The following is a 54380-nucleotide window of genomic DNA, read 5'->3' on the forward strand; positions in this document are numbered from 1 at the left end:
TTGCGGTCGAGGTCGCGTCCGGCGAGGTGGAGGCCGGTGCGGCCGCGGTGGTCCGGGGTGTCCACACCCGGGCCGCCGGTCACGCGGTCTCCAGCGGCGTACGGCGGGGAATCTCGGCAATGTCGTGGTAGACGGGCAGTCCGAGGCGGCGGGCGGTGGCCACGTCCTGGTCGGCGCCCACGGACTCGCCCGGCAGGCGCAGCACGGCGTCGCAGCGCGCGAGCAGCCGGTCGGCGGTGGCGGGGAGTACCCGGTCGGCGAGCGGATCGGTGGGGCCCGCGCCGACGGACCCGAGGACGGGCAGGGCGATCCACTCGCCGATGACGGGAAGGTGCCCGGTCGCGAAGACGGGCCAGGCGGCGGTTTCGAGGCGGGTGAGGTTGGTGGCCATGGCCTGCGGGTCACCGTCGGTGCCGGAGCGATAGGGGCCGGCTATCAGGATGAGCATGGGCTTGTCGGTCATGACAGCTAAGATACATGCAGAATCGTGCAAGAACTGGAAGGAATGCGCATGCTGGCTGCGGAACGGCGCGACCACCTCCTCGACCTGCTCGCCCGTGAGGGGAAGGTCGTGGCCAAGGACGTCGCCGCCGACCTGGGCATCTCCGAGGACAGCGTGCGCCGCGACCTGCGGGACCTCGCGGCCGAGGGGCTGTGCCAGAGGGTGTACGGCGGTGCTCTGCCGGTGTCTCCCGCGGTCGTCGGCTACGACGCCCGGCAGGCGGTGGCCCCCGACGGCAAGCGAAGGGTCGCCGCGGCGGCCGCCGCTCTGGTGCGGCCGGGGAGCTCGGTGATCCTCGACGGCGGCACCACCGCCCTGGCTGTGGCGAGGGCCCTCCCGGACGACCTGGCCTGCACGGTGATCACCCACAGCCCGACGATCGCCACGGCACTGATCAACCACGCGCGGGCGGAGCTCTTCCTGCTCGGAGGCCGCGTCTTCAAGCACTCGGCGGTCACCTGCGGCGCCGCCGCGGTCGAGGCCGCGCAGAACGTCTCGGCCGACCTCTGTCTGCTGGGCGTCACCGGTGTCCACCCCGAGGCCGGGCTGACCACGGGGGACGCCGATGAGGCGGCGATGAAGCGCGCCTTGGCCGCGCGGGCCGCCGACACCTACGTCCTCGCCTCCTCGGAGAAGGTCGGTGCCGCCTCGCAGTACCGCGTGCTGCCCTGGCAGAAAGTCACCGGAGTGATCACGGACGCCGACCCCCATGACGCAGTCGTCGAGCAGCTTGCCGCACTCGGCGTACAGGTACTCCCGGCCACGTGAACGGGCTTCCGGTGGGCCGTTTCCCTCGGAGCCCGGCCGCGGCGCGGCACAGGGCCCGGCCCGCCAGGGACCGCCGCCGCGAGGTGGCGAGGTGCGAGGCGGCGAGGCGGCGAGGCCACGGAGCCTCGAACTCTGTCGCTCCGGGGCCCGAGCGCGAAAACGCCCCCGATCCGCGCGCCAGGCGCAGGTCGGGGGCGTGATCGCGAAGGCTACTTCTTCTTGCCCTGGGTCTTGCGGGGGATCTTGGTGACCTGCATTTTCGCTGTTCAGGGCCGGTGGGCCGATGCGCCCGGTGGTCGTCTTTGGTCGTCATTGGCCACTGTTGAGCAGCCTCGGACGGCCGCCCAGGGGCGGCCCAGACTTCTGCCCGCTGGCCCGGCACGACGTACTACGCGCTGATGGGCAAGTCTCGCGCCTGCTGACGCGCTTGGGCCCGCAGTTCCTTCAGCCGACTGTGGAACGTGTTCTGCCGGTTCTGGTCAAGATTTAAGGGTATGTCGAGTTGGGAGATGAGCTTCGATTCCAGGTCCCATGGCTCGTCCTGCTCGATCCAGCACACTCGGGCGTTGTCCGCCATCCATTGAGTCAGGGTGGCTTCGCCGGCCTTGCAGAAGGTCATCCGCTTGCCGCTTCCCACGCGGCGCAACTCAAGCCCGAGCAGGCACCCGAGGGTGAGCCGAAGCGTCGAGCCAGCCGCGTTGCCTCGGTAGTGGTATCGCACCCGTTTGCGCAGGTTCTGCGTGCTGGCTCGGGTCGCCATGAATCGCGGGGCTATGCCGACGTAGAGCAAGCGTCCGGCCTCCAGGTCCGTGTGGGGCGCCTGCTCGAAGTGCCATCCATAGACTCCTGCTGCCGCCGGTACAGGACTCGGACGCAATAAGACCTCCCGCGCCGACCAAAGCCGGTCCGGACTAACGAGAGCGTCCGCTTCCATGAAGCCTCCAGACGAGATGAGTGACGGCGGCAGGCTACTGGTCGGCACCGACAGGACACCCCTGCCTGCACAGGTGCGGTGGGACATCTGCCTGGGAAGCTCGGGTTGTCCACGGGTGGGTGCTGCGCTGATCAGTGGTGGAGCGGCCCTGGAGCCTGACTAGTTGGCGCCCTGATCCCCCTAAGTCCTCGTGATTCCCCGCACGATCTGGCACCGTTCTGGCACGACCTCTTCGTCCGCTTCTAGCAGTACAGGGCAGTGCCTGGCCGTACGATGCGCAGGCTGGGCAGTGTCCACGCGATGGGGGAGGGGCAATGAGGATCAAGGACTCGGAGTACCCGGCAGCGGTCGAAGCGGCCGTGGAGATCCTGCGGAAGCGGGCCCGGCAGGGTCAGACCATCTCGTACGGGAAGCTGAGCGTCGAGTTGGCGGCCGAGGGCTTCGACTCCATCCCGCCCTACCGCGGAGTCATGACCTACCTGCTCAAGGATGTCTGTCTCCACCGCAATGAAGACGGACGAGCACCGATGCTCTCGGCGATCGTGGTGAACAAGTCCAGCCGGGAGCCTTCTGAGCAGTTCTCCGGCCTCGCCCGAAGCCTGCCCTTCTCCCGGCCAGCCAACTGGAGCTGGCGGGACGAGCAGCGGCGGGTGTTCGCTCAGCACCGCGAGGAATGACGTCGGCCCTCGACGACCGCTTCTGGTGCGACGGCCGGACGTGGATGCTGGCGTACGCCCCGTCCGGCGTCGTTGATGTCAGCCGTGGATGTCGGAAGCCTTCTGATCCGTAGCTCTAGCGGGAACGCTCAGCGGGGGTCATTCCAGCCCGAGCCGGGCCGCTCTGTGGTGCTACCGGTCAGGAGCGGTCGCTGCGGTTGCGGTGCAAGGCTGCTGGACCGCGTGCCCTACAGGGTCTCCTCAAGGAGCTTGGGGAATCGCGTGTCGAGGTCGAGCTCAGTGAACATCCCGATCCCCCGCCCAGTGAAGACCATCGCCGACAGGTCCGCAGCCTCGCCCAGCACGGAGTCGGCCTGAAGGACAAAGATGAAGTCCTCCTCGGAGGTCGGGAGGGTCCGGGGAAGGGTGACAAGCCCCTGTTCGCGCAACGCCTTGACGATCTCGGCGTTGAGCTCCGAACTGAGGCGCATCCTCGTAGGCGCCGCGTACTTCTTGATGAAGCGCATCGACACGCGCTTGATGCCGTGGTCTACCTCTACTGCGTGAGCAAGCACCGTAAAGTCCATGGCCGGACACTACAGAGTAAGTAACCGAGTTATCAGGAGAGTTACGAAATCGACGCCAGCCGGGTACCACCATCCTCGGCGCACTACCTGCCTGTCGACCGGGCCCGGCTCGGGGCAGAGGATCTGCCCCGAGACCCGCTTAAACGAGGAGGCGTGGAAACCCGCTCTGGCCTCGGCCGGAGTGATCCCGGTCCCCGCGGCTGGCTCGCCGCACGCCGAGTCACGCGAGAACGGCATGCATGCGATGCGGCACTTCTATGCGTCGGTGCTGCTGGACGCAGGAGAGAACATCAAGGCCCTCGCCGAGTACCTCGGGCACTCCGACCCTGGCCTGACGCTGCAGGTGTACGCGCACCTCATGCCCTCCAGCCAGGAGCGCACCAGCAGAGCCGTGTCCGACGTCTATGTGAACCGTCTTGCTCTCGAGCGGTAAGAGAAGCAAGTGGTCCGGCAGGATGCTCGGACCTGGTCGCTTCGGGGAGGGAACCAATGGACTCGACGGATGGCGTCATCAATCTGATTCACCTGGCCGACAGGCCTGGCACCAGCGGACAAAGTGTCTCCGTGCGCATTCTGGGTCGCTATCAACCGGGAATTCTGACCGGCCACGACTTCCTCGACTGCGAGATCGTCATCAACGCGGAATCCGTCCATGGCAACTTCGCAGTGACCCTTCTACCTGAGGACCTTGAGGACTGGGAGGACTCCTTGGCGACCCTGGAGTCCGGCCGGTTCGCCGTGTGGCTGGTATCCGGGCGGACTCCTTCGATGAAGTTCGAGCCTGACGCGGGTGGCGGGCTCTGGGTGTCCGTGCACGACGGGCCGTCGTCCGGAGTCACTGTCAAAGTCCCGTTGTTCGTGTCACCGACCTGGGTCACCGAGCAGCAGGATCTGCTCGACCAGGCCCGCGAGGTCTACCCCCGCGAGGTCGTCGAGACATCACCCGGCGCCTACGAGTGGCGGCGTGCTCGCAAGGTCTGACGGCCCGATCAACGCAGCTGACGGCCCACAGACGGCCCAGCCCCACCCAAAAGCCCCCGCCCTGCGAGAAAACCGCAGGTCGGGGGCTTGTCGGTGTCGCGTTACTTCTTCTTGCCCTGGTTCTTCACGGCCTCGATCGCGGCCTTCGCCGCGTCCGGGTCGAGGTAGGTGCCGCCCGGCTTGAGGGGGCGGAAGTCGGCGTCGAGCTCGTAGGCGAGCGGGATGCCGGTCGGGATGTTGAGGCCCGAGATGGCGTCGTCGGAGATGCCGTCCAGGTGCTTCACCAGGCCGCGGAGGCTGTTGCCGTGGGCGGCGACCAGGACGGTCTTGCCGTCGAGGAGGTCCGGGACGATGCCGTCGTACCAGTACGGCAGCATGCGGGTGACGACGTCCTTGAGGCACTCCGTGCGCGGGCGCAGCTCCGGCGGGATCGACGCGTAGCGCGGGTCGGCGCTCTGCGAGAACTCGGTGCCGTCCTCGAGGACGGGCGGCGGGGTGTCGTACGAACGGCGCCAGAGCATGAACTGCTCCTCGCCGAACTCGGCCAGCGTCTGGGCCTTGTCCTTGCCCTGGAGGGCGCCGTAGTGACGCTCGTTCAGGCGCCACGAGCGGTGCACGGGGATCCAGTGGCGGTCCGCGGCCTCCAGCCCGAGCTGGGCGGTGCGGATCGCGCGCTTCTGCAGGGAGGTGTGCACGACGTCGGGGAGCAGGCCGGCGTCCTTGAGCAGCTCACCGCCGCGGACCGCCTCCTTCTCGCCCTTGTCGGTGAGGTCTACGTCCACCCATCCGGTGAACAGGTTCTTCGCGTTCCACTCGCTCTCGCCGTGGCGGAGGAGGATCAGCTTGTACGGTGCGTCGGCCATGGGTCCGAGCGTAATCGAACCCGTGCGCCCGCCGCGCGATCGGCCACAGGGCGGACGGAGGGCGGGCCGTCGAACAGGGGGTGGACGGGCGGCATCAATCGAGTGGCGGTCCGCAGCGACGGTTACGTAAGGTTCGGAGTGCCGTCGGGCCGCTTACAGGTCAAGGTGGCATCCCATTCGCGTACGTCCCTAGGAAGCCCCATGCCTGTCGCCGGTCTGAAGAAGGCGGCACACCAGACCGTCGCGGGTCTCCCCAGGGAGTTCTGGTGGCTGTGGACGAGCACGCTGGTCAACCGCCTCGGGGCCTTCGTCGCCACCTTCATGGCGCTCTATCTGACCCTTGACCGGGGCTATTCGGCCTCGTACGCCGGTCTCGTCGCATCGCTCCACGGGCTCGGCGGGGTCGTCTCCTCGCTCGGTGCCGGGGTGATGACGGACCGGCTCGGGCGCCGTCCGACCATGCTGATCGCGCAGCTCTCCACGGCGGTGTCCGTGGCGGTGCTCGGTTTCATGGTCCATCCGGTGGCGATCGCGGGTGTGGCCTTCGTCGTGGGGATGGCGAGCAACGCCTCCCGTCCGGCGGTGCAGGCGATGATGGCCGACATCGTGCGCCCCGAGGACAGGGTCAGGGCGTTCTCGCTCAACTACTGGGCCGTCAACCTGGGGTTCGCGGTCTCGTCGGCGGGCGCCGGTTTCGTCGCGGAGTACAGCTACCTTGCCGGTTTCATGTGCGAGGCGGCCCTCACCCTCCTCTGCGCCGTCGTGGTCTTCCTCAAGGTGCCGGAGTCCCGTCCCGAGGCCGCTCCCAGGGCCTCAGGGGCCGAGGCCCCCGACGACGTGCGGCTGAGCACCGTACTGCGTGACGGGCGGTACATGGGGGTCGTCGGGCTGTCGTTCCTGGTCGCGCTGATCTTCCAGCAGGGCTACGTCGGTCTGCCGGTGGCCATGGGCGCGGACGGGCTGTCCAGCTCGGAGTTCGGAACCGCCATCGCCGTCAACGGCGTGCTGATCGTCGTCCTGCAGATCCCCGTCACCCGTTTCATCCAGCACCGCGACCCGCGCAGGCTGCTGATCCTGTCGTCGCTGGTGGCGGGCTACGGCTTCGGGCTGACGGCCTTCGCCGGGTCGGTCGGGGCGTACGCGCTGACCGTGTGCATCTGGACCCTCGCGGAGATCGTCAACGCGCCGACGCAGACGGGCATCGTCGTGCAGCTGGCACCCGCGCACGGGCGGGGCCGCTACCAGGGCATGTACACGATGTCCTGGTCGGTGGCGGCGCTGATCGCACCGCTGATGTCGGGCTTCGTGATCGACCACTACGGTGCCGGCTGGCTCTGGGGCACCTGCGCGGTGCTGGGCACGGTGACGGCGTTCGGCTACTGGCTGCTGATGCGGAACCTCGACGGGCGGGGCGGCCATGAGCAGAAGCCCGGGCCGCAGCAGGGGCCGGTGCCCCAGGCGTCCCTCGCCCAGCCGGAGGAACCGCAGCCGCTGCCTGTGGTGCCGGTCGCGACGCAGACGCCCGTGGTGGACCTGACGGAGACCGGGCCCGCGGCCTGAGGTACGCGACGCCGCGGTGCCGTACGGCGACGGAGTGTCCGCCGTACGGCACCGAGCGACCGGAGGACCTGGCTCAGCCGCCGCACCGGCAGGACGCGCCGGACCGGCATCCGCACCCGCAGCCCGATCCGCACGCGCGGCTCGATCGCAGCCGCCGGCCCCGGGGACGGACAGGCGCACCCCCTCCGCAGGCCGATCACCGACGGCGCATCGACAGCGAGTCGACAGCGAGTCGACAGCGAGTCGACGGCGCATCGACGGCGCACGAACGCGGAAACGGGCGTACCGGCACCGCGACAGCCGCGCCCCCACAGCCGCCTGTGCCGGCCACGCCCCCCTGTGCCGGCCACCTCCCTGCGCCGGAAACGCCCCCCGCGCCGGTCGGCCGCTACGCCCCTTCGACGGGTGTCGCCGCCTGGATCTCGTCCGCGTGCTCGCCCGTGACCAGGTACACGACGCGCTTGGCGACCGAGACCGCGTGGTCGGCGAACCGCTCGTAGTAGCGGCCGAGCAGGGTGACGTCGACGGCGGTCTCGATGCCGTGCTTCCAGCGGTCGTCCATCAGGTGCTGGAAGAGCGTGCGGTGCAGGAGGTCCATCTCGTCGTCGTCCTGCTCCAGCTGGAGCGCCAGGTCGACGTCCTTGGTGATGATCACCTCGGCTGCCTTGGCCATGAGCCGCTGGGCCAGCTGCCCCATCTCGAGGATGGTGGCGTGCAGGTCGTGCGGCACCGCCGACTCGGGGAAACGCAGCCGCGCCAGCTTGGCGACGTGCTGGGCGAGGTCGCCCGAGCGCTCCAGGTCGGCGCTCATCCGCAGCGAGGTGACCACGATCCGCAGATCGGTGGCGACCGGCTGCTGGCGGGCCAGCAGCGCGATGGCGCGGGCCTCCAGGTCGTGCTGCAGGTCGTCGACCTTCTGGTCCGCGGCGATCACGCTCTCGGCGAGCTTGAGATCGGCGTCCAGCATGGAGGTCGTCGCCCGTCCTATCGCCGAGCCGACCAGCCGGGCCATCTCGACCAGGCCCTCGCCGATCGAATCGAGTTCCTCGTGATAAGCGTCGCGCATGGAAGTCCCTCTCCAGATCCTTACTGAGGCCGGGGTCCGGTGCCGACCCCCACGCTGCCACGGTGCGGCCCCAACGCGTCGGGATCCGTCCGACTAAGTGAACCGACACTTTCCCCTTGGTGAACTCTGGGCGACGAGTGTTCGAGATTGCACCCGGATGGCTGGGAGAGCGTCGGCGCGCCCGCATAACCTTGAGACATGGACGTGAACGCGGCGGTCGCCGCAGCTGCCGCGATCGCCGGTCTCTGCACCGGTGTGATCGCCATGCTGGCGTTCCGCTGGAGCGAACGCGAGCAGAAGCGCCCCACGCGTACGTCCCTGCGGCCCGACGGCAACGCGGTGCTTCCCCCGGGGGTCGACACGGTCCTCTCCGTGCTCAGCTCCTCCGCCGTCGTGCTCGACGAGAGCGACAGCGTGGTCAAGGCCAGCTCGGCCGCCTACGCGCTCGGCCTGGTCCGGGGCGGACGTCTGGCGGTCGAGCCGATGCTCCACATGGCCAGGGACACCCGGCGTGACGGCGAGATACGGCAGGTCGAGCTCGACCTGCCCCGCCGCGGCACGGGCCGAGGAGAGGCGCTCGCGGTGTCCGCCCGGGTCGCACCGCTGGGCTCCCGCCTGGTCCTGCTCCTGGTGGAGGACCTCACGGAGGCCCGCCGCATAGAGGCGGTACGGCGCGACTTCGTCGCCAACGTCAGCCATGAGCTCAAGACACCCGTCGGCGCGCTCTCCCTGCTCTCCGAGGCAGTCATGGACGCCTCGGACGACCCGGAGGCGGTGCAGCGGTTCGCCGGCCGCATGGAGATCGAGGCGACCAGGCTCACCAACCTGGTGCAGGAGATCATCGACCTCTCGCGGGTGCAGAACGACGACCCGCTGGAGGACGCGGAACCGGTCCGGGTGCAGCAGCTGGTCGAGGAGGCCATCGACCGGTGCCGCCAGCAGGCCGGTTCCAAGCAGATCACCATGGCGTCCGGCGGCGCTCCGGACCTCAGCGTCTGGGGGAACCGCAGCCAGCTCGCGGCCGCGCTCGGCAATCTCGTGGAGAACGCCGTCAACTACAGTCCCGCCCGCACACGGGTCGGCATCGCCGCCCGGAAGGTGGCCGCGCAGGGCGGGAACCTCATCGAGATAGCCGTGACCGACCAGGGCCTCGGCATCTCCGAGAAGGACCGCGAGCGTGTCTTCGAGCGGTTCTACCGCGTCGACCCGGCCCGTTCACGGGCCACCGGTGGCACCGGTCTCGGCCTCGCCATCGTCAAGCATGTGGCCGCCTCGCACGGCGGGGAGGTCACCGTGTGGAGCTCGGAGGGACAGGGCTCCACCTTCACCCTGCGGCTGCCCGAAACGGGTACCGCACGGGGGCGTACCACCGGCCGGTCCCTCCTCGTCGACGGAGCTGTCGACGCGGACGGGCCGTACGAGACCGACTCCCTTGAATCACTTCCTGCCCCGGAGGCTCTTCCGTGACCCGAGTGCTTGTCGTCGAGGATGAGGAATCCTTCAGCGACGCCCTGTCCTACATGCTGCGCAAGGAGGGATTCGAGGTGGCCATCGCGGCCACCGGTCCGGACGGCCTCGACGAGTTCGAGCGCAACGGCGCCGACCTCGTGCTGCTCGACCTGATGCTCCCGGGACTTCCCGGCACCGAGGTCTGCCGGCAGCTGCGTGTCAGGTCCAACGTCCCGGTGATCATGGTCACCGCCAAGGACAGCGAGATCGACAAGGTCGTCGGCCTGGAGATAGGAGCCGACGACTACGTGACCAAGCCGTTCTCCTCACGGGAACTGGTGGCCCGCATCCGTGCGGTGCTGCGCCGCCGGGGAGAGCCCGAGGAGGTCACCCCGGCGGCCCTGGAAGCCGGACCGGTGCGGATGGACGTGGACCGCCACGTCGTCACCGTGTCCGGGGGCAAGGTCGATCTCCCGCTGAAGGAGTTCGACCTGCTGGAGATGCTGCTGCGCAACGCGGGCCGGGTGCTCACCCGCATGCAGCTGATCGACCGGGTCTGGGGCGCGGACTACGTCGGCGACACCAAGACCCTCGACGTCCACGTCAAGCGGCTCCGGGCCAAGATCGAGCCCGACCCCGGCGCCCCGCGCTACCTGGTGACGGTGCGTGGCCTGGGCTACAAGTTCGAGCCGTAGACCCGGGGGCGAAGCGCCGCGTGGGGGTGTCTCCGAAGCCGGAGACACCCCCACGCGTGCGTGGTCATCGGGATACCGGCCGGACCGGTCACCGGAAACCGATCGGATCAGTCACCGGATACCGACCGGACCGGTCACCGGACACCAGCCGGATCGGTGACCGGACGCCGATCCGACACCGACCGGATCAGTGACCGGCGTCCGCGCCGTCCGCGGCCGCAGAGTCGTCCGTGGGGGAGGCGGAGTCGGTCGGCGTGGCCGAGGGGCTCCCGGACTCCTCGCCGGGCGCCTGCGACTCCCCGCCGGGGGTCTCGGACGCGGAGTCCGAGGGGGTGGGCTTCGCCGACGGCACGGAGCTCGGGCCGAAGTGCTCGAAGAAGCTGGTCGCCGGGACCACCGAGGCGCCGAGCGCGATGTCGCCCGTCTCGCTGAAGGTGAAGGCGACGGTCTGCACGTCGCCGTTCTTCCCCGCCTCGCTGCCGTTCTCGATCACGGCCGAGGCGTTGTTCTTCCCGCCGATGACGACGCGGCCGCCTGCCGGGACCACGAGCGGTCCCGAGCCCTTGGCGGGCTTCAGCTCCACGGTCGCCCCGGTGCCCGGCAGCGAGATCTTCTCGACGATCTCGCGCTTGGCGCCGTCGTTGAAGAGGGTGGCGGCGATGACCGCCGGGCCCTCGGCGCCGGGCTCGGGCTGGGTGATGATGTTCAGGTTCTGGATCTTGATGGAGTCGACAGTGGTGGCTGCGTTGTCCGGCCTGACCTGAAGGGTCTGTGCGTCGTTGCCCGCACCGCACGCGGAGAGGGCGGCGATCGAGAACACGATGGCAGTGGCGGCGAAGGCGCCGTGTCGAAGGCTGCGGCTCACGGCGGCGGCAACTCCTTGAACGTTCGGACTGCGGACTTCGGACTCTGCGGACAGGAAGGCCCGAGCGGCCGTAAAGCCGCCCTAAGCGTGTGTCAGCGGCCTCAGGTTACCGAGCCGCGCTCCAGGGTCCGCACCCGACCCGCCCCTGCGGCGGTCCGGCGTCCGCGCCCCGCCACCGTGATCCGGGCCGCGGAGGGATTCGGGGCGGCGCGCGCGAAAACGGGGACCGGCGGTGCCTTGAACGGCGGATGATCGATTTCCTCGCGGGTGGCGCATTTCCCGCGCATAATCCGGCCGCCCAATCCGGTGGACCCGGGCCGTTGATCAATTTCATTGACCACGGACGCTAAGAGCCGAACGAGTGATCCAGATCCGAACGGAGTACGGAAAGTTCACCGTTCAGAAACCGACAAAACGGGACTTTCGGCCTCTTCTGGAGGTCTTCCGACGTGTGTGACGCACACGTTTCAGCCCAGCCGCACTCGTGCTCCGACCTGCGAATATCGCCTTCCGCAAGCCTCTCGCAGCACGTCCGTGTTGCAGTTGTCAAGCCCCGAGATATGCCCTGACCTGCGAAAACGCCATTCAGGAGAACCAGTTCTCGTGTTACTCTTGATAGCCACGGAAGGGGTACCTGTCACATGACGTTCAAGGTTGGCGACACCGTGGTCTATCCCCATCACGGGGCCGCGCTGATCGAGGCTATCGAAACTCGTCAGATCAAAGGCGTGGACAAGACCTACTTGGTGCTCAAGGTCGCCCAGGGCGACTTGACGGTTCGTGTGCCGGCGGACAATGCGGAGTTCGTCGGTGTGCGTGACGTGGTCGGGCAGGAAGGGCTGGACCGGGTCTTCGAGGTGCTGCGCGCACCGTACGCCGAAGAGCCGACCAACTGGTCCAGGCGCTACAAGGCGAATCTCGAGAAGCTCGCCTCGGGCGATGTCATCAAGGTCGCGGAAGTGGTGCGTGACCTGTGGCGTCGTGAGCGTGAGCGCGGACTCTCCGCAGGTGAGAAGCGCATGCTCGCCAAGGCCCGCCAGATCCTGGTGAGCGAGCTCGCCCTCGCGGAGAACACGAACGAGGACAAGGCCGAGGCCCTGCTCGACGAGGTCCTCGCGTCCTGAACCGGTCCACACCGGTCGACCGGATGACGCCGGCGAACTGAATCCGGTCGCACGACAACATGCCGCGGTGCCCGCTGACATCCGTCCTCACGGAGAGTCGTCGGGCGCTGCGGCATGTTCGGGTACGACATGACATGCTCGCATCCGAAATCGGCCCGTCCGCCCGCAATGGATCCGCCGGGGGAGCGGCCCGTACGCATCGGTGCCCACTCCTCCGTCGTCTTCCCCCGGCCCCGCCGCCGCTCGTCCTGCCAGGGGTCACGGAAGGGGTCCTGGTCAGGTCGAGGCGTCGCGCCCGTACCTCCCCCCAACCTATGGCCGGGGGGCACGCCCAGGCCATACCCACGTACGCCCCGGAAACAAACCTGCAGAAACTTCGGAGTGCTACCGATGTCATCGATGTCACCGCCGCCCGCCGGACCGAGCCCTTCCCGTACCGCGGCGGTCATCCCCGCGGCGGGCCGTGGCGTCCGGCTCGGCCCGGGCGCCCCCAAGGCGCTGCGTGCGCTCGGCGGCACGCCCATGCTGATCCACGCCGTACGGGCCATGGCGGCGTCCCGTGCCGTCTCCCTCGTCGTGGTGGTCGCGCCGCCCGACGGTGCCGCCGAGGTGAGGAACCTCATCGACGGCCACGCCCTGCCGGAGCGCACCGACTACGTCGTCGTGCCCGGCGGTGCGACACGCCAGGAGTCCGTGCGGCTGGGTGTGGAGGCGCTGCCGGGTGACGTCTCCGTCGTGCTGGTGCACGACGCGGCGCGGCCCCTCGTGCCCGTGGACACCGTGGACGCCGTCGTCGAGGCGGTGCGCGAGGGAGCTCCCGCGGTGGTGCCCGCGCTGCCCCTCGCCGACACCGTCAAGGAGGTCGAGCCGGGTGAGCCGGGCGCACCCGAGTCGGTGCTCGCCACCCCGGTGCGGGCGCGGCTGCGTGCCGTACAGACGCCGCAGGGGTTCGACCGGGACACGCTGGTGCGTGCGCACGGGAGTGTCGCCGTCGACGGTGAGGGCGCGACCGACGACGCGGGAATGGTCGAGCGGCTGGGATCGCCCGTCGTGGTGGTGCCCGGTCATGAGGAGGCGTTCAAGGTGACCCGGCCCCTGGATCTGGTCCTGGCGGAGGCCGTGCTCGCGCGCAGGAGGGCGAACGATGGATTCTGAGGCAGTAGGCGGAGTGGGGCAGCCGGTGCCGCTGATCCCGCTCGTCGGTATCGGGACGGACATCCACGCCTTCGAGGAGGGCCGCGAACTCTGGTGCGCCGGCCTCCTGTGGGAGGGCGAGGGCCCCGGCCTGGCCGGGCACTCCGACGCCGACGTGGTGGCCCATGCCGCCTGCAACGCGCTGTTCTCGGCCGCCGGACTCGGTGACCTGGGGCAGCACTTCGGCACCGGCCGCCCCGAGTGGTCCGGCGCCTCGGGCGTCACCCTGCTGACCGAGGCGGCGCGGATCGTACGGTCCGAGGGCTTCGGGATCGGCAATGTGGCCGTGCAGGTCGTCGGCCTGCGCCCGAAGATCGGCAAGCGGCGCGACGAGGCCCAGAAGGTGCTGTCGGCGGCGGTGGGCGCCCCGGTGTCGCTCTCGGCGGCCACGTCGGACGGGCTCGGCTTCACCGGCAGGGGCGAGGGGATCGCCGGCATCGCGACCGCGCTGGTCTACCGGACCGAGGCCTGACGGGAGAGCCGCGCCACACGAGGCGGGCCGTCCGCGCCGGATGCGGCGGGCCCCCTGTGCCGTGCCCGATGCCAGGGCGCCGGCGGCCCGGCCGTGGTCCATCGCCCCGGTGGCCCGGCGGGCGGGGCCCCGCACCCTTGTTGCACATCACTCGCACGTACGCTGTTTCCGCAAGGAGAGTGCCGTACGGGTCGAGTGTGAGGGTGAGTGCCAGTGGTGAGGGCGACCGCCGGGGTGGCGATGCCGACGGCCGACGTGGACGGTTACGTCCTGCGGACCGCCACCGCGCAGGACGTCGGTGGAGCCAGGGCCGTGATGCTGGACACCGTCTACGGAGATCTGCGCTCGGGCTACGTGCCCCGCTGGCACGGCGACATCATCGACATCGAGGGCGCCTATCTCCGCCCCGGGCGCTGCACCCTGATGGTCGCCGCCCTGGGGGACGAGATCGTGGCGACCGGTGCCGTGCGGGACCGGGGGCCGCAGGCTCCGCCCAATCCCCGGTGGGTCGCGGACCGCTTCCCGTCCGGCTCGACGGCCCAGCTCTGCCGGATCTACGTACGCCCCGGCCATCGCAGGCACGGTCTGGCCAGGAGGCTGGTCCGGGAGCTCGGCGCGTTCGCCGCGCGGGCGGGCGGCTACACCTCGCTCTACCTGCACACCGACCCCGCCGTGCCGGGTGCCGAGCCGTTCTGGCGGTCGCTCGCCCGTGAGGTCTGCGACGAACGTGAACTGCCGGGGGGTGGTCAGGGCATCATCCACTTCGAGCTTCCGATGCCCGGCCACGGGGATCCCTCGGCCCCCATTTTCAGATGATAATCATTTCCATATAGGGTCGCCGTCATGCCTACGTCTCGAAGCCGCCGCTCCCGGCTGCCGGTCATCGCCGTCTCTCTCGCCCTTCCGCTGGCCGCCTGCTCGGCATCAGACGGCTCGGGGGCCTCCGGCGACGCGCAGCGGCTCCGGGTCGTCATGGCGTTCCCGCCGGCCCAGGCCATGTCCCCCTACGGGGACGACGCGGTCACCCTCAGCCGGCTCTCCGTCGTCGAGGGCCTCACCGGCCTGGACGAGAACGGCGCGGCGAAGCCGGCCCTCGCCACGTCCTGGAAGCAGAGCGGCCCCACCACCTGGAACTTCACCCTCCGCGACGGGGCCGTCTTCCAGGACGGCACGAAGGTCGACGCCCCATCGGTGGTCCGCTCCCTGACCGCCGCGGCCAAGGCATCCCCGCTGCCCCGGGCGCTCTCCGGCACCACCCTCCGGGCCACCGCCACGAGCGGCAGCACCGTACGCGTCGTCACCGGTGAGGCGGACCCGCTGCTGCCGCAGCGGCTCGCCAACCCGTCGCTCACGATCCTCTCCGCCGGGGCCTACCGGAACGGCAAGGTGAACCCCGCCGGGCACGCCACCGGCCCGTTCACCCTGACCCGCCTCAAGGGCGCCGTCTCCGCCACCCTCGAACGCAACCCGGACTACTGGGGAACCGAGGCCAGGTCCCCGGGCGTCGACGTCACCTTCGCCGCGGACGGGACCGCCCGCGCCAACGCCCTGCGGACCAAGGCCGTCGACGTCGCGGAGTACGTACCGATCGCACAGGCCTCGCTGCTCGGGGACTCGTACGTCCACGAGTTCCCCTCCGCCCGGACCAACGGCCTCTCCCTCAACACCCGGCGCGGAGTCTTCGCCGACCCGGCCATGCGCGCCGCCGCGCGTGAGGCCGTCGACTCGAAGAGCCTGGTCGACGGTGTGTACGAGGGCCGCGCCGACACCGCGCAGGGGCTCTTCGGCCCCGGCATCCCCTGGGCCGCCGGCCTGCGGACCGACCCCGCCGGCCGGACCCCGGCCGCGAGCCGGGCGAAGGTGTCCGGGACGAAGGAGATCGTCCTCGCCACCTACACCAACCGGCCCGAGCTCCCCGAGGTCGCGACGCTCGTCCAGCAGCAGCTGGAGAAGAAGGGCTTCACCGTCCGGCAGGTCGTCCGCGACTACGCGCAGATGGAGGCCGACGCGCTGGAGGGCAGGTACGACGCCTTCATCCAGGCGCGCAACACCCTGCTGGACACCGCCGATCCGGTCTCCTACCTCGCCTCCGACTTCACCTGTGACGGCAGCTCCAACATCTCCCAGCTCTGTGACGAGAAGGTCGACGCGGCCGTGGCCGACGCCGCCTCGCGCACCGGTCTCGACGCCCGGCACCGCGCGGAGATGACCGCGGAGGCCGCGGTGCTCGGGACCGACGCCCTGGTGCCGCTCGTCCACGAGCGCTTCGTCCAGGGCTACGACGACGCACGCGTCGAGGGCGTGGCCCTCGACCCGATGGAACGCGCCCTCATCACCGCCGACACCCGCGTCGGGTGACCACGTGAAGTACCTGGCCGGCCGGCTGGGCGCGCTGCTCGCCGTCGTCGCGGTGATCGGCCTGCTGCCCCGGCTCACCCGCACCGACCCGGCGCTGACGATCCTTCACGCCCGCTACGCGGACCGCCCGCCCACTCCGGACGTGCTCGACGCGATCCGGGCCGACACGGGGCTCGACGGCGGCCCGCTGCACGTCCTCGGCGACTGGGCCTCCGGGCTGCTCCGCGGCGACCTGGGGGAGTCCTGGGTGTCCGGGCAGCCGGTCGGCCCGGACGTGACGTCCGCACTCGGCGTCTCCCTCACCCTCATGGGCGCCGCACTCCTCGTCGCGGTCCTCCTGGCGCTCGCCCTGGCCGCCGGCACCCTCCGCACAGGTGCCCGGCGGCAGCTCGGCACCACCCGGGCGGGCGTCGTCGCCGCCGCACTCGCCGCGCTGCCGGAGTTCCTCCTGGCCGCCGTACTGGCCACGGTCCTCGCCGTGCAGCTGGGATGGCTCCCCGCGCTCGGCTGGGGAGGGCCCGCGGAGATCGTCCTGCCCGCCGTCGCCATGGGGATCCCCGCCGGAGCCCTCCTCGGACGAATCCTCGACGACGCCCTGCCCGCCGCGTTCGCCGAACCCTGGGCCCGGGCCGCCACGGCCCACGGGATGCGCCCCCGGCGGATCGCCGCGCACGCGCTGCGCCGCACCCTGCCCGCGCTGCTGCCCCAGATCGGGTTCGCCGTCGTCGGCCTCACCGGAGGCGCGGTCGCAGTGGAGACGCTCTACGCGATACCCGGCCTCGGAGGCACCGCCCTGGCCGCCGCCCTGGCCCAGGACCTGCCCGTACTCCAGGCCTGCGTACTGCTCCTGCTGCTCCTCGGCGTCGCCGCGGGGCTCGCCGCCCGGCTCGGCTCCCGGGCCCTGCTCGGGCCGGCCCGCACGGACGGCGCCCTGCCCCCGCTCGTCACCCCGTCCCTGCCGGCCCGTCGCGCGGTCGCCGTCGGCGCGGGAGTCCTGGCCCTGCTCCTGCTCGCCGTGATCGTGGCCGGATGCCTGCGCGACCCCCTGCACACGGACACCGCGGTCCGCCTCGCCGCGCCCTCACCGGCCCACCCGCTGGGCACCGACTCCCTGGGCCGCGACCTCCTCGCCCGCCTCGGCCGCGGGGCGGCCACCACCGTGCTCACGGCGGTCGCGGTCAGCGCCGTCACCCTGGTGCTGGGGCTGCTCGCGGGGTTCGCACGCGCCGGAGCCCTCACCGAGACCGCCAACGCACTGCCCGCCGTCCTGGCCGGCCTCCTCGTCGCCGGCGTCGCCGGACCCGGCGCCTGGGGCGCGGCGGCCGCCGTCGCCGTCGTCGCCTGGGCACCGCTCGCCGCCCACACCTCCGCGCTGTACACCCAGGAGCGCGCCGCCCCGCACCTCGCCGTGGCCCGCTCCCTCGGTGCCGGTCCCTGGCACCGGACGCGCCGGCACGTCCTGCCCGGTGTCGTCCCGCCGGTGGTGCGCCACGCCGTCCTGCGGGTGCCCGCGATCGCCCTGGCACTCGCCTCGCTCGGCTTCCTCGGCCTGGGCACACCCGCCCCCGCCCCCGAGTGGGGCCGCATGCTGTCGGAGAACATGCCGTACGCGGAACGCGCCCCCTGGGCCGTCCTCGCCCCCTCCGCCGCGCTCGCCGCCCTCGGCGTACTCGCGGTGCTCACCTCGGCGGCCGTACGCGGCAGGAGACGCGGGTGACGGCGCCGCCCGGCGTCCAGCCCGTCACCGGAGCGGGCCTCAGGCCCTACATCCGGCTCCTGACCGCCACCCAGTTCGCCTTCAACACCGGCTTCTACGCCGTCCTGCCCTATCTGGCGGCCCACCTCGGCGACGGACTCGGCATGGCGGGCTGGCTCATCGGACTCGTACTCGGCCTGCGCACCTTCAGCCAGCAGGGCCTCTTCGTCGTCGGCGGGGCGCTCACCGACCGCTACGGCCCCCGGCCCGTCGTCCTCGCCGGCTGCGTCCTGCGCGTCGCGGGCTTCTGCTGGCTCGCCCTGGCGGCCACCACACCGGCGGTGATCGGGGCCGTCCTCCTCATCGGCTTCGCCGCCGCCCTCTTCTCACCCGCCGTCGAGTCCGAGACGGCCAGGAGCGCCGTCGCGTACGAGCGGGAGACCGGGTCGCCGCGCGCCCAGGTGCTGGCGGTGTTCTCCGCCGCCGGACAGGCGGGCGCGTTCCTCGGCCCGCTGCTGGGAAGCCTGCTGCTGCTCCTGGGCGGCGGGTTCCGGACCGCCTGCCTCACGGGTGCTCTGGTCTTCGTCGGCGTGCTGGCGGGGCACGCCCGCCTCATGCCCAGCCGGCCGCCAGGTGAACGCAAGTCGCCGACGGGAGCGGCGAACATCCGGGGCGTCCTGCTGCACAGGCCGTTCCTGCTGCTCTGCGCCGTCCACAGCACCTACCTCGTCTCCTACAACCAGCTCTATCTCGCACTGCCCGAGGAGGTGGAGCGGGCGACCGGCTCCCAGGCCGCTCTCGGCGGGCTCTTCGCGCTCTCCTCGCTCCTCGTGGTCGTCGCACAGCTTCCGCTGACCCGCTGGTCGGCGCGGCGCATCGCGCCCCGCACGGCCCTGACCACGGGCCTCGGGCTCGTCGCGGCCGGCTCCGCCGCGGTACCGCTGCTCCCGGGCGGCCCCGCCGGTCTGCTCCCCGCCGCCGCCTTCGTCCTCCTCCTCACGCTCGGCCAGATGCTGCTGGGCCCGGCCGTGCGAGGGCTCGTCCCCGACCTGGTGGACGACCGCCGCCTCGGGCTCGCCACCGGCGCCCTCTCCTCGGTCTCCGGCCTCGCCGTCCTCGTGGGCAGCGCAGCGACCGGAACGCTCCTCGGCGCACCGGACACGGTCATGTGGACGGTCCTCGCCGCGATCCCCCTGGCCGGTGCCGCACTCGCCCTGGGGACGGCCGGCGGCCGGCGTGCCGCCGAGGCCACCGGCTGAGGGGCGCGCGACACGGCAGCCGCGATCGCACCCGCTGCCGGAACGGCCGTACGCGCCCGGTGTGTCGGCTGTGCCCGGTGTGTCGCACCCCGCCGCGCGGCCCTGCGGAGCCGGGCACCGACCGCCCCGCAGCACGCGACATGCCTATGTCGTGACACGTTTTCCACAGGGGGCGCGGGGCACTGGTGCGGGCCCACTACCCTTGAGGGGTGACTATTCGCCTGCACGACACCAACGCCCGGCAGATCCGTGACTTCGTCCCGCTCACAGCGGGCTGTGTCTCGATCTACCTCTGTGGCGCGACGGTCCAGGCAGCCCCGCACATCGGGCACATCAGGTCCGGTCTGAGCTTCGACATCATGCGCCGCTGGTTCGAATACCGCGGCTACGACGTCACGTTCATCCGCAACGTCACCGACATCGACGACAAGATCATCAAGAAGTCCGCCGAGCAGGGCCGCCCCTGGTGGGCCATCGGCTACGAGAACGAGCGCGCGTTCAACGCCGGCTACGACGCCCTGGGCTGCCTCCCGCCGACGTACGAGCCGCGCGCCACCGGGCACATCACCGAGATGGTCGAGATGATGCGCGGCCTGATCGAGCGCGGCCACGCCTACGAGGCCGACGGCAACGTCTACTTCGACGTCCGCTCGTACGAGGGATACCTCGAGCTCTCCAACCAGGAGCTGGACGATCTCCGTCAGCCCTCCGGCGACGGGGAGACGGGCAAGCGTGACAAGCGTGACTTCGCCATGTGGAAGGCCGCCAAGCCCGGCGAGCCCAGCTGGGAGACACCGTGGGGCCGCGGCCGCCCCGGCTGGCACCTGGAGTGCTCCGCGATGGCGCACAAGTACCTCGGCAGCGCCTTCGACATCCACGGCGGCGGCATCGACCTGATCTTCCCCCACCACGAGAACGAGATCGCCCAGGCCAAGGCCTTCGGCGACGAGTTCGCGAAGTACTGGGTGCACAACGGCTGGGTCACCCTGGCCGGCGAGAAGATGTCGAAGTCCCTCGGCAACAGCGTGCTGGTCGCGGACATGGTCCAGCGCTGGCGCCCCATCGTCCTGAGGTACTACCTCGGCACCCCGCACTACCGGTCCATGATCGAGTACAGCGAGGAGGCCCTGCGCGAGGCCGAGTCCGCCTTCGCGCGGATCGAGGGCTTCGTCCAGCGCGTGGTCGAGAAGGCCGGCGGCCCGGTGGAGCCCGCCGCCGAGGTCCCGCTGGCCTTCGCCGAGGCGATGGACGACGACCTCGGTGTCCCGCAGGCGCTCGCGATCGTCCACACCACGGTCAGGCAGGGCAACTCCGCCCTCGCCGCGGACGACAAGGAAGCAGCCGTCGCCCGCCTCGCCGAGGTGCGCGCGATGCTCGGCGTCCTGGGCCTCGACCCGCTCGACCCGCACTGGGCGGGCGAGAGCGACCGCGGCGACGATCTGCACGGCGTCGTCGACACCCTCGTACGGCTCGTGCTCGACCAGCGCCAGTCGGCACGCGAGCGCAAGGACTGGCCCGCAGCCGACGCCATCCGCGACCAGCTGAACCAGTCCGGTCTCGTCATCGAGGACAGCCCCAGCGGGCCGCGGTGGACACTCGGACCGCGCTGAGCGGATGCGCACCATGCGTGAGCAGCGCAAATGTGCCGCCCGGCCCTCCGGGCGGCACACTTTCACTTGACGACGTTTTTCTGAAGCAACGAAACAGGTAGGTCATGGCCGGGAACAGCCAGCGCAGGAACCGCCGCACGTCCAACAAGAAGGGCATGCAGGTCGGCAGCGGTGGCCAGCGACGCCGTGGTCTCGAAGGCAAGGGACCGACGCCGCCCGCCTCCGCCCGTAAGGGACACAAGAAGAACAGGGTGGCGAACGCCCAGGCCCGGCAGGCCGCGGCCCGCCGTCCCGCGCCGCGCCGCGGTGGCGTCAAGGGCACGTCGGAGATGGTCGTCGGCCGCAACCCGGTCTTCGAGGCGCTGCGCGACGGCGTGCCCGCGACGACGCTCTACGTCCAGCAGTACATCGACAACGACGAGCGGGTCCGCGAAGCGCTCCAGCTCGCCGGTGAGCGCGGCAACATCAACCTGATGGAGGCCCCGCGCCCCGAGCTCGACCGGATGACGAACGGCCTGAACCACCAGGGCCTCGTCCTCCAGGTCCCGCCCTACGAGTACGCCCACCCCGAGGACCTCACCGCCGCCGCGTACGACAACGGCGAGGACCCGCTGATCGTCGCCCTCGACGGGGTCACCGACCCCCGGAACCTCGGCGCGATCGTCCGCTCCGTCTCCGCCTTCGGCGGTCACGGCGTGGTCGTCCCGGAGCGCCGTGCGGCCGGCATGACCGCCGGCGCGTGGAAGTCCTCGGCCGGCACCGCGGCGCGTACGCCCGTCTCCCGCGTCACCAACCTGACCCGGGCCCTCGAGGGCTACCAGAAGGCGGGCCTGACCGTCGTCGGTCTCGCCGCGGACGGCGAGCACACCGTCGAGGACCTCGAGGAGCTCGCGGGTCCTGTCGTCATCGTCATCGGCAGCGAGGGCAAGGGCCTCGGCCGTCTCGTCGGCGAGACCTGCGACTACCGGGTCCGGATCTCCATGCCGGGCGGCGCGGAGTCGCTGAACGCCGGTGTCGCCGCGGGCATCGTCCTCTACGAGGTGGCCCGCCGCCGCGCCTGACCCCCCTGGGGCCGGACGCCCGGGGAACCGGGACCCGGCCCCGGACCGCGCCACTCCGCCACTCCGGCCCCGGGGTCCCGAGGCTGCGGAGGCAGCGCTCCGGCTCCGGCCCGAGGACGGAGGCAGCGCTCCGGCCCGAGGCGGCATGCCGAGCTCCGCACCCACGGCTCCTGGTGCCCGTCCGAAGCGCGCACCAGCATCGGGCGGCACGAGAGCGGCCCGGTAGCAGCCCTCCCCGGCGGCGCGGGTCCAGCCCGGGGGCAGCCCTCCCGGGCGCCACGGGAGCCGACCGGGAACGGCACGGCAGCGGCTCCGGCGGCCTGTTGACGGGTCTCGGACACTCAGGTCCGTCAAGGCAGTGTCCTAATCACACATCACTCGGTTAGATGAGTGTGGACACCAGAACGCCTCGGTTCGACGACCAACCTCCCCTGAGCATGACGAAGGTGGACAGCGACCCCGCGCAGGTCATCGTCAGCCACGCCAGCTTCCGGGTGCAGCTCGCCCCGGGTCAGCGCACCCGTCTGCGCCCCGTGGGCTCCGCCGGACCGGTCAGGATCCCCGCCATGGGCGGCGCCGGCGGACGCCGGCGAGCTCCTGTCGTCTGGAGCGGCAGGTCCGAGCCGGGGGACCCCGGTGCGACCGGACTCCTGCAGGCCGTACGGAACTCCACCGCCGGCCACCTCGACGCCCGCCCCGGCGGGGCCTACGACGACGCGGGCGGCGGCACCCAGGTCATCCCGCGCCTCGACGACGAGACCCAGCCCACCCCCGTGTTCCCCTCCCCGCACCAGCCGGGAGGCGGCCGCGGCGGGCCGCTGCTGCCGCCCATGCGGCAGGCCGTCGGCGCCTACGACTCCGTCGACACGCCGCCCCACGACGCGTACGACCTCACCGGCGGCGAAGGCCCCGAAGCCGACGGCCAGGACGGCGCGGCCGCCAGGGAGCGCCGGAACGCCGACACCGTGCGGCACGCCTACTACCCCGGTCGCCGGATGAACCTCGGCGTCGTCCTGCTCCCGCTCCGCGTGATCCTCGGCTTCCTGTCCATCTACGCGGGCATGGGCAAGCTCTGCGACCCGGCGTACTTCGACGGCGGCGACCGCGGCTCCATGGTCAAGTGGCTGACCTCGCTCCACCCCTGGGCCGCCGCCGAGCCGCTGCGCGACTTCGCGCTCGCCCACCCCGTCGCCTCGGGGCTCTGCGTCGCCTTCCTCCAGGTCGTCGTCGGCGTCCTCACCGTCCTCGGCCTGTGGCAGCGGGTCGCGGCCGCCTTCGGAGCGCTGCTCTCCGCGGCGCTCCTGGTGACGGTCAGCTGGCGGACCGCCGCGGCCTACGACACGCCCGACATCATCCTGCTGGCCGCCTGGAGCCCGCTCGTCATCGCCGGCGCCCCCGTCTACTCCCTCGACGGGCGACTCGCCGGGGAGGCCTGGCGCACGCTCGGCCCGCGCTCCGAGATCTGGGACCTCCGCCGCCGGGTGCTGCGCCGCGGCAGCGCGGTCGCGACCGTCGTGGTCGGTCTGACCCTGCTGGTGGGTTCCATGCTCGGCGGGGCGGTCCGCTCCACCGAGGTCGTCACCGTGCCGGGACCCGACACCTACCCGACGAACCAGCTGCCGGGGTCGCCGCTGGCCGGCGAGCCCAAGGACAAGAAGCGCAAGCCGTCCTCGACACCGGAGGGCCGTACGCCCGAGGTGGCGCCCTCCAGCGCCCCGGGCACCCCGTCGGCCGAGGAGTCCACGCCGGGCAGCGAGTCCTCCCGTGACTCCGGGCCCACGGCGGGCGCCGAAGCGGGCACGCCGAGCCAGACCCAGGGCACCGGGCAGGAGCCCCCGCAGGAGCCCGCCCCGCAGGAGCCTCCGACGGGTGACTCCGGTCCCAGCTCGTCCGGTTCGGCGGCCTCCGGCGGCTCCACCGGTGGGGCGGACGACGGTGGTTCGTCGGGCGGCTCCGACGGCGGTTCCTCCTCCGGCGGCCCGGGCCGGAACCCCATCGGCGGCCTGCTCGGCTGACCGCACCCGCCACACGCCGCGAGGGCGGCCACCGGATCCCGGTGGCCGCCCTCGCGTATGGCCGCCCTCGCGTATGGCCGCGCCGACGGCCGCATGAGGCGCGGGCCCCGGGCGCCCTCAGCGGCCCGTGTGGCCGCCCAGCTCCTTCGCGGCCTCCGTGAGGTCCTTCGCGGTGTCGATGGCCCGCCAGTACGCCCCGTGGGGCAGCGGGAAGCCGGCCAGTCGGCGCTCACGCGCCAGCCGGGGGAACGTGGTCCGTTCGTGGTCCCCCCGCTCCGGCAGCATCGCGGTGAACGCGGGCGCGAAGACGTAGACGCCGGCGTTGATCAGATACGGCGACGGGGGCGACTCGATGAAGTCGGTGATGTGCCCGAAGGCATCCGTCTCGACCGCACCCCACGGGATGCGCGGACGGGCCAGCGCCAGCGTCGCGGTCGCGTCCCGCTCGGCGTGGAAGGCCGCCATCTCCCGCAGCGAGAAGCGGGTCCAGATGTCGCCGTTGGTCGCGTACCAGGGCTCCGACGGATCGGGCAGCCGGGCCGCCGCATGGCGAAGACCGCCGCCCCGGCCCAAGGGCTCGGTCTCGACGACGGTCGTGACACGCAACGGAAGATCGACGGACTCCAGCCAGTCCCGCAGCACATCGGCGAGATGGCCGCACGAGATCACGGCGTCGGTGACGCCCTCGGCGGCCAGCCAGGACAGCTGATGGCCGATGATCGGCGTCCCGGTGCCCGGGATCTCGACCATCGGCTTGGGGCGGTCATCGGTGTACGGGCGCAGCCGCGAGCCCTGACCACCCGCCAGGATCACGGCCTGCGTCGGATACGTATGCATGCGAGGCACGATAAGCCGTGCCCCGGCGCACCCGGCTCAGCTGAACTGCGCGACGCCCGAGGCGAACGAGGTGTCGCAGACCGGGCGCGAGAAGCGGTGGGCGCGGGTCGGCCCGTACTGGTCGACGGCCGCCTTGCCGAGCGCCTTGGCGATCGACATGCAGTGCTTGGCCAGCGAGGGACGGCCCTCGACGGTGCGCTGGAGGTGCGTCAGCGCGACACCCGGGTCCTTCTCGCGGAGCTCCAGCAGGAGCTTGTCCCGCAGGATGTCCTGAGGTGCCTTGGCCTTCGCCTGCTTCGACACGGTCTCGGAGGCGGCGGTCAGCAACTGGGTCTCGGTGTCCTGCCCCGACCACTGCACGCGGGTGACCGCGAGGGTCCCGGACAGGACCATGACGACGGGCAGTACGAGGGCGAGGGTTCGGCCGATTCGGCGCGCGGTGTGGGTCACGCAGGCGAGCGTAGCGGGCAGTGATGACTCGGCGACATTTCGTCACCCCTGCGGGGGATGGTTCGAGTGGCTTTTTCGAATCCGGTGTTGACGGTGCAAGGTGAATTGACCGGTCTGCCAGGGTATTTGGCGTCCGGCGGATCCGAAACCCGAAGGGCGGCACGACACGCGAACGGCCCCGCGTCCGGAGGGACGCGGGGCCGAGGCGACAGGAACCGGCTGCGAGGCCGGACCGGATCAGGCGGTCAGACGCTCACCGGTCGAGGTGGCGAAGACGTGCAGCTCGTCCGGGCGCGGGACGACGTGCAGCTCGGTGCCCTTCTCCGGGACGGCGCGGCCGCCGACGCGGACGACCAGGTCCTTGTGCTCGCCACCGACCTGCGCGGCACCGTAGACGAAGCCGTCGGCGCCGAGCTCCTCGACGACGTTCACGGAGACGGCGAGGCCGGCCGGGGCGTCCGAGGTGGCCTTGGAGAGGCCGGTCGCGGCGGCACCACCGTGCTCGACGATGTCGAAGTGCTCCGGGCGGATACCGACCGTCACGGTGGTGTCACCACGGTTCGCGGCGGCGGTCAGCGCCTCGCGGGAGACCGGGACCACGCTGTTGCCGAACTTCACGCCGCCGTCGGTGATCGGGACCTCGACGAGGTTCATCGCCGGAGAGCCGATGAAGCCGGCCACGAAGAGGTTCGCCGGGCGGTCGTACATGTTGCGCGGCGAGTCGACCTGCTGGAGCAGACCGTCCTTGAGGACCGCGACACGGTCACCCATGGTGAGGGCCTCGACCTGGTCGTGGGTGACGTACACGGTGGTGATGCCGAGACGGCGCTGCAGCGAGGCGATCTGCGTACGCGTGGACACACGGAGCTTGGCGTCGAGGTTCGACAGCGGCTCGTCCATGAGGAAGACCTGGGGCTCACGCACGATGGCGCGGCCCATCGCCACACGCTGGCGCTGACCACCGGAGAGCGCCTTCGGCTTGCGGTCCAGGTAGTCGGTGAGGTCCAGCATCTTCGCGGCCTCTTCGACCTTCGCCCGGATCTCGGTCTTGTTCACACCGGCGATCTTGAGGGCGAAGCCCATGTTGTCCGCGACGGTCATGTGCGGGTAGAGCGCGTAGTTCTGGAACACCATGGCGATGTCCCGGTCCTTCGGGGGCAGGTGCGTGACGTCGCGGTCACCGATGCGGATCGCACCGCCGTTGACGTCCTCGAGACCCGCGAGCATGCGCAGGGAGGTCGACTTGCCGCAACCGGAAGGACCGACGAGGACGAGGAACTCGCCGTCCTCGATGTCGATCTCGAGCTGGTCCACAGCCGGCTTCGTGGAGCCGGGGTAGACGCGGGACGCCTTGTCGAACGTGACACTGGCCATGGCGATGCTTCTCCTCAACCGGCAGGAACGTGCCGGACGATCCGAGTAAAGGGTGATTGGTCCACCGGAGTGAACCTGAGGTGACGCTACCTGGCGGTTTCGAATATGTCAGTAGTTCGAAGGTCACGAAAAATTCGCCTGCGTCGGCAGAGCAACGAACTTTTGACCGTGTGCAGCCCCGAGGGGCAGAGCGAGATACTTTTGACCTCTGCCGCAGACCGGCACTTCCTGCTTCAGCGCCCTCTGCCGACCGGATGCACCCCTGAGGGGCACACCCGCCCGGTCTTACATGGTCTCCACAGGCATCACGGCCGACGGCCCGTCGGTCCGTACCGCTCTTCGTCACGCAGCCAGCAGCACGTCTGGCAGCTCAGATGCCTTGATCACAGAGGGGGGCCTCCGCCCCGGCGGCAGCGCGGTGGCCACCAGCCGGTACAGCCGTATCCCCTCGTCCCGGAGGTTCCGCGCCGCATTCACATCCCGGTCGTGCACGGCGCCGCACTCCCCACACGTCCACTCCCGCACCGACACGTCGAGCGACGGCCCCTTCGTACGGCAGTCGGAGCACCGGCGCGTCGACGGGAAGAAACGGTCGACGATCACCAGGGTCCGGCCGTACCACTCGCACTTGTAACGCAGCTGCCGCAGCAGTTCCCCCCAAGCCGCGTCCATGATCGACCGACTGAGCGCTGCCTTGCGCCGACGTCCTCTCCCGACCGCCGGCCGCAGCAGATTCATGACGGCCAGATCCTCCACCACGAGCACTTGGTTCTCGCGCACGAGGCGGGTGGTCAACTGGTCCAACATGTCCCTGCGCACATCGCTGATCAGCGCATACAGCCGAGCGATACGCTCCCGCGCCCTACCCCGGTTCGCCGACCCCTTCTTCTTCCGGTGCAGCCCCCGCTGCAACCGCGCCAGCTCCTTCTCGTACTTCCGCAACAGCCGCGGATGATCCACCTTCGTCCCGTCGTCCAGCGTCACCAACGCCGCCAGACCCAGATCGATCCCCACCGCCCTCGGATCACGCCCGCCCGGCAGGAACACGGCTGGCAACGACTCGATCCGCTCCTCGACGAGAACCGACACGAAATACCGGCCGGCACGGTCCCGCGTCACGGACAACTTCACCGGATCCACGCCCACCGGCAGCGGCCGCGACCACCGCACATCGAGCGGCTCCGACTGCTTCGCCAGCGTCAACCGCCCCGTACCCGGAAGCTCCGGATCCTCCACCCACCGGAAACCGGTCCGCACATACGTCGCCGAGTCCCGCGAGCAGTGCTTCCTCTTCCGCTGCGGATACTTCGCGGACTGCTTGAAGAAGCGCGTGAACGCCCCGTCCAGATGCCGCAACGACTGCTGCAGCACCGTCGACGACACCTCACGCAACCAGCCCGTCTCCGACGCCTGCCGCCATCCCGTCAACGCCCGGCACGACTCCGCGAACCCCACCACCACCCGATGCTGCTCCCAGGCACCGGCCCGCAGAGCCAGGCCTTCGTTGTAGACCCAGCGGCAGGCCCCGAAGGTCTTCTGCAGCTGTTCGGCCTGGGCCGGGTTCGGATAGAAGCGGTAGCGGTACGCGCGCTGCTGGGTGCCGGGCTGTTTGGCCCGGCTCTTCATGGCGGTGGACGCGCGGCCGTGGTGCTTTGCGCGGTCGGCGATGCCCAGGGCATCGCGTTTGATGCGCTTGGCCTCTTCGCCCGTCACCTGTACCGGCTGGTCCACCGTGTCCGTCATGTTCGCTCCCCCCGACTGTCCGATATACGGAACAGCACGTCAGTCCTCTTAACGCACGGGTGGTCGGATGGTCACGGGGGCGGCGAAACTTCGTGGAGCGGTGGGTGGGCCGCTGTGTAGAGTGAGGGCTTGCGTGCGCGGTTTGGCGTGCGTACTGCCGCCTTAGCTCAGTTGGCAGAGCGGTTGCCTTGTAAGCTCCAGGTCGTCGGTTCGATTCCGACAGGCGGCTCAAATACCAGGTCAGCGCCATGCTGGCCTGGTTTTTTTGTTGCCCGAGCCACGGATCTCGGCTCGGATGCGACGGTTCGGTCGGTGCCCGGGTTCAGGCGCCCGGCGGGGTGCCGTCGTCGGTGTCCGGGGCGCGCTCGAAGTCCTCCTCGGCCCGGCGCTGGATTCCGTCCGCGTCGGCCAGCAGCCGCTCGACGCGCTCAGGGCCTCCGGGGACGGGCGGGGGCGTGTCGGCGAGCCGTTCGTACAGGTAGGCGCAGGCCTCCGCCTCGGTGGCGAAGCGGGCGATGACGACGTCCTCGCCGCGCTGGCGGAGCAGGACCGGCCAGGTGCCGTCCTCGGGGCGCAGGACGTAGAAGGCGTCGAGCTGGATGGGGACGGGGTGGACGCCGGGGATCTCGTACAGGGCGTCGGGGACGCCCTCGCGGCTGAGGCGTTCGGTGAGCTCGGTGGTGTTCATCGGCGGGTTCTCCCCCTCTACGCGACCGGGCGGGCTCCGGCAGTGCCGGAACCCGCCCGGGAGGTGCGGTGCTGGTCAGTTCAGAGCTTCGAGCTTCTCGGCGTCGACGAGTTCGGAGACCCGCTGGGCCGTCTTGTACTGGATGCCGAGGCCGGGCTGGCCGAACCAGGGGCGGATCCGGCCGGCCTCGACGGTGAACGCTTCCTCGACCCGGTACAGGTGGTAGCTGTACGGGTAGTCGTCGGTGTAGCGGTCGAGGTTGCTCGGCGGGATGGCTCGCTTGGCGTACGGGGTGCCGGCGGGGGCCAGGAAGTTGCCGCGGCCGCTGCCGAAGAGGTCGACCAGCTGGCCGGCCTTGAGGGTCAGCGTCTTCTTCACGGGGTTGCCCGCGCGGTCGAGGACGAAGCCGTCGTTGTCCGGGTACCACCAGCCGGACTCACCCGAGACCGGGTTGGTCTGCCAGTAGCAGCCGAGGAACCAGTACGCGGACGTCGGGCCCGTGCGGTCGTAGCCCTTCAGCATCCTGCCGATGGCGCCGGTGCTGGGCAGGACGCGGGGGCCGAGCCGCCAGTCGTCGAGGTAGTAGCGCTCCAGTGCCGGGTTGGGCGCTCCGTTCGTACCCCGGGTCCGGTCGTCCGTCGGGCAGTTGGCCCGGGGCCGGGACGCGACGGCGGTGTCGCCGGTGTCGGCGTGGACGGTCGTGGGCGTGAGGCCGACGAGGAGGAAGAGGGAGGCGATCGCACTCCAGGCGATGTTCCGCAGCGCCCGCATAGAGGTGGGTCCCTTCGCACTGCCCGTGCTGCCCGGAGACGGGCGCGTGGGCGTAGAGGTCGCGTGGCGGCGGCCCCGGTCGGGATCGCCGCCAGATGTGATGGACCTCAGTCAATTGCGCCCGTACGACCTGGCGGGGGCAGGGATACGTGCCGTCACCCGCACGGAGTCGCGGGTTCTCCTGATCGGGCTAACTCGCGGTCCGGACGGGGCGCAGCGGGGTGCCGGTCGCGGGTTCCGGCAGTCCTCAGCCCCGCAGGGTCACCCCGTGGAGCGTGTGGAGGCGGTCGATCTCCCACCAGGCCACCGCCGAGACGGAGAGCGGGCCGCCGAGGAGCGCGCAGATCTGGATGAGCGGGGGGCCGGGTGGCATCCCCGACACGATCAGGCTGACGACCGCGAGGACCCATACCAGTGCGCCGGTCAGCAGGGCGGGGAGGGCGGCGTGCACCTCGGATGTGCCGAACAGGGTGCGGACGACGGCCGAGGTGGCGAAGAACATGAAGAAGCCCATCCACAGCACCGGGGCGAACAGGGCCATGGTGAGGAGTGGGCTGAACAGGCCGCTGTCCGTGTACATCCCGGTGGTCACGTTCACGGAGACGGCCAGGGAGATCAGCAGCGGAACGCAGACGAATCCGCCGAGGTACCAGAGGGCAGAGCGCCGGACGGGCCGCAGCCGCTCTCGCATGCCCGGTCGCGCGGCGGGGGGTGCGAGGCGGAACAGGACCATGATCACCAGGGGGCCGGTGAGCAGGAGCGCCAGGGGGGTGAGGGCGCTCCGCAGCATGTACTGCCCCTGGAGTTCCTCGAAGTCCGCCGCGGTGCCGTAGACGACGAGGATCAGCAGGGTGACCGTCACGGCGGCCCATGCCCTGATTCTCTGTACGCGCATCACCTGCGGGTCCAGGATGCGGCGGTGGAGGTGCGGGGGGAACTTCCGGTGCGCCTGGCGGCGGGCGGAGCGTGCGAGCGGGTAGGCCAGGACGAGTATGAGCACCGGCCAGAGGCAGCACAGGACGGGAACCCAGACGCAGCCGTGGACGGGTATGCGGCGGAGCAGGTCGCGGAGGGGCGGCCACTCGTCGTCGCGTACCCGCTGCCACAGCGAACGGGCTGGTGTGTACGGGGGGTAGGGCGGTGCTGGAGGGATGGGTCCGCCGCCCGGCCAGGGCGGTCCGGGTGGGGGCTGTCCGCCGTTCGGCCGGGGCGGTCCGGGTGGGGGCTGTCCGCCGTTCGGCCGCTGGTTCGGGTCGTACGGATTCCGCCCGCCTGGGTTCACGGCGGTTCTCTCCTTCGGGCGCGGGTGGACCGGGGTCGGCGGGCCGTGTGCCGAGGGTCCGCCGTCCTTTCGGGCGGACGGTGCTCGGCGCGTGCCCGGGTGTATTCAACTGCACTGTGGATTGCGGTACTTGAGTGGCCCAGGTGTGAGGGGCGGGCGTGCCTCCGGGGTGCGCGGGCAGCGGTTCCGTGTCAGTGGCGTCCCGCCACACGGTCCGCCAGCGTGGCGATCCGGTCGGTGGCGAGGCTGCCGGAGCGGGCTTCGCGCCGGTCGGCGGCGCGGTAGGCGGCGTAGAGGGTGTGGACGCCCAGCCAGCGGAAGGGTTCGGGCTCCCAGCGGCGGACCTTGTGGCCGACCCACGGGAGGGTGGTGAGTTCGGTGGGGCCGGCTTGGCCGGAGTCCTGCTGGATCAGGTCGCGCAGGGTGCGGGCCGCGAGGTTGGCGGTGGCGACGCCGGAGCCGACGTAGCCGCCGGCCCAGCCCAGGCCGGTGGAGCGGTCCAGGGTGACGGTGGCGCACCAGTCGCGGGGGACGCCGAGGACACCGGACCAGGCGTGGTCGATGCGGGTGCCCGCGAGGGTGGGGAAGAAGCGGACGAGCAGTTCGCGTAGCGCCTCGACGGTGGCGGGCTGGGTGCGGCCGTCGTTGTCGGTGGACGAGCCGTAGCGGTAGGGGACCCCTCGGCCGCCGATGGCGATGCGGTCGTCGGCGGTCCGCTGGGCGTACATGTAGGCGTGCGCGGCGTCGCCGAGCGCCTCGCGGCCGTCCCAGCCGATGGTGTTCCAGAGGGCCTTGGGCAGGGGTTCCGTGACGATCATGGACGAGTTCATGGGGAGCCAGGTGCGTCGCTGCCCCTTGAGTCCTGCGGTGAATCCCTCGGTGCAGCGCAGCACGTAGGGGGCGCGGACGGTGCCGTAGGGGGTGACGGCGTGCTTGGGTTTGATCTCGGTGACCGGTGTCGACTCGTGGATCGTGACCCCGAGGGCCTCCACGGTGTCGGCGAGGCCCTTGACCAGTTTCGCCGGGTGCAGGACGGCGCCGTGCGGGGTCCAGCTGGAACCGACGGCTCCGCTGACGCGGACGCGTTCGGCGGTCTCGCGGGCGCCGCGCAGGACGCGGTCGGTCTCGCCGAACGCGATCTCGACGGAGTGGAAGTTCCTGAGGCGGGCCAGTTGCGCGGGTGTGTAGGCGACCTCGAGGACTCCGCTGTGGTGGATGTCCGCGTCGATGCCCTCCTCGTCGGCGACCCGGATGACCTCGTCTACCGTGTCGTTCATGGCCCTCTGGAGGCGGACGGCCGCCTCGTGGCCGTGGAGCCTGGCGTACCGGTCGCGGCCGGCGATGCCGTTGTAGAGCCAGCCGCCGTTGCGCCCGGATGCCCCGTAGCCGCAGAACCGTCCCTCCAGGACGGTGATGTTGAGGAAGGGGACGGCCTTCTTCAGGTAGTAGGCCGTCCAGAGCCCGGTGTATCCGCCGCCGACGATGCAGACGTCGGCGGACGTGTCGCCGGGCAGGGGCTCGCGCGGGGTGGGGGTGCCCTCGTGCGCGTACCAGAACGAGATGCCGCCGTTGACGGTGTCCATGAGTCCCCTGCTTGTCCGTGTGCAGCCGAGTCGCTGGAGGGACGGTACCTCTACGCTCGTGGCGTGATCGATGTTCCGGACGACCTGGCCGTGAATCTCAGTCTGCACAAGGGTGCGGAGGGGAGGGCGTTCGGCGCCGCGCTGCCCGCGCTGGTGGGGAGGTTCCTGGAGGAGTGGGGTCTGCGGCGGGACGGGGCCGTGATGTGCGGGATGTGCGCGCTGGTGGTTCCGGTGGTGCGGGAGGCGGACGGCCGGGCGGCGGCGCTGAAGCTTCAGATGGTGGACGACGAGACGGTGGGGGAGCCCGTCGCGCTACGGACCTGGGGTGTGGCCGGTGCCGGGGTGGTGGGCCTGCTGGAGCATGACGCGCGGACCGGGACGATGCTTCTGGAACGCCTCGACGAGCACCGCCCGTTGACCGGTTTGCCGGACGCGCGGGAGGCGGTGCGGGTGCTGGCGGAGTCCCTGTCACGGCTGGTGCGGGTGGAGGCTCCGCCGGGGATGCGCCGGCTGGGGGACGCGGTGGTCAGGATGCTGGAGGCGGCTGGGGGTGCGGTGACGGGCCTGGCGGACGCCGGTGAGCGGCGGCTGCTGCTGGACTGCGCGGCGGCGGTACGTGAGGTCGCGGGGGAGCCGGGGGACCGCCTGCTCCATTGGGACCTGCATTACGGCAACATCCTTGCCGGGCGCGCGGAGGAGGGCAGGGCGGGTGAGTGGGTGGTCCTGGATCCCAAACCGCTCGCCGGCGACCCGGCGTTCGAGCTGTTTCCCGCGCTGGACCAGCGGTTCGACGCGTCCGCCGTGCTGTGGAGGTTCGATCTGCTGTGCGGGGTGCTGGACCTGGACCGGGAGCGCGCGCGGGCCTGGACGCTGGGGCGGGTGCTGCAGAACGCCCTGTGGGGGATCCGGCTGGGGAGAACGCGGCTGTACGCGGACCACGCGGAGATCGCCCGCCAGTTGCTGGGACGGGACTGAGCGGAGCGGGGGCAGCCCTTAGGCTGCCCCCATGATTCGTACAGCCACCGCCGAGGACGTCCCCCTCATCCACAGCATGGTCCGTGAGCTCGCCGAGTACGAGAAGGCGCTCGACGAGGCGAACGCCACCGAGGAGCAGTTGCGCGAGGCCCTGTTCGGCGAGCGGCCGGCCGCGTACGCCCATGTGGCCGTCTCCGACGACGACGGCGAAGTGGTCGGTTTCGCCCTGTGGTTCCTCAACTTCTCGACGTGGCGCGGGGTGCACGGTGTGTACCTGGAGGACCTGTACGTGCGTCCCGAGCGGCGCGGCGGCGGGCACGGGAAGGCGTTGCTGAGGGAGTTGGCGCGGATCTGCGTGGAGCGCGGGTACGGGCGTCTGGAGTGGTCGGTGCTGGACTGGAACGCCCCGTCCATCGCCTTCTACGAGTCGCTCGGGGCGCGCCCGCAGGACGAGTGGACGGTCTACCGGCTGACGGACGGCGCACTCGCGGAGCTCGGCGCGGCCTGAGCGGGGTGTCCGGGGCGCGCTGGTCCCGTTGTCGGTGGTGTGCGTCACGATGGAGGCATGGCACGGACGAGCGGCAGGACGGGCAGGGGTGCGGCGGCGAAGGACGGGGTGGCTCCGGCGCGGCGTCCCGAGGTCCGGCTGCCGTCGCTCGTGGAGTACGACGGTGAGGGCCTGGAGCCTGACGGCGACTACGACGGGGTGCGGTTCGAGGGCACGGACCTCGGCGGCGCGTCCGGTCCTGGAGCGCGCTTCATGGACTGCGAGCTGCGCGGCTGCTCGCTCGACGGCGCGGAGCTGGTGCGGGCCAGGTTCATCGACTCGGTGCTGACCGGCGTGCGCGGGGTGGGCACCGATCTCGCGGGGGCGTCGCTGCGGGATGTCGAGGTCGTGGACGCCCGGCTGGGCGGGGCGCAGTTGCACGGGGCGGTGCTGGAGCGGGTCGTGGTGCGCGGCGGGAAGATCGACTACCTGAATCTGCGTACGGCGCGTCTGAAGGACGTCGTGTTCGAGGGCTGTGTGCTGTCCGAGCCGGATTTCGGTGAGGCGCAGCTGGTGCGGGTGGAGTTCCGGGACTGTGTGCTGAGGCGTGCGGACTTCTCGTCGGCGCGGATGGACTCCGTGGACCTGCGGGCGGTCGCGGAGCTGGACATCGCGCGGGGTGTGGAGCGGCTGGCGGGTGCGGTGATCAGCCCTGTGCAGCTGATGGAGCTCGCCCCGGCGTTCGCGGCGCAGATCGGGGTGCGGGTGGAGGCGTGAACGCGTCCCCGGGAGGGGCAGCGGTCAGTGGTTCACAGGCGGGGGAAGCGGGCCTGGAGGTCCCAGATGGCGGGGTTGTCCGCGAGGCCCTCGTGCATGTCGGACAGGTCCGCGATCAGGTCGTGCAGGAAGTCGCGGGCCTCGCGGCGCAGCAGGGAGTGGCTGAAGGTGAGCGGCGGTTCGTCGCCGGGCATCCAGTCGGCCTCGATGTCGACCCAGCCGAACCGCCGCTCGAAGAACATGAGGTCGGACGACTCGGTGAAGTCGAGTTCCGCCTGCTGTCTGCGGTGCGAGCGGTTGCCCCGGGGATCCTGGTCGATCTGTTCGACGATGTCGCAGAGCGCCCAGGCGAAGTCGAGCACCGGGACCCATCCCCAGGCTGTGGACACTTCCCGGTCGGCCTTGGTGTCGGCCAGGTAGACGTCCCCGGAGAACAGGTCGTGCCGCAGGGCGCGGACGTCCGCGCGGCGGTAGTCGGTCTGCGGGGGGTCCGGGAAGCGCCGGGAGAGGGAGTAGCCGATGTCGAGCACGGTTCGATGGTGTCATGCCGTGCGGGCACCCCGCGCCGGGCGGGGCGAGCGGGGCGTACGAGGCGAGCGGCCCCGGCGGCGGGCGGGTGCGCGGGGAACCGGCCCGGACGGTGCACCGTGGGAGCCGGAGCCCGCAGGGTGCCGTGCCGTGGGAGCCGGAGCCCGCAGGGTGCCGTGCGGGGGGAGCCGGAGCCCGGAGGGTGCGCCGGGGTGGCCGGCCCGGTGGGCGTCCGGTCAGGGCAGCAGCCGTTGCTCCTTGGCCACGGCGACGGCTCCGGCGCGGGTGTCCACACCGAGCTTCTCGTAGATCCGCCCCAGGTGGGTCTTGACGGTCGCCTCGCTGATGAACAGGGCCCGCGCGATGTCCCGGTTGCCGAGCCCCCGGGACAGCTGGCCCAGGATGTCGAGTTCGCGTTCGGTCAGGGTCGGTCTCGGGCTGCGCATCCGGGCCATGACACGGCTGGCGACGGGCGGGGACAGAGTGGTGCGGCCCTGCGCGGCGGCGCGGATCGCGGCGAAGAGCTCCTCGGGGCGTTCCGCCTTCAGCAGGTAGCCGGTGGCGCCTGCCTCGATGGCGCGGGTGATGTCGGCGTCGGTGTCGTAGGTGGTGAGGACGAGCACGTGCACCGTCCCTGTCCCCTCGGCGGCGATCCGGCGGGTCGCCTCGACACCGTCGATCCCGGGGCCCAGCTGGAGGTCCATCAGGACCACGTCGGGTCCGAGCCGGGAGGCGAGCGCGACGGCCTCCTCACCGCTGCCGGCCTCGCCCACCACCTCGATGTCGGGTTCGCCGCCGAGCAGCGCGAGCAGCCCGGCCCGTACGACGGCGTGGTCGTCGCAGAGCAGGATGCGTACGGGCCGGGTCATGAGGGTCCCTCCGGGGTGGGCGCGTGGGGGAGCGGCACGGCCGCGGAAAGGACGGTGCCCTCCCCGGGGGCCGACTCGACGGTCAGGGTGCCCCCGAGCTGACGGACCCTGGCCCGCATCGCCGGGAGGCCGTGGCCGCGTACGCCTTCGGCGGTCCGGTCCGGGTCTCCGGTGCCGAATCCCCGGCCGTTGTCGGCGACGTCCAGGACGACCCGGTCGTCGAGGTGGGTGAGGGTGAGCGCCGCGACGGTCGCGTCCGCGTGCTCGGTGACGTTGGCCAGGGCGCCCTGGGCGATCCGCAGGAGCGCGGACTGCACCCGGTCGGGGAGCGGGGCGGCAGCGACGCCCTCCACATGGCAGCGCACGGAGAGCGAGCCGCGAGCCTGGGCGGTCTCCCGGGCGGCGAGTGTCCTCAGCGCCTCCTCCAGCCCGCCGCCCTCCGCGAGATCGGCCGGGGCGAGGTCGTGCACGAAGCGGCGTGCCTCGGCGAGGTTGCGTTCGGCGATGCCGGTGGCCGTCAGGACATGGCGGCGTGCGGTGGCGGGGTCGCCGTCCCAGGAGCGGTCGGCCGCCTGGAGCAGCATCTGCTGGCTGGAGAGCCCCTGGGCGAGGCTGTCGTGGATCTCCATCGACAGCCGCTGCCGCTCGGCGAGGGTTCCCGCACGGCGCTCGGTGGCCGCCAGCTCCCGCCTGGTCCGCAGCAGATCGTCGATCAGGGCGTGCTGGCGGGCGGCCTGGCGCTGCGTGTGGACGAAGACGGCGGTCGCGACGGCGGCTACGGCCGGCGGTGCCAGGACCAGGTTCGGGTCGAAGCCGTCGGCCAGCCGGAGCTGCGCGGCCACCACGAACACGGTGAGCAGCCCGACCAGGGCCAGGGCCGCGCGGGGCGGCAGGATCCGCAGGCCCGTGTAGAAGAGCGGGACGGCACACCAGGCGAAGCTCGGCGCGAGGACGACGAGCACCATCCACACCACGACGAGGAGGCCGAGCCAGGCCGCCCTGCGGGGCGTCGGCCGTGAGCCGAGCACCGGCCCGAGCGCGTGGAGCAGGGCCAGTACGGCCGACAGGGCGATGATCCAGGGGGTGCGGGTCTCGCCGGGGTGGCGCAGCAGGAAGCGCGCGAGCGAGGCGCCGAGCAGCAGGAAGAACGCGGCGTGCATGAGGAGCGCCAGCCACCGGGCGTCCGGGTCGCCTGCCCGGTCCGCCGCATCCGGCCCGGTCCCGTTCCACCGCACCCCGTACCCCGGCTCCCTCGTCGCTGACCTGCGCGGACCCGCGCAGACCTCCCATGGTCACCTCCGGGGGCCGCCTCCGCATCAACCGATCGGCTGACGGAGCGGTCAGCCGGCACGGGTGCGGCTTCCAGCCGGAACGCCGACCGGGCGGGCCCGGTTCCGGCCGGAGGATCGATGACAGGAAGCCGGACGGTTCGGAGCCGGGCCGGACAACAACTTACGGAGACCACCATGAAGAAGCTGTCATCGCGCACCCGTGTCCTGACCGGTGCCGTCGCCGTCGCGGCCCTGGGCGCCGGAACCTTCGGCGCGATGTCCGCGAGCGCGTCCGCCCCGGCCGCCGCGCCCGCCGTCGCCGTGAAGGCCGACACCGCCGACCGGAACCTCCAGCAGTCCACCCACCTGACCGTCGCCGCCGCGACCAAGGCCGCGCAGGCGGCCCTGGACGCCGCGAAGAAGGAGAACCAGCGGGTTTCGGTGGCCGTCGTCGACCGTGACGGCAACACGGTCGTCACCCTGCGCGGCGACGGCGCGGGCCCGCAGTCCCCCGAGTCCGCGGTGAAGAAGGCCTACACCGCGGTCTCCTGGAACGCGCCGACGTCCGAGCTGGTCAAGCGCCTGGAGCAGGCCCCCAACCTGAAGGACATCCCCGGCACCCTGTTCCTCGCCGGCGGCGCCCCCGTGCAGGTCAAGGGCGCTCCGGTGGCGGGTATCGGCGTGGCGGGCGCCCCGAGCGGCGACCTCGACGAGAAGTTCGCCGCCGCGGGCGTCGCCTCCCTCGGGCGCTAGGTTTCCGTCCCAGGGCCCTTCCGGGGTCAGCCGCAGTCCAGCGCTACTCGGGCGGCGGCGGTGAAGCGGGCCGTCAGGTCGGACGCATTGACCAGGGTTGCCGCGGCCTCCTCCCCCGGGGTGTCCGGGGAGTACACGTAGCTGGCGATGTCCGTCGCGAAGTACGTCTCCTTGCCCCCGCAGACGGCATGGTCGAAGCGCCGCTCCTTCGCCGCGGTGAGCAGTTCGGGGTTGCGGACGACCGCGAGCCGGGCGAACGGCTCGCGGCGGTCGTCCCGGGGCAGCCCGGTGGCGGGTTGTGCGAGGGAGAGGTCGCAGAACCAGGCGTCGTCGCGGGAACCCGAGGTCTGCTCCGTCAGCGGTTCGTCCGCAGGAGCCCCGGGGGCGAGGGCGAAGCCGGCCAGGCCGCACACCTTCGCCGGGTCGCTCTTCGCCGGTGCCGATGCTTCGACGAGTCCCCTGCCGGTGTTCCCGCCTTCCGGCGCACAGCCGTGGTCGGCGGCGAGCTTGCGGGCCGCCGCCTGGGCCAGCCGGGCGAGTCCTGCCGGGTCGGCGTCCCCCTGCTCGACGACCACACGCAGGACCGTGTGGTCGTCCTCGGCCCCCGAGGTGCCCAGCGGGCCGCAGCCGGGCGGCAGGGACACCCAGCCGTTGCCGTGCGTGTCGAAGGCGCCGGGCAGTCCGCCCGACAGGATGCTCCGGGTGCCGGAGGCCTCCCATTCGGACCGGCCGAAGGGGTGCTCGGCGGTGACGGCGCGGGCCGAGAGGCGGACCTTCGCGTCCGTGGTGCCCGGCAGCCAGCCGGACTGCTCCACGGTGCAGTCGTCGAAGGTGTCGGTGCTGTCGGTCATCCTGCCGAAGCCGTCGAGGCTGTTACCGGCGTCCTCGCTGCTGAGCCATCCGCCGCACAGTTCACCGGGCCCCAGGGCGTTGGTGTTCGTGGCCACTGTCAGGCCGGCGGCCACGGCCAGCACGCACACGCCGGCCGTGACCAGCCATGCCCGGCGGCGCTTGCCGGATGTTTCCGTACTCACTCGTGCTCATTCCCGTCCGAGGTAGGTCGCGGCGTCACCACGTGCTCCCGAGTACGACTGCTTGGCTTCCTTGCGCATGGCCTGCCAGGCGTCCCAGTTCGGGTCGTTCTTGGTGTTCTCGGGGTCCTCGACGTCCACGCCCCGCTCCGCGGCCCAGGCGTCGATGAGACTGTAGGTGCCGCCGACGCCCGAGTTGTAGTGCTCGGAGTTCTTCTCCGTGGCCGCCGAGTCGGCGGCGGAGATGACGTCCTTGGACCACTCGTACGTCGCCGCGTCGATCAGCCGTTGCGTGGTGTCGCCCAGGACCGGCAGGCCGGTGACCGGGGCTCCGAGGGCATGGTAGGCGTACCTGGCCTGGTCGTTGGTCTGGTCGATCTTGTCGTCGCGCTGGTCGAGGATCACGTCGGAACCGATGGAGTTCATCGCGCCCATGACCTGGCCGAGGTCGCTGGCGGGGTTGATCCACCGCAACTGTCCCTCACCGCCCTGCGCGGGGGCGTCGGCCAGCTGCTCCATGGCGTAGTCCCGCTGGGTGGCGTAGAGCAGGTCGGCGGTGTCCGCTTCCTCCGTCACCCCGCGCATGACCCGCATGAGCGAGTCCTTGCCCACGGCGATCCCTGCGTCGGAGCCGTCCTGCCAGACGCCTTCCATCCCTTCCGGACTGCCGTACCGGCGGCTGTCGTTCTCCGCGAGGATGTTGTGGTTGTCGGCCGCGTAGTCCGCCAGGGCGTTCGCCAGGTTCTGGTGCATGTTCTTCGGTACGTCGTCACCCGAGGCCCCGGCGTCGAGGAACTCGATGGTGTTCTGCATGACTCGGGCCTGGGCCGGGCTGTGCGGGCCCGGGCGGCCGTTGGACTCGCCCTCGGCCAGCGGGGGGTGGCCGGTGGTGGCGGCTCCAGTGCCGCACCGAGCCCGGCGTGCCCGTACGGGTCGTCGACCTCGACCTGGGGGTACAGGGAGAGCATGAGCTTGGGCCACTCGCGGGCGCCTTCACCGTGACCGGTGAGGTATTCCAGCCTGTCGTTGCCCGTGTCCGGGTCGGGGCCGGGGTCCAGGAATGCGGTCGCGGTATCGGGGTCGCGGCTCATGATGCCGAGGAGGTTGTCGATGGCGTCGGCCCTGATGCCGTCGTGCCCGGCACCGATCTGGACGAAGAGATCCTTGTCCTTCTTCTCGGCTGCGATCATGTCGTCGCCCAACTCGGTCATGAAGTCGGGGTCGAACTTCTCGTCGGCCATGTTCATCACGGCGACGAATCCCGAGTAGCCCTTGATCGGGTTGTTGGACTCACCGAAGCTCTTGGTGCCGTTCTCCTTGAGTTCCTTGGTGAACTCGTCGTAGAAGGCGCGTTCCTCGGCGCCTTCCGGGTCCCTGGTGGCGTTCGCGATGGAGTCGGCGAGCTCGCGCTGCATGCCGAGCAGCGCGGTGCGGCTGCTCCTGTCGTTCGCAGCCATGTCGAACAGCTTGTTGCCGAGCTTGATCGTGCCGTCCGCGCCGATCCTCGTGAGGAAGGGCTGGGTGAACTCCTTGTTGCCACTGTTGTCCCGCAGGGAGCGTTCCAGCTCGGCCAGTTCCGCAGCGGACACCTTCTCGCCCGAGTTGAGCTTCATCGCGGTCGCGGCGGCGGCCTTCGCCTCGTAGCCCTCGATGTCGCCGGTGGCCTCGTGGTTGAAGCCGCCCTTGGTGCCGTCCTGCTCGTCGCCGTCCTTGGTGACCGCCTTCATGGCCAGGGCGAATCCCGCGTCGGCGTCGGCGACTGCCTGCACGGCCTTGGCTATGTGGTCCGTCCACGACTGCTCGGTGGTACGCAGATCGGGGTCGTGGTGGGCGGTGAAGCGCTCGTCCTCCGTCAGCTTGCTGAAGTCCAGGCGGCACCGGCCCTGGTCGGAGACGGTCATCCCGGCCGCGACGGCCTCGTTCACCGCGGCCTTCACCTTGCCCCGCAGCTCGACGAACTGGGCATGCGCGTCCCTGATCAGTGAGGCGATGGCCTTCGCCTCGGTCTGTGCCGCCGCGTACTCCTTGAGCGTGATGTCGAAGCGCCGGTTGGCGGCCTCGGCGCTCTGGCCCACCCAGGCCGGCCCGAGACTGATTCCGTGCACATCGCGCTTGTAGGCGGCCTCCTGCTTGGCCAGTTCGCCCGCCATCGATTGCCACCTGGCTGCGGTGGTGGTCAGCGCGGACAGGTCGGTCGTCATGACTTCGTGGTAACTCGGCACCGTCCGTCGCCCCTCAGAGCTCGTTGAGCTTCGATGAGCTGCCGAGCTGTGTACCGATGCGCAGATCGCCGGACTGGAACTGGAAGCGGGTCTCGCGCAGGGCGGCGCTCTCCGACAGGAGTCGGTTGCAGAGCACCCGGACCGAGCTGTCCCAGTCCTTGTCCGCCGACTTCAGCGCGCTCGCCGTGTCCCAGCCGTCGCCGTCCTTCGGGCCGAACGCCTTGACCGCCGCGCTGTTGGCCTCGTCGGCCCACTTACCCGCGGCACGTGTGTCGCCGAGAATGTGCTCGTCGATCGCGTCGGCCGCGGCCTTCTTCTCGGCGGGAGACGACGCGAAGGAGGGGGCGAAGGGGCCGTAGCGCGGAGGACCCCCCTGGTCGCCCGGGAGCTGGTCCAGCCGCATCCCCGTCGCACTCTCACGCTGGGTCGACTTGATCTGTTCCCACTCGTCCCATGCCATGGGATCCGGGCCCCCGCTTCTTTGGTCATGCGCATTGTCGTGACCGAGTGCATACCAACATACAAGTACCGGCTCCCGGAACGGCCGATGCGTCATTTACGCGCGATGACCGGTCGGCTCCCGCGTCCGAGGTTGCCCGTCGACGCCGGCGACGTGAACGCACGGAGCCCCCGTCCGGCGAGGGCCGGACGGGGGCTCCCGGGGAGTCCGCGGTGTCAGAGGTTGACGCCGAAGTCCTGGGCGATGCCGCGCAGGCCGGAGGCGTAGCCCTGGCCCACCGCGCGGAACTTCCACTCGGCGCCGTTGCGGTAGAGCTCGCCGAAGACCATGGCGGTCTCCGTGGCGGCGTCCTCGCTCAGGTCGTAGCGGGCGATCTCGGTGCCGCCGGCCTGGTTGACGATGCGGATGAAGGCGTTGCGCACCTGGCCGAAGTTCTGGCTGCGGGCCTCGGCGTCGTAGATGGAGACCGGGAAGACGATCTTGTCGATCTCCGCCGGGAGGCCCGCGAGGTTGACGTTGATCTGCTCGTCGTCGCCCTCGCCCTGGCCGGTGACGTTGTCGCCGGTGTGGACGATCGTCTGGTCGGGCGTCGCCTTGTTGTTGAAGAAGACGAAGTGGCCGTCGGAGTGCACCTTGCCGGCGGCGTTGACCGCGATGGCCGAGGCGTCGAGGTCGAAGTCGGTGCCGGTGGTGGTGCGGACGTCCCAGCCGAGGCCGACCGTGACGGCGGTCAGGCCCGGGGCCTCCTTGGTGAGCGAGACGTTGCCGCCCTTGGACAGGCTTACAGCCATGGGAAGTCCCTTTCCTCGTCGTGTGCTCGTGTGCGGGCTCTCGTGCCCTCACGAAAGCTACCGTCACCCGTCCCAACGCAGACAAGAGACCACAAGGTTCCTGCTCGCTTTACTTTCTTTGCCGAACTTCTGGGCTAACGCCCGCAAAACAAGGTGACGAACCCGGCCGGAGGCGGGGAACATGGGTGTCATGTCCGGGCCCTATGTCATCCGCGGTTCGGTCTCCCTGCCGGAGGCCGAACTGATGTGGCGTTTCTCGAGGTCCTCCGGACCCGGAGGGCAGCACGTCAACACCAGCGACTCCCAGGTGGAGCTCCGCTTCGACCTGGCGGCGACCGACGCCCTGCCCGAGGTGTGGAAGGCCCGGGCTCTGGAGCGCCTCGCGGGCCGGCTCGTCGGGGGTGTGGTCTCGGTGCGCGCGTCCGAGCACCGCTCCCAGTGGCGCAACCGCGAGACGGCCGCCGTGCGGCTCGCCTCGCTCCTGGCGGAGGCCACGGCGCCGCCGCCCAAGCCCCGCATCAAGAAGAAGGTCCCGCGCGGCATCAACGAACGGCGCCTGCGTGAGAAGAAGCAGCGGAGCGACACCAAGCGCGGGCGCTCCGGCCGCGACTGGTAGGTGGCAGGTCGTCGGACACGGGCGGCCACGGCGGCGGCCGTGGGTGCGGGTCGTCGGACACGGGCGCTCCGGCGGCGCCCGGTGGGTACGGGCCGTCGGACCCCGGCGGGGCGGCCGCGCCCGGTGGGTACCCGTCGTCGGACACGGGCGCTCCGGCCGCACCCGGTGGGACGGGCCGTCGGACGCGGCAGGGCGGCTGCGGGCGGTCAGCCCAACTGCCGGTAGCGGCCCTTGAAGTACGTCAGCGGTTCGCCGTCCGCGCTCGGCAGGGACGCCGTCAGTACCCTGCCGATCACGAGGGTGTGGTCCCCGGCCGGAACGCGCTGCTCGGTGCGGCACTCCAGGGTCGCCAGCGCGCCCTCCAGCAGCGGAGCCTTGGTGAACTCGCCGCGTACGCAGGGCAGTTCCTCGAAGAGCAGCCGGTCGCTGATCCGCCCCTTCATGGCGAACCGTCCGGCGATGTGCCGCTGGTCGCCCGCCAGCACCGAGACGGCCCACAGGGGCTGCTCGGCCAGGAGGTCGTCCATCCGCGAGTCGTTGCGCAGGCTCACCATGACCAGGGGCGGGTCCAGGGAGACCGACATGAACGCGGTCGCCGTCATGCCCGCGTCCTCACCGCGGCCGTCCTCGTCCAGCGGCGGCTCCTGCGCGGTGACCAGGACCACCCCCGCGGCGAGACGCGACAGGGCGGCACGGAATTCGTCGTTGCTCACCCCTTCAGCATGAGGGACGGTGTCGGGGGCCGGGGCGGGAGCGGTCTTCTGCAGCACATCGGGCACGCTAGTCCCGGTGGTCACGCCGACGCATCGGCCCAGGGGACCAGGCGGGTCCTAGGACCACGGAACCAGGCCCCCCGCTTTGCGTTCGGCAAGGACTGTGCGGCGCTGGAGGGCATCCGGGCCAAACCCCACCGTTTGTTGTGACTTGACTCACAGAGGCCACATTTTGCTGACCCTGAGTACCGGGTGCACAGCTCACTGTGATTCAGTTGCCGGGACACTGCGATAAGTACGTCGATATGAAACCTGGAGTTGCTGTCGAGGTCCCGGGGAGTGCGAGCGATGGAGGCCGAGTCGGAGCCGTACGTCCGCCTGGCGACGATGCGGCAGTTGCACCAGGCGGTCGCCGACCTCAACACGGCGCGGAGCCTGGCGGACACGCTCCAGTCCGTCGCCGACGGCATCGTCACCGGCCTCGGGTACGAGCTGGGCTGTGTGAATCTCGTCCGCCCCGACGGTGACCTGGTCGTTGCGGCGTTCGCCGGTGACAGTGCGGCGGAATCCCTGATCACCGGACGCATCGGTTCCCGCGCTTCGTGGGAGCGCAGGCTGTCGATGGGCGAGGCGTGGGACGACCTCCGGTTCATACCCCACACCGAGGGGTGGGTGCTCCTCGACGACGACGTACCGCAGTGGCACACCGACGGGCCGGAGCCCCGCTTCGAGGACGAGTGGCACCCCCTGGACCGCCTCTACGCGCCCATGTACGCCTCCGGCGGAGGTCTGGACCTCTTGGGGGTCCTCTCCGTCGACAGGCCGCGCAACGGCCGGCGTCCGGGTGCCTGGGGCCGCGAGGCGCTCCAGATGTACGCCTCCCAGGCGGCGATTGCGATCAGTAACGCACGCCTGCGAGCAAACATGCAGCGCGCCCTGGTCCGGCTGGAACGCGAGCAGCAGGCGCTGCGGGCCAGTGAGGAATCCTTCCGGCAGGCCTTCGAGTACGCCCCCAGCGGCATGGCCATCGCCGAGATCGGCGGCGACCAGCACGGCAGGCTCCTGCGGACCAACGACGCGCTCTGCCGGCTCCTGGGCCGCCCCGCCTCGGTCCTGCGCCGCTACTCCTTCGCGGACCTGGTGCACCCCGAGGACATCGGGACCCTGCTCCGCACCTCGGCCGAGGGAGGGCGGGCGGAGCTGCGGCTCGGGCGGCGGGACGGCACCTACCTCTGGGTGTCGCTGCGCAACTCCGTCGTCGCCGACACCACAGACGGGCCGCGCTTCCTGCTCACGCACGTCGAGGACATCGAGGAGCGCAAGCGCAACGAGCTGCACCTCGCGCACCGGGCCTCGCACGACGCCCTCACGGGCCTGCCCAACCGCGCCGAGCTGCGCGCCCGGCTCGCCGCCCGGCTCTGTGAGAGGCCTCACGCCTCGATGACCTCGTCGGTGGTCGAGGCGCTGGACGCGGCGTACGGGGACAAGGAGAGCGCGGCGCGCGGTTACGGCACCGGGTACGAGGGGGAGGTGGCGCCGGGGGCCGGCCACTACGACCACCACGTGCACATCGTCGCGCCGGATCCGGACCCCGACCGCGACGACGGCACCAAGGGGCTGGCGGTGCTGTTCTGCGATCTCGACGGCTTCAAGTCCATCAACGACCGCTTCGGGCACCACGCGGGTGACGCGGTTCTCATCGAGGTCGCCAGGCGGCTGACCACCTGCGTGCGGGACGGTGACACGGTCGCCCGGCTCGGGGGTGACGAATTCGTCGTCCTCGCGGACGGCCTCGGAGGGGCAGATGCCGCGGATCTGGCCGTACGCTTGCGTAACGCCATCATTCCGCCCATCCGGGTGGACGGCCGGGCAGTCAGGGTCGGGGCGAGTTTCGGTATCGGCTGGGCGGAGTGCGGGATGACCGCGGAAGAGGTCCTGGACTCCGCCGACCAGCGGATGTACGTGGAGAAGCGGTCCCGATCGAAGGTTCACCGCAGAGCCGGCTGACGTTCACGCCCTGGCTCTCCCCGTGCACCGCCCGGTTTTTCCGGGGGCCGAGTGCAATTCGACGCGTGCTCCGTTCGGGGTAGGCTCGGCCGGTCGGCGACGGCTGGCGACATGGTGAGGAGTGACCCAGGGATGACGGCCGGGAACAACGGCGCGAGCAAACCCGAGGACGACGATCCGTTCGGCTACCTGTACGCGGACGGGCAGGCAGCGGGCGCACAGGCGCCCGGGCAGGGCGGCTACGGCTACCCCGGTCCGGCCGCGCAGCCCGGCGTGCCCAGGACGTCGTACAACCAGGTGCGGGCGGTCGGCGAGCGCCAGTACGGGCAGGTCCCGCAGCAGCAGGCCTACGGCCAGCAGGCGCCGCCGCAGTACGGCCAGCCCAATCAGCAGTACGGCCAGCCGAACCAGCAGTACGGCCAGCCCAACCCGCAGTACGCGGCTCCGGAGAACTACCCGGGTGGCGCGGTGACCGCGCAGCACGGGTCGGTCGCCGGCGGCGGGCGGAACGCGGGCGGTCCCGGACGTGGCGGCCCCAACACCAAGGCGATGCTGATCGCGGCGGTCGCCGTGGTCGCGGTCGTCCTCATCGGTATCGGCGCCGCGCTGATGACCGGTGACGACAGCGAGGGCAAGAAGGACGAGGCCGGTTCGTCGGCGGGTCCGGCCGACGAGGTCCAGGAGTCCCCGAAGCCGGAGAAGTCCGAGAAGCCGTCGAAGGAGCCCGTCGAACTGCCCGAGCAGGACGCGGCGACGCTGACGCTGGGCGGCACCGCCAAGCTGGACAACACGGTCAAGGGCGCCAAGAGCGCCAACGGCCAGTACATCAGCCTCAACGAGGTCGGCAGGTCCGCGACCTGGACGGTCGACGTGCCCGAGAGCGGCGCGTACACGCTGTTCGTGACCTACGGCGTGCCGGGCAAGGACGCGAAGACGTCCCTGACCGTGAACGACGAGGCGCCGCGGTCGATCAACATGAAGAACTTCGCTCAGGCCGCGGAGGGCGACCTGGAGAAGGGCTGGACGCGTACGTACGCCTGGGTCCAGCTCAAGAAGGGGTCGAACTCGCTGATGCTCTCGTGCAACGAGGGTGATTCCTGCGACGCCAACCTCGACCAGCTGTCGCTGAAGTCGGGTCACGTCAAGCACTGACCCCTTCCGAGTCTCCGTACCACCGTCGTCCCGGTCATCGCGCGCAGCGAGCCGGGACGCGGTGTTCTCCGGGGAGGCGGGGGCGTCGGCTCAGGCGGCCGGTGCCTGCCGCTCGACCTGGACGCGGTCCAGCAGGTCCTCGTAGGCCGCGCGGTCGAACTCCCCTGCCGCCGGGGCCAGTACGGTCGCCGTGGACAGGGCGACCGCGCGGGTCAGCCGGTCCTGCCAGCCGAGCCCCTCGGCCAGGGCCGACAGGAGTCCGGCGACGGCGGAGTCGCCCGCGCCCGTCGGGTTGCCTGCCACGGCGCGGGGCGGTGCGGCCCGCCAGGTGCCGTCCGGGGTGACGGCGAGGAGCCCGTCGGGGCCCAGCGAGGCCACCACGCTGTGCGCGCCGCGGCGGCGGGCGTCGCGGGTGGCGCGCAGCGGTTCGCGTGCGCCGGTCAGCTGGGCGAGTTCCTCGGCGTTCGGCTTGATCAGGTCGGGGCGGGCGGCGATGCCGCGGCGCAGCGGCTCGCCCGCGGTGTCCAGCAGCACGGGCACCCCCGCGGAGCGGGCGAGGCGTATGAGCTCGGCGTACGCGCCGACGTGGATGCCGGGTGGCAGGCTGCCGCAGAGGGCGACTGCGTCGGCCTCCGGCAGGAGCTTCCCGAACGTCCCGAGGAAGGCGGCCCACTCGTCGGCCCCGATGTGCGGGCCCGGCTCGTTGAGCTGGGTGGTGTCGCCGGTGGAGCGGTCGACGACGGCGACGGTGCGCCGGGTGCTCCCCGCGACGGCGACGAGTGCGTCGGTGGGGGCGTGGGGCAGGCCGCCGAGGAGTTCGCGCAGGACGTCGCCGGTGCGGCCGCCCGCGAAGCCGGTGACCACGGTCTCGTGTCCCAGCGCCGCCAGGACGCGGGCCACGTTGACGCCCTTGCCTCCGGGGCGTTCGGTCACCTCGCGGACGCGGTGGCTGCCGTGCGGGACGAGGACGGGCACCGAGTACGTCAGGTCGAGTGCCGTGTTCAGCGTGACGGTCAGTATCACCCGTACCGGCCCCCGGTTCCTTCGTCGTACGTGCTGCCGCGCCGTCTCCTCACGGCGCGTCCCCGGTGATCATGCCAAAGAGACGGCGGTCGTCCCAGATGTCCGGGACAACCGCCGTCTCTTCGTTACGTGTTCGCCCGGGCGTCGCCCGGGGTGCCGCCGTCAGACGCCGGCGGGCCTCACGATCCACTCGCCGCGGCGCATGACGCCGCGGAGGGCGAAGCCGGCGTCCAGGACCACCAGGTCGGCGTCCTTGCCCGGCTCCAGCGAGCCGACCCGGTCGTACATCCCGAGGAGGCGGGCCGGGTTGGCGGAGATGGACCGTACGACGTCCTCGACGGGGAGCTCGTCGATCGTCACGGCCCTGCGGAACGCGGTGTCCAGGGTGAGGGTGGAGCCGGCGATCGAGCCTCCCTCGACGAGGCGTGCGACGCCGTCCTTGACCTCGACGGCGAGCGGCCCGAGCTGGTAGTGGCCGTCGCCGGCGCCCGCCGCGTCCATGGCGTCGGTGATCAGCGCGACCCGTCCGGCGCCCGCGTGGTGGAAGGCGAGCTCCAGGGCGGCGGGGTGCAGGTGGGTGCCGTCGTTGATCAGCTCGACGGTGACCCGCTCGTCCTCCAGCAGCGCCGCGATCGGGCCGGGCGCGCGGTGGCCGATGGCGGGCATCGCGTTGAAGAGGTGGGTGGCGACGGTGGCGCCCGCGTCGATCGCCTCGACGGTCTGCTCGTACGTCGCGTCGGTGTGGCCGACCGCGGCGATCACTCCGTGCTCGGCGAGCAGCCGTACGGAATCGATGCCGCCCGGCAGCTCCGTGGCGAGGGTGACCATCTTCGCCGTGCCGCGCGCCGCGTCGATCAGCTTGCGGACCTCGGCCGGGTCGGGGTGCCTGAGCAGCCCTTCGCTGTGGGCGCCCTTGCGGCAGGGGGAGATGAACGGGCCCTCGAAGTGGACCCCGGCGATCTCGCCCTGCTCGGCCAGCTCCGAGAGCATGCCCGCCTGGCGGGCCAGGAAGTCCGTCTCACCGGTGACGGTGGAGGCGACGACGGTCGTCGTGCCGTGCTCCCGGTGCGCCCTGACGCCGGTCAGGACGTCGTCGGCGGTGCCGGTGGCGAACGAGGCTCCGCCGCCGCCGTGGTTGTGGATGTCGACGAATCCGGGGACCACCCAGTGGCCGGAGAGGTCGACGGTCCGTGCGCCGTCCGGCGCGCTGCCGGCGATCCGGGTGCCTTCGACGATCACCCGGCCGTTCTCGACGGTCCCGGTGGGAAGTACCACCCGGGCCCCTGCGAGAACCGTGCTGTCTGCGCGTCCGGCCATCAGGCGGATACCTCCGTGGAGAGTAGATCCCAGGCGAGCAGCCCTGCGCCCAGGCATCCGGCGGTGTCCCCGAGGGCCGCCGGGACGATGTGGGGCAGCTTCTGGAACGTGACGCGTTCCTCGACGGCCGCACGCAGTGGTGTGAACAAGGTTTCCCCCGCCTCGGCGAGACCGCCACCGATGATGAGTGTGCGGGGGTCCAGCAGAGTGAGGGCGGTGACCAGGCCGGCGGCGAGGGCGTCGACGGCGTTCCGCCAGACGTCCAGGGCCGCCGGGTCGCCCGAGGCGACGGCCTTCGCGCAGTCCGCGGCGTCGGCGTCCGGGTCGCCCGAGGCGGTGGCCCACGCCCGGGAGACGGCGCCTGCCGAGGCGAGGGTCTCCAGGCAGCCGCGCTGTCCGCAGCCGCATTCCGGGCCGTCCGGCCGGACGACGACGTGGCCGATCTCGCCCGCGTAGCCGTGCGCGCCCGCCTCGATGGTGCCGCCGATGCCGATGGCTCCGGCGATCCCGGTGCCCAGCGGCACGAAGAGGAAGCGGTCCGCTCCCCGGCCTGCCCCGATCCGCCCTTCGGCGAGGCCGCCGGTCCTGACGTCGTGTCCGAGGGCGACGGGGATGCCGCCGAGCCGTTCGCCGATCAGGGCGCGCAGCGGTACGTCGCTCCAGCCCAGGTTGGCGGCGTAGACGGCGATCCCGCGCTCCGCGTCGACGATGCCCGGCACCGCCACCCCGGCGGCCACCGCGCCCTCGCCGAGGTGCTCCTCGCCGTAGGCGTACAGATCCGCGGCGAACTCCAGGATCGTCTCCACGACGGCCTCGGCCCCGCGGTCCCTGCCGGTCGCCCGCCGTGCCTCGTGGAGCAGGGTGCCGTCGCTCCCGACCAGAGCGGCCTTCATTCCTGTGCCGCCCACATCGAGGGCGATGACGTGTCTCACGGGAGACAGTTTCGCCCGACGACCCCTAAAAGGTCTAGTCCACTAGCGTAGTTTGTTGAGCACCCATACAAAACGCTCCTGCTACATTGCCCGATCGAGACGTGAGTGGTGTAGACCTCAGCGCGTGCGTGAGGCAGGATCGCGGTTCATCGCCGGAGCGGTGACTTCCGCGTCGACCTATCGAGGGATGGACAGGGCTGTGCAGCGGCGCTTTGTGGGTCTGACCGCGGCGGTTGCCGCACTCGGAATGGCGGCAACGTTGTCGGGGTGCGGCTCCGACTCCGCGGGCGGCGGCGACGTCACCCTGCGGCTGGTCGCCGCCGACTACGGCACCGGCGAGGCCAACAGCTCGCAGAAGTACTGGGACGGCGTCGCCGAGAAGTTCGAGCAGCAGAACCCCGGGATCGACGTCGAGGTCAGCGTCTACTCCTGGAAGGACGTCGACCGCAAGGTCGCGGAGATGGTGAAGGCCGGCGAGGCCCCGGACATCGCGCAGATCGGCGCCTACGCCGACTACGCCGAGGCGGGCAAGCTCTACACGGCCGACGAGATGATCGCCATCCGCACCGGGTCCAACTTCCTGCCCTCCCTCACCGACGCCGGGAAGGTCGACGGCGACATCTACGGCCTGCCGTTCGTGGCCAGCACCCGGCTGCTCTTCTACAACAAGGGCCTCTTCGCCAAGGCGGGCCTCGGCGCCCCGCAGACCTGGGACGACATCGAGTCCGACGCCGCCGCCCTCGAGCAGCGCGGCGTGACGTACCCCTTCGCCCTGCCGCTCGGGCAGGAGGAGTCCCAGGCCGAGACGCTGATGTGGATGCTGAGCGGCGGCGGTGGCTACACGGACGAGGTCGGCAACTACGCCATCGACTCCCCGGCCAACATCGCCACCTTCCAGTGGCTGAAGAACCACCTCGTCGGCAAGGGCCTGACCGGTCCCGTCGCGCCGGGCAAGCTCGACCGGGCGCAGGCCTTCGACGCCTTCACCAAGGGCGACGTGGGCATGCTCAACGGGCACCCGACCCTGATGCAGGAGGCCGAGAAGAGCGGCGTGCAGGTCGGCATGGTCCCGCTGCCCGGAGTCGACGGTCCGACCAAGGGCTCCATGGGCGTGGCCGACTGGATGATGGGCTTCAAGCAGAACGGCCACCGCGCCGAGATAGGCAAGTTCCTCGACTTCGCCTACACCGACGAGAACGTGCTGGCCTTCGCGGACGAGTACGACCTGCTGCCCGTGACCAGCACCGCCTCCACGAAGATGGAGGCCGACAAGAAGCACAAGGCGCTGCACGAGTTCCTCACCGCGCTGCCCAACTCCACCCTGCCGCCCTTCGGCAAGACCTCGTGGGCTCAGGTCAGCGAGGCGATCAAGGGCAAAATCGGGGCCGCGGTCGAGCCCGGCGGCAGCCCGGAGAACGTCCTCGTGCAGCTCGCCACCAAGGCCCGCCAGGCGGAGAACGCCACCTGAGGGCCGTCCGGGGAGGCCGAGGAGGTGCAGGCCGCCCGCCCCGCGGCCGCGGTGTGGTCCGCCGGGACCGGCCCAGGGCCGTACCGCCGCCGCATCGCCCTCTGGGTAGGTTGGTCGTATGACCGCCAGTTCCTCCGGACCGTCCGGCCCCTCCGGCCCCGGTGCCCCGCTCTCCGCCCAGGAGCGCGGGGTGCTCGCGCTGGAGCGGCGCTCCTGGCCCGGGCCCGGTGCCAAGGAGCGGGCGATCCGTGAGGAGCTCGGCCTCTCCCCGGTCCGCTACTACCAGCTGCTGAACGCGCTCCTGGACGACCGTCGTGCGCTGGAGGAGGACCCCGTCACGGTCAACCGGCTCCGCCGGGTGCGCGAGGCCAGACGCGGCAGGCGCTGAGCCCCCGCGACCCGCGCGGCCGGTGCCGGCCCGCGCGCCCGCCGCACCTTCCGCCGCCGTGTCCGGAACGCCCGAACTGCTCCCGCCGTGATACTTGGAGTGCATGCTCAGCAGAGTCCGTGCCCGTGTTCTGCCCGCCGCCCAGCGCCGCTCCCTGGAGGAGCTCGCGGAGGACCTGGACCTCTCGTCCGGGGACAGAGGGTCCAAGCGCTCGGCCTTCTGGACGATGCTGGTGCTGTCGTCGGTCATCGCCGCGGGCGGGGTGCTGACGGACTCGACGGCCACTGTCATCGGGGCCATGATCATCGCTCCGCTCTCCACGCCGATCATGGGCATCGCCCTGGGCTCGGTGCAGCGACGGCGCAACGGCGCGGTCCTGGTCGTCCTCCTCGCCTGCCTGCTGGTCATCGCGATCGGCGTGGTGATGTCGCTCGTCCTCCCCGGCGACTACGACCTGCTGTCCAACAGCCAGATCTCGGGGCGCACCTCACCCGGCCTGCTGGACCTGATCGCCGCGCTGGCGACGGGCTTCGCCGGAGCCGTGGCACTGGCCCGGCGTGACGTCGCCGCCGTGCTGCCCGGCGTGGCGATCGCCATCTCCCTCGTGCCGCCCCTGGTGGTCGTCGGCGTCTGCCTGGGCAGCGGGTCCGGATGGCTCTCCCTCGGGGCGCTGGTGCTCTTCGTCTCCAACCTCTTCGCGCTGGTCTTCGGGGGCATGGTCGTCTTCGCCACGCTCGCCTACGGCTCCCGGCCCCAGGAGGCCGGCGGAACGGCCGAGACGGCCGGCCGGCCGGCGCGCAGGGCCTACATCGCCATGGCCATGCTCTTCGCGGTGGTGTTCGTGCCGCTGGCGGCCAACACCGCGGCCACCCTGCTGATCAACGTCTGGACCGAACGGGTCCGCGCCGCCGCCGAGCAGTGGCTGGCCGACGAACCCGGCGCGTCCGTGACCGGCGTGGAGACGGTGTCCCGGACCTTCCACGTCCGCGTACGGGTACCCGGCGACCTGCCACCGGTGGACGGGCTGCTCCGGAGGATCGACGGACAGGTCCCCGACGGCCTGCCCGTCGTCGTCGACGCGACGCGCGGCCGCCGCATCGAGGTGGGCCGCGTCGGCCAGTGAGGCCCCGGACCCGGCGGGGACGCCGGGTGCCGGCTCCCGGCCGGCGGCGGCACCCGCCGGAACACCGGGCCGGGGACCCGTACCGGCCGCTCCGTCCGGGGGCCGCGCGGCGGTGCTGCCCGCCCGCTACGCTCACTCGCATGGGCAACCCGGCACACCCTCTCCCGACCCCGTCCACCCAGGCCGGCCGCGACGGCCTCGCCGCGCTCCTCTCCCGCCCCGCCGGTGCGGTGATCGCACTGGACTTCGACGGCACGCTCGCCGACATCGTCCCGGACCCGGAGCAGGCCCGCGCCCACGCGGACGTCGTCCCGGCCCTGACCGCACTCGCCCCGCTCGTCTCCGCCGTCGCGGTGATCACCGGCCGCCCGCCGGACACCGCCGTACGCTTCGGCGGCTTCGCGGGAGCGCCCGGCCTCGACCACCTCGTCGTCCTCGGGCACTACGGAGCCGAACGCTGGGACGCGGCCACCGGCAAGGTGAGCGCCCCCGCCACGGACCCCGGGGTCGAGGCCGTGCGGGCCGAACTCCCCGCCGTCCTGGCGGAGGCCGGCGCCGGTGACGGCACCTGGACCGAGGACAAGGGCCGCGCCGTCGCGGTGCACACCCGCCGTGCCGACGACCCGCAGGCCACCTTCGAGGCGCTGCGCACCCCGCTGGCAGGCCTCGCCGCCCGCCACGGCCTGATCGTCGAGCCGGGCCGCCTCGTCCTGGAACTGCGCCCCGCCGGGATGGACAAGGGCGTGGCGCTGGAGGCGTACGTCAAGGAGGTCGGAGCCGGCTCCGTGCTGTACGCGGGTGACGACCTCGGCGACCTGGCCGCGTACGCGGCGGTGGAGAAGCTCCGCACCGAGGGCGTCCCCGGACTGCTGGTCTGCAGCGGGACCGAGGTCCCGGAACTGGCGGCCCGCGCCGACCTCACGCTGCCGGGCCCCGCGGCGGTCGCGGGTCTCCTGGGGGCGCTGGCGCGCCGGCTCGCGGACGGCTGACAGGGCCCGGGGCCCCGGCGAGTCCGGGGCCCGCGGCCCGCGGTC

At 71.5% G+C, this 54380-nt stretch carries 55 protein-coding genes, 1 tRNA gene and 1 pseudogene (2 of these 57 cut by a window edge); 29 read left to right on the plus strand and 28 right to left on the minus strand.

The window, feature by feature from the left end; genetic code table 11:
* Nucleotides 1-83 carry the beginning of an NUDIX domain-containing protein gene (locus ACFXOA_RS08555; protein WP_385024029.1) on the minus strand. The gene continues 577 nt to the left of window position 1, outside the view, so 83 of the gene's 660 nt are visible here — the first part of the coding sequence; it begins with the start codon at nucleotides 81-83; the stop codon falls past the left edge of the window.
* Entirely contained in the window at nucleotides 80-463 is a 384-nt protein-coding gene (locus tag ACFXOA_RS08560; RefSeq protein WP_385024031.1) for a DUF4406 domain-containing protein, read from the minus strand. Before ACFXOA_RS08560 ends, ACFXOA_RS08555 begins: the two co-directional genes overlap by 4 nt.
* A gap of 48 nt (nucleotides 464-511) precedes the next feature.
* Between ACFXOA_RS08560 and ACFXOA_RS08565 the strand changes: the two genes are divergently transcribed.
* Nucleotides 512-1270, plus strand: a complete 759-nt coding sequence (locus tag ACFXOA_RS08565) for a DeoR/GlpR family DNA-binding transcription regulator (protein ID WP_385024033.1) — start codon at nucleotides 512-514, stop codon at nucleotides 1268-1270.
* A gap of 388 nt (nucleotides 1271-1658) precedes the next feature.
* On the opposite strand, the gene ACFXOA_RS08570 is transcribed toward ACFXOA_RS08565, so the two are convergent.
* Nucleotides 1659-2291, minus strand: coding sequence for a GIY-YIG nuclease family protein (locus ACFXOA_RS08570; protein WP_385024035.1), 633 nt, complete (start codon nucleotides 2289-2291; stop codon nucleotides 1659-1661).
* A gap of 227 nt (nucleotides 2292-2518) precedes the next feature.
* Here ACFXOA_RS08570 and ACFXOA_RS08575 point away from each other — a divergent pair, with 227 nt between their 5' ends.
* On the plus strand, nucleotides 2519-2881 hold the full coding sequence (locus ACFXOA_RS08575; protein ID WP_385024037.1) for a hypothetical protein: 363 nt from the start codon (nucleotides 2519-2521) through the stop codon (nucleotides 2879-2881).
* A 227-nt stretch (nucleotides 2882-3108) separates the two neighbouring features.
* On the opposite strand, the gene ACFXOA_RS08580 is transcribed toward ACFXOA_RS08575, so the two are convergent.
* Nucleotides 3109-3447, minus strand: a complete 339-nt coding sequence (locus ACFXOA_RS08580; protein ID WP_385024039.1) for a hypothetical protein — start codon at nucleotides 3445-3447, stop codon at nucleotides 3109-3111.
* Nucleotides 3448-3544: 97 nt separating this feature from the next.
* On the opposite strand from ACFXOA_RS08580, the pseudogene ACFXOA_RS08585 reads away from it, so the two are divergent.
* Nucleotides 3545-3880 (plus strand): annotated as a pseudogene (locus ACFXOA_RS08585) (tyrosine-type recombinase/integrase); the annotation flags it as partial.
* Nucleotides 3881-3936: 56 nt separating this feature from the next.
* Entirely contained in the window at nucleotides 3937-4428 is a 492-nt protein-coding gene (locus ACFXOA_RS08590; protein WP_385024041.1) for a DUF5959 family protein, read from the plus strand.
* A gap of 101 nt (nucleotides 4429-4529) precedes the next feature.
* On the opposite strand, the gene ACFXOA_RS08595 is transcribed toward ACFXOA_RS08590, so the two are convergent.
* Complete coding sequence (locus tag ACFXOA_RS08595; RefSeq protein WP_365520595.1) at nucleotides 4530-5291, minus strand: phosphoglyceromutase; 762 nt, start codon at nucleotides 5289-5291, stop codon at nucleotides 4530-4532.
* A 201-nt stretch (nucleotides 5292-5492) separates the two neighbouring features.
* On the opposite strand from ACFXOA_RS08595, the gene ACFXOA_RS08600 reads away from it, so the two are divergent.
* Entirely contained in the window at nucleotides 5493-6851 is a 1359-nt protein-coding gene (locus tag ACFXOA_RS08600) for an MDR family MFS transporter (RefSeq protein ID WP_385024043.1), read from the plus strand.
* Nucleotides 6852-7239: 388 nt separating this feature from the next.
* Here the strand turns inward: ACFXOA_RS08600 and phoU are convergent, their stop codons facing one another.
* Nucleotides 7240-7917 carry a phosphate signaling complex protein PhoU gene (gene phoU / locus ACFXOA_RS08605; protein ID WP_361578410.1) on the minus strand — a complete coding sequence of 226 codons (678 nt, stop codon included), beginning with the start codon at nucleotides 7915-7917 and terminating at the stop codon, nucleotides 7240-7242.
* A 198-nt stretch (nucleotides 7918-8115) separates the two neighbouring features.
* Between phoU and ACFXOA_RS08610 the strand changes: the two genes are divergently transcribed.
* On the plus strand, nucleotides 8116-9384 hold the full coding sequence (locus tag ACFXOA_RS08610; RefSeq protein WP_385024045.1) for a sensor histidine kinase: 1269 nt from the start codon (nucleotides 8116-8118) through the stop codon (nucleotides 9382-9384).
* The gene (locus ACFXOA_RS08615; protein WP_014047499.1) at nucleotides 9381-10061 is read left to right on the plus strand and encodes a response regulator transcription factor; all 681 of its coding nucleotides are present in this window, start codon (nucleotides 9381-9383) and stop codon (nucleotides 10059-10061) included. The genes ACFXOA_RS08610 and ACFXOA_RS08615 overlap by 4 nt, the downstream gene beginning before the upstream one ends.
* A gap of 187 nt (nucleotides 10062-10248) precedes the next feature.
* On the opposite strand, the gene ACFXOA_RS08620 is transcribed toward ACFXOA_RS08615, so the two are convergent.
* Nucleotides 10249-10926: a DUF461 domain-containing protein gene (locus tag ACFXOA_RS08620; protein WP_385024048.1), complete on the minus strand. Its 678-nt coding sequence runs from the start codon at nucleotides 10924-10926 to the stop codon at nucleotides 10249-10251.
* Between the two features lie 641 nt (nucleotides 10927-11567).
* Between ACFXOA_RS08620 and ACFXOA_RS08625 the strand changes: the two genes are divergently transcribed.
* The 10 genes from ACFXOA_RS08625 (at nucleotide 11568) to ACFXOA_RS08670 (ending at nucleotide 23715) form a co-directional block, all read left to right on the plus strand.
* Nucleotides 11568-12050, plus strand: a complete 483-nt coding sequence (locus ACFXOA_RS08625; RefSeq protein WP_006380568.1) for a CarD family transcriptional regulator — start codon at nucleotides 11568-11570, stop codon at nucleotides 12048-12050.
* Between the two features lie 390 nt (nucleotides 12051-12440).
* Nucleotides 12441-13205: a 2-C-methyl-D-erythritol 4-phosphate cytidylyltransferase gene (gene ispD, locus ACFXOA_RS08630; protein ID WP_385024050.1), complete on the plus strand. Its 765-nt coding sequence runs from the start codon at nucleotides 12441-12443 to the stop codon at nucleotides 13203-13205.
* Nucleotides 13195-13716, plus strand: coding sequence for a 2-C-methyl-D-erythritol 2,4-cyclodiphosphate synthase (gene ispF / locus ACFXOA_RS08635; RefSeq protein ID WP_385024052.1), 522 nt, complete (start codon nucleotides 13195-13197; stop codon nucleotides 13714-13716). The genes ispD and ispF overlap by 11 nt, the downstream gene beginning before the upstream one ends.
* A 240-nt stretch (nucleotides 13717-13956) precedes the next feature.
* Complete coding sequence (locus ACFXOA_RS08640) at nucleotides 13957-14532, plus strand: GNAT family N-acetyltransferase (RefSeq protein ID WP_385024188.1); 576 nt, start codon at nucleotides 13957-13959, stop codon at nucleotides 14530-14532.
* A 27-nt stretch (nucleotides 14533-14559) separates the two neighbouring features.
* Nucleotides 14560-16074 (plus strand): ABC transporter substrate-binding protein, encoded by a 1515-nt coding sequence (locus ACFXOA_RS08645; protein WP_385024054.1) that lies wholly within the window; start codon nucleotides 14560-14562, stop codon nucleotides 16072-16074.
* Nucleotides 16075-16078: 4 nt separating this feature from the next.
* A complete protein-coding gene (locus ACFXOA_RS08650; RefSeq protein ID WP_385024056.1) occupies nucleotides 16079-17791 on the plus strand; it encodes an ABC transporter permease subunit in 1713 nt (570 codons plus the stop codon).
* Nucleotides 17788-19029: an MFS transporter gene (locus ACFXOA_RS08655; RefSeq protein ID WP_385024058.1), complete on the plus strand. Its 1242-nt coding sequence runs from the start codon at nucleotides 17788-17790 to the stop codon at nucleotides 19027-19029. The genes ACFXOA_RS08650 and ACFXOA_RS08655 overlap by 4 nt, the downstream gene beginning before the upstream one ends.
* Before the next feature lie 209 nt (nucleotides 19030-19238).
* Nucleotides 19239-20639, plus strand: a complete 1401-nt coding sequence (gene cysS, locus ACFXOA_RS08660; RefSeq protein ID WP_385024060.1) for a cysteine--tRNA ligase — start codon at nucleotides 19239-19241, stop codon at nucleotides 20637-20639.
* A 104-nt stretch (nucleotides 20640-20743) separates the two neighbouring features.
* Entirely contained in the window at nucleotides 20744-21700 is a 957-nt protein-coding gene (gene rlmB / locus ACFXOA_RS08665) for a 23S rRNA (guanosine(2251)-2'-O)-methyltransferase RlmB (protein ID WP_385024062.1), read from the plus strand.
* Nucleotides 21701-22137: 437 nt separating this feature from the next.
* Nucleotides 22138-23715, plus strand: coding sequence for a DoxX family membrane protein (locus ACFXOA_RS08670; protein ID WP_385024064.1), 1578 nt, complete (start codon nucleotides 22138-22140; stop codon nucleotides 23713-23715).
* Between the two features lie 117 nt (nucleotides 23716-23832).
* On the opposite strand, the gene ACFXOA_RS08675 is transcribed toward ACFXOA_RS08670, so the two are convergent.
* The 4 genes from ACFXOA_RS08675 to ACFXOA_RS08690 form a co-directional block, all read right to left on the minus strand.
* Nucleotides 23833-24552 (minus strand): NDP-sugar synthase, encoded by a 720-nt coding sequence (locus ACFXOA_RS08675; RefSeq protein ID WP_385024066.1) that lies wholly within the window; start codon nucleotides 24550-24552, stop codon nucleotides 23833-23835.
* Between the two features lie 36 nt (nucleotides 24553-24588).
* Nucleotides 24589-25002 (minus strand): hypothetical protein, encoded by a 414-nt coding sequence (locus ACFXOA_RS08680; protein ID WP_385024068.1) that lies wholly within the window; start codon nucleotides 25000-25002, stop codon nucleotides 24589-24591.
* Nucleotides 25003-25239: 237 nt separating this feature from the next.
* Nucleotides 25240-26376 carry a sn-glycerol-3-phosphate ABC transporter ATP-binding protein UgpC gene (locus ACFXOA_RS08685; RefSeq protein WP_362669474.1) on the minus strand — a complete coding sequence of 379 codons (1137 nt, stop codon included), beginning with the start codon at nucleotides 26374-26376 and terminating at the stop codon, nucleotides 25240-25242.
* Nucleotides 26377-26718: 342 nt separating this feature from the next.
* Complete coding sequence (locus ACFXOA_RS08690; RefSeq protein ID WP_385024070.1) at nucleotides 26719-28119, minus strand: RNA-guided endonuclease InsQ/TnpB family protein; 1401 nt, start codon at nucleotides 28117-28119, stop codon at nucleotides 26719-26721.
* 156 nt (nucleotides 28120-28275) lie between these two features.
* On the opposite strand from ACFXOA_RS08690, the gene ACFXOA_RS08695 reads away from it, so the two are divergent.
* Nucleotides 28276-28348, plus strand: a tRNA-Thr gene (locus tag ACFXOA_RS08695).
* A 93-nt stretch (nucleotides 28349-28441) separates the two neighbouring features.
* Here the strand turns inward: ACFXOA_RS08695 and ACFXOA_RS08700 are convergent.
* The 4 genes from ACFXOA_RS08700 to ACFXOA_RS08715 form a co-directional block, all read right to left on the minus strand.
* A complete protein-coding gene (locus ACFXOA_RS08700; protein ID WP_385024072.1) occupies nucleotides 28442-28807 on the minus strand; it encodes a hypothetical protein in 366 nt (121 codons plus the stop codon).
* Nucleotides 28808-28882: 75 nt separating this feature from the next.
* Nucleotides 28883-29578: a TNT domain-containing protein gene (locus ACFXOA_RS08705; RefSeq protein ID WP_385024074.1), complete on the minus strand. Its 696-nt coding sequence runs from the start codon at nucleotides 29576-29578 to the stop codon at nucleotides 28883-28885.
* A gap of 247 nt (nucleotides 29579-29825) precedes the next feature.
* On the minus strand, nucleotides 29826-30578 hold the full coding sequence (locus ACFXOA_RS08710) for a hypothetical protein (RefSeq protein WP_385024076.1): 753 nt from the start codon (nucleotides 30576-30578) through the stop codon (nucleotides 29826-29828).
* A 473-nt stretch (nucleotides 30579-31051) separates the two neighbouring features.
* Nucleotides 31052-32443, minus strand: coding sequence for an NAD(P)/FAD-dependent oxidoreductase (locus ACFXOA_RS08715; protein ID WP_385024078.1), 1392 nt, complete (start codon nucleotides 32441-32443; stop codon nucleotides 31052-31054).
* A gap of 63 nt (nucleotides 32444-32506) precedes the next feature.
* Between ACFXOA_RS08715 and ACFXOA_RS08720 the strand changes: the two genes are divergently transcribed.
* The 3 genes from ACFXOA_RS08720 to ACFXOA_RS08730 are packed head-to-tail and all read left to right on the plus strand — an operon-like array spanning nucleotide 32507 to nucleotide 34682.
* Entirely contained in the window at nucleotides 32507-33418 is a 912-nt protein-coding gene (locus ACFXOA_RS08720) for an aminoglycoside phosphotransferase family protein (RefSeq protein ID WP_385024080.1), read from the plus strand.
* 31 nt (nucleotides 33419-33449) lie between these two features.
* The gene (locus tag ACFXOA_RS08725; protein WP_385024082.1) at nucleotides 33450-33926 is read left to right on the plus strand and encodes a GNAT family N-acetyltransferase; all 477 of its coding nucleotides are present in this window, start codon (nucleotides 33450-33452) and stop codon (nucleotides 33924-33926) included.
* 57 nt (nucleotides 33927-33983) lie between these two features.
* On the plus strand, nucleotides 33984-34682 hold the full coding sequence (locus ACFXOA_RS08730) for a pentapeptide repeat-containing protein (RefSeq protein WP_385024084.1): 699 nt from the start codon (nucleotides 33984-33986) through the stop codon (nucleotides 34680-34682).
* Nucleotides 34683-34714: 32 nt separating this feature from the next.
* Here the strand turns inward: ACFXOA_RS08730 and ACFXOA_RS08735 are convergent, their stop codons facing one another.
* The 3 genes from ACFXOA_RS08735 to ACFXOA_RS08745 form a co-directional block, all read right to left on the minus strand.
* On the minus strand, nucleotides 34715-35212 hold the full coding sequence (locus ACFXOA_RS08735; protein ID WP_385024086.1) for a hypothetical protein: 498 nt from the start codon (nucleotides 35210-35212) through the stop codon (nucleotides 34715-34717).
* Between the two features lie 234 nt (nucleotides 35213-35446).
* Complete coding sequence (locus tag ACFXOA_RS08740; protein ID WP_385024088.1) at nucleotides 35447-36079, minus strand: response regulator; 633 nt, start codon at nucleotides 36077-36079, stop codon at nucleotides 35447-35449.
* Nucleotides 36076-37314, minus strand: a complete 1239-nt coding sequence (locus ACFXOA_RS08745; RefSeq protein ID WP_385024090.1) for a sensor histidine kinase — start codon at nucleotides 37312-37314, stop codon at nucleotides 36076-36078. Before ACFXOA_RS08745 ends, ACFXOA_RS08740 begins: the two co-directional genes overlap by 4 nt.
* 231 nt (nucleotides 37315-37545) lie before the next feature.
* Here ACFXOA_RS08745 and ACFXOA_RS08750 point away from each other — a divergent pair, with 231 nt between their 5' ends.
* Nucleotides 37546-38103, plus strand: coding sequence for a heme-binding protein (locus tag ACFXOA_RS08750; RefSeq protein ID WP_385024092.1), 558 nt, complete (start codon nucleotides 37546-37548; stop codon nucleotides 38101-38103).
* Nucleotides 38104-38129: 26 nt separating this feature from the next.
* Here ACFXOA_RS08750 and ACFXOA_RS08755 read toward each other — a convergent pair whose 3' ends face one another.
* The 5 genes from ACFXOA_RS08755 to ACFXOA_RS08775 all read right to left on the minus strand — a co-directional run bounded on the left by ACFXOA_RS08755 (nucleotide 38130) and on the right by ACFXOA_RS08775 (nucleotide 42607).
* Nucleotides 38130-39137, minus strand: coding sequence for a hypothetical protein (locus ACFXOA_RS08755; protein ID WP_385024094.1), 1008 nt, complete (start codon nucleotides 39135-39137; stop codon nucleotides 38130-38132).
* 6 nt (nucleotides 39138-39143) lie between these two features.
* A complete protein-coding gene (locus ACFXOA_RS08760) occupies nucleotides 39144-39728 on the minus strand; it encodes a hypothetical protein (protein WP_385024096.1) in 585 nt (194 codons plus the stop codon).
* Entirely contained in the window at nucleotides 39707-41335 is a 1629-nt protein-coding gene (locus tag ACFXOA_RS08765) for a hypothetical protein (protein WP_385024098.1), read from the minus strand. Before ACFXOA_RS08765 ends, ACFXOA_RS08760 begins: the two co-directional genes overlap by 22 nt.
* A 34-nt stretch (nucleotides 41336-41369) precedes the next feature.
* Nucleotides 41370-41816, minus strand: coding sequence for a hypothetical protein (locus ACFXOA_RS08770; protein ID WP_385024100.1), 447 nt, complete (start codon nucleotides 41814-41816; stop codon nucleotides 41370-41372).
* A gap of 215 nt (nucleotides 41817-42031) precedes the next feature.
* The gene (locus ACFXOA_RS08775; protein ID WP_385024102.1) at nucleotides 42032-42607 is read right to left on the minus strand and encodes a TerD family protein; all 576 of its coding nucleotides are present in this window, start codon (nucleotides 42605-42607) and stop codon (nucleotides 42032-42034) included.
* Nucleotides 42608-42788: 181 nt separating this feature from the next.
* On the opposite strand from ACFXOA_RS08775, the gene arfB reads away from it, so the two are divergent.
* Entirely contained in the window at nucleotides 42789-43223 is a 435-nt protein-coding gene (gene arfB, locus ACFXOA_RS08780; protein ID WP_385024104.1) for an alternative ribosome rescue aminoacyl-tRNA hydrolase ArfB, read from the plus strand.
* A 206-nt stretch (nucleotides 43224-43429) separates the two neighbouring features.
* Here the strand turns inward: arfB and ACFXOA_RS08785 are convergent, their stop codons facing one another.
* A complete protein-coding gene (locus ACFXOA_RS08785; protein ID WP_385024106.1) occupies nucleotides 43430-43936 on the minus strand; it encodes a flavin reductase family protein in 507 nt (168 codons plus the stop codon).
* A gap of 348 nt (nucleotides 43937-44284) precedes the next feature.
* Between ACFXOA_RS08785 and cdgB the strand changes: the two genes are divergently transcribed.
* On the plus strand, nucleotides 44285-45943 hold the full coding sequence (gene cdgB / locus ACFXOA_RS08790; RefSeq protein ID WP_385024108.1) for a diguanylate cyclase CdgB: 1659 nt from the start codon (nucleotides 44285-44287) through the stop codon (nucleotides 45941-45943).
* Between the two features lie 132 nt (nucleotides 45944-46075).
* The gene (locus tag ACFXOA_RS08795; protein ID WP_385024110.1) at nucleotides 46076-47095 is read left to right on the plus strand and encodes a carbohydrate-binding protein; all 1020 of its coding nucleotides are present in this window, start codon (nucleotides 46076-46078) and stop codon (nucleotides 47093-47095) included.
* Nucleotides 47096-47185: 90 nt separating this feature from the next.
* Here the strand turns inward: ACFXOA_RS08795 and ACFXOA_RS08800 are convergent, their stop codons facing one another.
* The 3 genes from ACFXOA_RS08800 to ACFXOA_RS08810 form a co-directional block, all read right to left on the minus strand.
* Complete coding sequence (locus tag ACFXOA_RS08800) at nucleotides 47186-48118, minus strand: 1-phosphofructokinase family hexose kinase (RefSeq protein ID WP_385024112.1); 933 nt, start codon at nucleotides 48116-48118, stop codon at nucleotides 47186-47188.
* A gap of 162 nt (nucleotides 48119-48280) precedes the next feature.
* The gene (gene nagA / locus ACFXOA_RS08805; RefSeq protein ID WP_385024114.1) at nucleotides 48281-49435 is read right to left on the minus strand and encodes an N-acetylglucosamine-6-phosphate deacetylase; all 1155 of its coding nucleotides are present in this window, start codon (nucleotides 49433-49435) and stop codon (nucleotides 48281-48283) included.
* Nucleotides 49435-50328, minus strand: coding sequence for an ROK family protein (locus ACFXOA_RS08810; RefSeq protein ID WP_385024190.1), 894 nt, complete (start codon nucleotides 50326-50328; stop codon nucleotides 49435-49437). The genes nagA and ACFXOA_RS08810 overlap by 1 nt, the downstream gene beginning before the upstream one ends.
* A 226-nt stretch (nucleotides 50329-50554) precedes the next feature.
* Between ACFXOA_RS08810 and ACFXOA_RS08815 the strand changes: the two genes are divergently transcribed.
* The 4 genes from ACFXOA_RS08815 (at nucleotide 50555) to otsB (ending at nucleotide 54335) form a co-directional block, all read left to right on the plus strand.
* Entirely contained in the window at nucleotides 50555-51835 is a 1281-nt protein-coding gene (locus tag ACFXOA_RS08815; RefSeq protein WP_385024116.1) for an ABC transporter substrate-binding protein, read from the plus strand.
* Nucleotides 51836-51953: 118 nt separating this feature from the next.
* Nucleotides 51954-52223, plus strand: a complete 270-nt coding sequence (locus ACFXOA_RS08820; RefSeq protein ID WP_385024118.1) for a DUF3263 domain-containing protein — start codon at nucleotides 51954-51956, stop codon at nucleotides 52221-52223.
* 103 nt (nucleotides 52224-52326) lie between these two features.
* A complete protein-coding gene (locus ACFXOA_RS08825) occupies nucleotides 52327-53346 on the plus strand; it encodes a DUF389 domain-containing protein (protein ID WP_385024120.1) in 1020 nt (339 codons plus the stop codon).
* A 140-nt stretch (nucleotides 53347-53486) separates the two neighbouring features.
* Nucleotides 53487-54335 carry a trehalose-phosphatase gene (otsB, locus tag ACFXOA_RS08830; protein WP_385024122.1) on the plus strand — a complete coding sequence of 283 codons (849 nt, stop codon included), beginning with the start codon at nucleotides 53487-53489 and terminating at the stop codon, nucleotides 54333-54335.
* Between the two features lie 43 nt (nucleotides 54336-54378).
* Here otsB and ACFXOA_RS08835 read toward each other — a convergent pair whose 3' ends face one another.
* A protein-coding gene (locus ACFXOA_RS08835) for a trehalose-6-phosphate synthase (protein WP_385024124.1) crosses the window boundary here: on the minus strand, nucleotides 54379-54380 show a 2-nt sliver of it. It continues 1375 nt past the right edge of the window; only 2 of the gene's 1377 nt are visible here; the start codon falls outside the window, past its right edge; only part of the stop codon is in view: it crosses the right edge, with 2 bases visible at nucleotides 54379-54380.

Origin of the sequence: Streptomyces sp. NPDC059166, assembly GCF_042755185.1 — a bacterium.
Classification (GTDB): Bacteria; Actinomycetota; Actinomycetes; order Streptomycetales; family Streptomycetaceae; genus Streptomyces.

Excerpts from the sequence above, each read along its gene's own strand:
- ACFXOA_RS08610 (WP_385024045.1), top strand. The coding sequence starts at position 8,116 with ATGGACGTGAACGCGGCGGTCGCCGCAGCTGCCGCGATCGCCGGTCTC.
- ACFXOA_RS08705 (WP_385024074.1), bottom strand. The coding sequence starts at position 29,578 with ATGCGGGCGCTGCGGAACATCGCCTGGAGTGCGATCGCCTCCCTCTTC.
- ACFXOA_RS08700 (WP_385024072.1), bottom strand. The coding sequence starts at position 28,807 with ATGAACACCACCGAGCTCACCGAACGCCTCAGCCGCGAGGGCGTCCCC.
- nagA (WP_385024114.1), bottom strand. The coding sequence starts at position 49,435 with ATGGCCGGACGCGCAGACAGCACGGTTCTCGCAGGGGCCCGGGTGGTA.
- ACFXOA_RS08575 (WP_385024037.1), top strand. The coding sequence starts at position 2,519 with ATGAGGATCAAGGACTCGGAGTACCCGGCAGCGGTCGAAGCGGCCGTG.
- ACFXOA_RS08825 (WP_385024120.1), top strand. The coding sequence starts at position 52,327 with ATGCTCAGCAGAGTCCGTGCCCGTGTTCTGCCCGCCGCCCAGCGCCGC.
- ACFXOA_RS08595 (WP_365520595.1), bottom strand. The coding sequence starts at position 5,291 with ATGGCCGACGCACCGTACAAGCTGATCCTCCTCCGCCACGGCGAGAGC.
- ACFXOA_RS08715 (WP_385024078.1), bottom strand. The coding sequence starts at position 32,443 with ATGGACACCGTCAACGGCGGCATCTCGTTCTGGTACGCGCACGAGGGC.
- ispF (WP_385024052.1), top strand. The coding sequence starts at position 13,195 with ATGGATTCTGAGGCAGTAGGCGGAGTGGGGCAGCCGGTGCCGCTGATC.
- ACFXOA_RS08690 (WP_385024070.1), bottom strand. The coding sequence starts at position 28,119 with ATGACGGACACGGTGGACCAGCCGGTACAGGTGACGGGCGAAGAGGCC.
- ACFXOA_RS08795 (WP_385024110.1), top strand. The coding sequence starts at position 46,076 with ATGACGGCCGGGAACAACGGCGCGAGCAAACCCGAGGACGACGATCCG.
- ACFXOA_RS08590 (WP_385024041.1), top strand. The coding sequence starts at position 3,937 with ATGGACTCGACGGATGGCGTCATCAATCTGATTCACCTGGCCGACAGG.
- ACFXOA_RS08750 (WP_385024092.1), top strand. The coding sequence starts at position 37,546 with ATGAAGAAGCTGTCATCGCGCACCCGTGTCCTGACCGGTGCCGTCGCC.
- ACFXOA_RS08725 (WP_385024082.1), top strand. The coding sequence starts at position 33,450 with ATGATTCGTACAGCCACCGCCGAGGACGTCCCCCTCATCCACAGCATG.
- otsB (WP_385024122.1), top strand. The coding sequence starts at position 53,487 with ATGGGCAACCCGGCACACCCTCTCCCGACCCCGTCCACCCAGGCCGGC.
- ACFXOA_RS08580 (WP_385024039.1), bottom strand. The coding sequence starts at position 3,447 with ATGGACTTTACGGTGCTTGCTCACGCAGTAGAGGTAGACCACGGCATC.
- phoU (WP_361578410.1), bottom strand. The coding sequence starts at position 7,917 with ATGCGCGACGCTTATCACGAGGAACTCGATTCGATCGGCGAGGGCCTG.
- ACFXOA_RS08820 (WP_385024118.1), top strand. The coding sequence starts at position 51,954 with ATGACCGCCAGTTCCTCCGGACCGTCCGGCCCCTCCGGCCCCGGTGCC.
- ACFXOA_RS08675 (WP_385024066.1), bottom strand. The coding sequence starts at position 24,552 with ATGCATACGTATCCGACGCAGGCCGTGATCCTGGCGGGTGGTCAGGGC.
- ispD (WP_385024050.1), top strand. The coding sequence starts at position 12,441 with ATGTCATCGATGTCACCGCCGCCCGCCGGACCGAGCCCTTCCCGTACC.
- ACFXOA_RS08570 (WP_385024035.1), bottom strand. The coding sequence starts at position 2,291 with ATGTCCCACCGCACCTGTGCAGGCAGGGGTGTCCTGTCGGTGCCGACC.
- ACFXOA_RS08670 (WP_385024064.1), top strand. The coding sequence starts at position 22,138 with ATGACGAAGGTGGACAGCGACCCCGCGCAGGTCATCGTCAGCCACGCC.
- ACFXOA_RS08760 (WP_385024096.1), bottom strand. The coding sequence starts at position 39,728 with ATGCGGGTCATGCGCGGGGTGACGGAGGAAGCGGACACCGCCGACCTG.
- ACFXOA_RS08600 (WP_385024043.1), top strand. The coding sequence starts at position 5,493 with ATGCCTGTCGCCGGTCTGAAGAAGGCGGCACACCAGACCGTCGCGGGT.
- ACFXOA_RS08685 (WP_362669474.1), bottom strand. The coding sequence starts at position 26,376 with ATGGCCAGTGTCACGTTCGACAAGGCGTCCCGCGTCTACCCCGGCTCC.
- ACFXOA_RS08770 (WP_385024100.1), bottom strand. The coding sequence starts at position 41,816 with ATGGCATGGGACGAGTGGGAACAGATCAAGTCGACCCAGCGTGAGAGT.
- ACFXOA_RS08625 (WP_006380568.1), top strand. The coding sequence starts at position 11,568 with ATGACGTTCAAGGTTGGCGACACCGTGGTCTATCCCCATCACGGGGCC.
- ACFXOA_RS08815 (WP_385024116.1), top strand. The coding sequence starts at position 50,555 with ATGGACAGGGCTGTGCAGCGGCGCTTTGTGGGTCTGACCGCGGCGGTT.
- rlmB (WP_385024062.1), top strand. The coding sequence starts at position 20,744 with ATGGCCGGGAACAGCCAGCGCAGGAACCGCCGCACGTCCAACAAGAAG.
- ACFXOA_RS08730 (WP_385024084.1), top strand. The coding sequence starts at position 33,984 with ATGGCACGGACGAGCGGCAGGACGGGCAGGGGTGCGGCGGCGAAGGAC.
- ACFXOA_RS08775 (WP_385024102.1), bottom strand. The coding sequence starts at position 42,607 with ATGGCTGTAAGCCTGTCCAAGGGCGGCAACGTCTCGCTCACCAAGGAG.
- ACFXOA_RS08560 (WP_385024031.1), bottom strand. The coding sequence starts at position 463 with ATGACCGACAAGCCCATGCTCATCCTGATAGCCGGCCCCTATCGCTCC.
- ACFXOA_RS08640 (WP_385024188.1), top strand. The coding sequence starts at position 13,957 with ATGCCGACGGCCGACGTGGACGGTTACGTCCTGCGGACCGCCACCGCG.
- ACFXOA_RS08810 (WP_385024190.1), bottom strand. The coding sequence starts at position 50,328 with ATGAAGGCCGCTCTGGTCGGGAGCGACGGCACCCTGCTCCACGAGGCA.
- ACFXOA_RS08740 (WP_385024088.1), bottom strand. The coding sequence starts at position 36,079 with ATGACCCGGCCCGTACGCATCCTGCTCTGCGACGACCACGCCGTCGTA.
- cdgB (WP_385024108.1), top strand. The coding sequence starts at position 44,285 with ATGGAGGCCGAGTCGGAGCCGTACGTCCGCCTGGCGACGATGCGGCAG.
- ACFXOA_RS08565 (WP_385024033.1), top strand. The coding sequence starts at position 512 with ATGCTGGCTGCGGAACGGCGCGACCACCTCCTCGACCTGCTCGCCCGT.
- arfB (WP_385024104.1), top strand. The coding sequence starts at position 42,789 with ATGGGTGTCATGTCCGGGCCCTATGTCATCCGCGGTTCGGTCTCCCTG.
- ACFXOA_RS08645 (WP_385024054.1), top strand. The coding sequence starts at position 14,560 with ATGCCTACGTCTCGAAGCCGCCGCTCCCGGCTGCCGGTCATCGCCGTC.
- ACFXOA_RS08765 (WP_385024098.1), bottom strand. The coding sequence starts at position 41,335 with ATGACGACCGACCTGTCCGCGCTGACCACCACCGCAGCCAGGTGGCAA.